At 43.5% G+C, this 57,671-nt stretch carries 54 protein-coding genes, 3 tRNA genes and 1 pseudogene; 32 read left to right on the top strand and 26 right to left on the bottom strand.

Going from position 1 to position 57,671, the window contains the following annotated elements; all coding sequences use genetic code 11:
* Positions 1-124: 124 nt before the first annotated feature.
* Positions 125-619, top strand: coding sequence for a BON domain-containing protein (locus Q0R52_RS00290; protein ID WP_295790701.1), 495 nt, complete (start codon positions 125-127; stop codon positions 617-619).
* Positions 620-645: 26 nt separating this feature from the next.
* Positions 646-1,473 carry a universal stress protein gene (locus Q0R52_RS00285; RefSeq protein ID WP_295790698.1) on the top strand — a complete coding sequence of 276 codons (828 nt, stop codon included), beginning with the start codon at positions 646-648 and terminating at the stop codon, positions 1,471-1,473.
* A 14-nt stretch (positions 1,474-1,487) separates the two neighbouring features.
* On the opposite strand, the gene Q0R52_RS00280 is transcribed toward Q0R52_RS00285, so the two are convergent.
* Complete coding sequence (locus tag Q0R52_RS00280) at positions 1,488-2,675, bottom strand: PAS domain-containing sensor histidine kinase (protein ID WP_295790694.1); 1,188 nt, start codon at positions 2,673-2,675, stop codon at positions 1,488-1,490.
* 256 nt (positions 2,676-2,931) lie between these two features.
* Between Q0R52_RS00280 and Q0R52_RS00275 the strand changes: the two genes are divergently transcribed.
* Positions 2,932-3,582, top strand: coding sequence for a BON domain-containing protein (locus tag Q0R52_RS00275; RefSeq protein WP_295790690.1), 651 nt, complete (start codon positions 2,932-2,934; stop codon positions 3,580-3,582).
* 79 nt (positions 3,583-3,661) lie between these two features.
* Positions 3,662-4,537, top strand: a complete 876-nt coding sequence (locus Q0R52_RS00270; protein WP_295790688.1) for a universal stress protein — start codon at positions 3,662-3,664, stop codon at positions 4,535-4,537.
* 108 nt (positions 4,538-4,645) lie between these two features.
* On the opposite strand, the gene Q0R52_RS00265 is transcribed toward Q0R52_RS00270, so the two are convergent.
* The 9 genes from Q0R52_RS00265 to Q0R52_RS00225 form a co-directional block, all read right to left on the bottom strand.
* The gene (locus Q0R52_RS00265; protein WP_295790685.1) at positions 4,646-5,824 is read right to left on the bottom strand and encodes a PAS domain-containing sensor histidine kinase; all 1,179 of its coding nucleotides are present in this window, start codon (positions 5,822-5,824) and stop codon (positions 4,646-4,648) included.
* A gap of 92 nt (positions 5,825-5,916) precedes the next feature.
* A complete protein-coding gene (locus Q0R52_RS00260; protein WP_295790682.1) occupies positions 5,917-6,381 on the bottom strand; it encodes a universal stress protein in 465 nt (154 codons plus the stop codon).
* Positions 6,382-6,429: 48 nt separating this feature from the next.
* Positions 6,430-6,795, bottom strand: coding sequence for a universal stress protein (locus tag Q0R52_RS00255; RefSeq protein ID WP_295790680.1), 366 nt, complete (start codon positions 6,793-6,795; stop codon positions 6,430-6,432).
* 22 nt (positions 6,796-6,817) lie between these two features.
* Positions 6,818-8,287, bottom strand: coding sequence for a L,D-transpeptidase family protein (locus Q0R52_RS00250; protein ID WP_295790678.1), 1,470 nt, complete (start codon positions 8,285-8,287; stop codon positions 6,818-6,820).
* A gap of 98 nt (positions 8,288-8,385) precedes the next feature.
* Positions 8,386-10,938 (bottom strand): magnesium-translocating P-type ATPase, encoded by a 2,553-nt coding sequence (mgtA, locus tag Q0R52_RS00245; RefSeq protein ID WP_295790676.1) that lies wholly within the window; start codon positions 10,936-10,938, stop codon positions 8,386-8,388.
* Between the two features lie 113 nt (positions 10,939-11,051).
* Positions 11,052-12,704 carry an alpha-glucan family phosphorylase gene (gene glgP, locus Q0R52_RS00240; RefSeq protein ID WP_295790675.1) on the bottom strand — a complete coding sequence of 551 codons (1,653 nt, stop codon included), beginning with the start codon at positions 12,702-12,704 and terminating at the stop codon, positions 11,052-11,054.
* Between the two features lie 96 nt (positions 12,705-12,800).
* A complete protein-coding gene (locus Q0R52_RS00235) occupies positions 12,801-13,973 on the bottom strand; it encodes a phosphoketolase family protein (protein WP_295790672.1) in 1,173 nt (390 codons plus the stop codon).
* Complete coding sequence (locus Q0R52_RS00230) at positions 13,961-15,178, bottom strand: phosphoketolase family protein (protein WP_295790670.1); 1,218 nt, start codon at positions 15,176-15,178, stop codon at positions 13,961-13,963. Before Q0R52_RS00230 ends, Q0R52_RS00235 begins: the two co-directional genes overlap by 13 nt.
* Before the next feature lie 12 nt (positions 15,179-15,190).
* A complete protein-coding gene (locus Q0R52_RS00225) occupies positions 15,191-16,372 on the bottom strand; it encodes an acetate/propionate family kinase (protein ID WP_295790667.1) in 1,182 nt (393 codons plus the stop codon).
* A gap of 251 nt (positions 16,373-16,623) precedes the next feature.
* Here Q0R52_RS00225 and Q0R52_RS00220 point away from each other — a divergent pair, with 251 nt between their 5' ends.
* Complete coding sequence (locus Q0R52_RS00220; protein ID WP_252789093.1) at positions 16,624-17,490, top strand: universal stress protein; 867 nt, start codon at positions 16,624-16,626, stop codon at positions 17,488-17,490.
* Positions 17,491-17,500: 10 nt separating this feature from the next.
* Positions 17,501-18,418: pseudogene (locus tag Q0R52_RS00215) on the top strand (cation-transporting P-type ATPase).
* Here the strand turns inward: Q0R52_RS00215 and Q0R52_RS00210 are convergent.
* Both Q0R52_RS00210 and Q0R52_RS00205 read right to left on the bottom strand, forming a co-directional pair.
* Positions 18,344-18,508 carry a hypothetical protein gene (locus Q0R52_RS00210; protein ID WP_295790906.1) on the bottom strand — a complete coding sequence of 55 codons (165 nt, stop codon included), beginning with the start codon at positions 18,506-18,508 and terminating at the stop codon, positions 18,344-18,346. The pseudogene Q0R52_RS00215 and the gene Q0R52_RS00210 overlap by 75 nt on opposite strands.
* A complete protein-coding gene (locus Q0R52_RS00205; protein ID WP_295790649.1) occupies positions 18,495-18,911 on the bottom strand; it encodes a hypothetical protein in 417 nt (138 codons plus the stop codon). Before Q0R52_RS00205 ends, Q0R52_RS00210 begins: the two co-directional genes overlap by 14 nt.
* Positions 18,912-19,065: 154 nt before the next feature.
* Here Q0R52_RS00205 and Q0R52_RS00200 point away from each other — a divergent pair, with 154 nt between their 5' ends.
* Entirely contained in the window at positions 19,066-19,296 is a 231-nt protein-coding gene (locus Q0R52_RS00200; RefSeq protein ID WP_295790647.1) for a DUF4287 domain-containing protein, read from the top strand.
* A 180-nt stretch (positions 19,297-19,476) separates the two neighbouring features.
* Here Q0R52_RS00200 and Q0R52_RS00195 read toward each other — a convergent pair whose 3' ends face one another.
* Entirely contained in the window at positions 19,477-20,565 is a 1,089-nt protein-coding gene (locus Q0R52_RS00195; RefSeq protein ID WP_295790644.1) for a WYL domain-containing protein, read from the bottom strand.
* Positions 20,566-21,270: 705 nt separating this feature from the next.
* On the opposite strand from Q0R52_RS00195, the gene Q0R52_RS00190 reads away from it, so the two are divergent.
* The 3 genes from Q0R52_RS00190 (at position 21,271) to Q0R52_RS00180 (ending at position 24,675) form a co-directional block, all read left to right on the top strand.
* The gene (locus Q0R52_RS00190) at positions 21,271-22,776 is read left to right on the top strand and encodes an RtcB family protein (protein WP_295790642.1); all 1,506 of its coding nucleotides are present in this window, start codon (positions 21,271-21,273) and stop codon (positions 22,774-22,776) included.
* 432 nt (positions 22,777-23,208) lie between these two features.
* Entirely contained in the window at positions 23,209-23,982 is a 774-nt protein-coding gene (locus Q0R52_RS00185; RefSeq protein WP_295790639.1) for a Cthe_2314 family HEPN domain-containing protein, read from the top strand.
* A gap of 51 nt (positions 23,983-24,033) precedes the next feature.
* Positions 24,034-24,675: an Abi-alpha family protein gene (locus Q0R52_RS00180; RefSeq protein WP_295790635.1), complete on the top strand. Its 642-nt coding sequence runs from the start codon at positions 24,034-24,036 to the stop codon at positions 24,673-24,675.
* 168 nt (positions 24,676-24,843) lie between these two features.
* Here Q0R52_RS00180 and Q0R52_RS00175 read toward each other — a convergent pair whose 3' ends face one another.
* Both Q0R52_RS00175 and Q0R52_RS00170 read right to left on the bottom strand, forming a co-directional pair.
* Positions 24,844-28,668, bottom strand: a complete 3,825-nt coding sequence (locus Q0R52_RS00175; protein ID WP_295790632.1) for an AAA family ATPase — start codon at positions 28,666-28,668, stop codon at positions 24,844-24,846.
* A 289-nt stretch (positions 28,669-28,957) separates the two neighbouring features.
* On the bottom strand, positions 28,958-29,689 hold the full coding sequence (locus Q0R52_RS00170; protein WP_295790630.1) for a hypothetical protein: 732 nt from the start codon (positions 29,687-29,689) through the stop codon (positions 28,958-28,960).
* A gap of 230 nt (positions 29,690-29,919) precedes the next feature.
* Between Q0R52_RS00170 and Q0R52_RS00165 the strand changes: the two genes are divergently transcribed.
* The 5 genes from Q0R52_RS00165 (at position 29,920) to Q0R52_RS00145 (ending at position 31,886) form a co-directional block, all read left to right on the top strand.
* Positions 29,920-30,753 carry an SDR family oxidoreductase gene (locus Q0R52_RS00165; RefSeq protein WP_295790627.1) on the top strand — a complete coding sequence of 278 codons (834 nt, stop codon included), beginning with the start codon at positions 29,920-29,922 and terminating at the stop codon, positions 30,751-30,753.
* A 198-nt stretch (positions 30,754-30,951) separates the two neighbouring features.
* Positions 30,952-31,026 (top strand) — tRNA-Pro (locus Q0R52_RS00160).
* A 5-nt stretch (positions 31,027-31,031) separates the two neighbouring features.
* Positions 31,032-31,105, top strand: a tRNA-Ile gene (locus Q0R52_RS00155).
* Between the two features lie 88 nt (positions 31,106-31,193).
* Positions 31,194-31,265, top strand: a tRNA-Cys gene (locus Q0R52_RS00150).
* 204 nt (positions 31,266-31,469) lie between these two features.
* Positions 31,470-31,886, top strand: a complete 417-nt coding sequence (locus tag Q0R52_RS00145) for a cupin domain-containing protein (RefSeq protein WP_295790624.1) — start codon at positions 31,470-31,472, stop codon at positions 31,884-31,886.
* A 107-nt stretch (positions 31,887-31,993) separates the two neighbouring features.
* Here Q0R52_RS00145 and Q0R52_RS00140 read toward each other — a convergent pair whose 3' ends face one another.
* From Q0R52_RS00140 to Q0R52_RS00125, 4 genes are all read right to left on the bottom strand, one after another.
* Positions 31,994-32,791 (bottom strand): NIPSNAP family protein, encoded by a 798-nt coding sequence (locus tag Q0R52_RS00140; protein WP_295790622.1) that lies wholly within the window; start codon positions 32,789-32,791, stop codon positions 31,994-31,996.
* A 205-nt stretch (positions 32,792-32,996) separates the two neighbouring features.
* Entirely contained in the window at positions 32,997-33,461 is a 465-nt protein-coding gene (locus tag Q0R52_RS00135) for a hypothetical protein (RefSeq protein ID WP_295790619.1), read from the bottom strand.
* Positions 33,462-33,513: 52 nt separating this feature from the next.
* Complete coding sequence (locus tag Q0R52_RS00130) at positions 33,514-33,981, bottom strand: GNAT family N-acetyltransferase (protein WP_295790616.1); 468 nt, start codon at positions 33,979-33,981, stop codon at positions 33,514-33,516.
* Between the two features lie 70 nt (positions 33,982-34,051).
* On the bottom strand, positions 34,052-35,158 hold the full coding sequence (locus Q0R52_RS00125; RefSeq protein ID WP_295790613.1) for an AI-2E family transporter: 1,107 nt from the start codon (positions 35,156-35,158) through the stop codon (positions 34,052-34,054).
* A 282-nt stretch (positions 35,159-35,440) separates the two neighbouring features.
* Between Q0R52_RS00125 and Q0R52_RS00120 the strand changes: the two genes are divergently transcribed.
* From Q0R52_RS00120 to Q0R52_RS00105, 4 genes are all read left to right on the top strand, one after another.
* Positions 35,441-36,043 (top strand): DUF1684 domain-containing protein, encoded by a 603-nt coding sequence (locus Q0R52_RS00120; RefSeq protein ID WP_295790610.1) that lies wholly within the window; start codon positions 35,441-35,443, stop codon positions 36,041-36,043.
* A gap of 105 nt (positions 36,044-36,148) precedes the next feature.
* Positions 36,149-36,457: a hypothetical protein gene (locus Q0R52_RS00115; RefSeq protein ID WP_295790608.1), complete on the top strand. Its 309-nt coding sequence runs from the start codon at positions 36,149-36,151 to the stop codon at positions 36,455-36,457.
* Between the two features lie 18 nt (positions 36,458-36,475).
* Positions 36,476-36,895, top strand: a complete 420-nt coding sequence (locus Q0R52_RS00110) for a hypothetical protein (RefSeq protein ID WP_295790606.1) — start codon at positions 36,476-36,478, stop codon at positions 36,893-36,895.
* An 89-nt stretch (positions 36,896-36,984) separates the two neighbouring features.
* A complete protein-coding gene (locus Q0R52_RS00105) occupies positions 36,985-38,427 on the top strand; it encodes a TlpA disulfide reductase family protein (protein ID WP_295790603.1) in 1,443 nt (480 codons plus the stop codon).
* A 151-nt stretch (positions 38,428-38,578) separates the two neighbouring features.
* Here the strand turns inward: Q0R52_RS00105 and Q0R52_RS00100 are convergent, their stop codons facing one another.
* Positions 38,579-39,292: a LytTR family DNA-binding domain-containing protein gene (locus Q0R52_RS00100; RefSeq protein WP_295790601.1), complete on the bottom strand. Its 714-nt coding sequence runs from the start codon at positions 39,290-39,292 to the stop codon at positions 38,579-38,581.
* Entirely contained in the window at positions 39,289-40,296 is a 1,008-nt protein-coding gene (locus tag Q0R52_RS00095) for a histidine kinase (RefSeq protein WP_295790597.1), read from the bottom strand. Before Q0R52_RS00095 ends, Q0R52_RS00100 begins: the two co-directional genes overlap by 4 nt.
* 425 nt (positions 40,297-40,721) lie before the next feature.
* Here Q0R52_RS00095 and Q0R52_RS00090 point away from each other — a divergent pair, with 425 nt between their 5' ends.
* Positions 40,722-41,384 carry a DUF4395 domain-containing protein gene (locus Q0R52_RS00090; RefSeq protein WP_295790595.1) on the top strand — a complete coding sequence of 221 codons (663 nt, stop codon included), beginning with the start codon at positions 40,722-40,724 and terminating at the stop codon, positions 41,382-41,384.
* Between the two features lie 18 nt (positions 41,385-41,402).
* Positions 41,403-42,974: an aminotransferase class V-fold PLP-dependent enzyme gene (locus Q0R52_RS00085; protein ID WP_295790592.1), complete on the top strand. Its 1,572-nt coding sequence runs from the start codon at positions 41,403-41,405 to the stop codon at positions 42,972-42,974.
* Here the strand turns inward: Q0R52_RS00085 and Q0R52_RS00080 are convergent.
* Entirely contained in the window at positions 42,971-43,339 is a 369-nt protein-coding gene (locus Q0R52_RS00080) for a hypothetical protein (protein WP_295790590.1), read from the bottom strand. The genes Q0R52_RS00085 and Q0R52_RS00080 overlap by 4 nt on opposite strands.
* A 242-nt stretch (positions 43,340-43,581) precedes the next feature.
* Here Q0R52_RS00080 and Q0R52_RS00075 point away from each other — a divergent pair, with 242 nt between their 5' ends.
* From Q0R52_RS00075 to Q0R52_RS00055, 5 genes are all read left to right on the top strand, one after another.
* The gene (locus Q0R52_RS00075) at positions 43,582-44,007 is read left to right on the top strand and encodes an SRPBCC domain-containing protein (protein WP_295790586.1); all 426 of its coding nucleotides are present in this window, start codon (positions 43,582-43,584) and stop codon (positions 44,005-44,007) included.
* An 84-nt stretch (positions 44,008-44,091) separates the two neighbouring features.
* Positions 44,092-44,829 (top strand): energy transducer TonB, encoded by a 738-nt coding sequence (locus tag Q0R52_RS00070; RefSeq protein WP_295790583.1) that lies wholly within the window; start codon positions 44,092-44,094, stop codon positions 44,827-44,829.
* Positions 44,830-44,938: 109 nt separating this feature from the next.
* Positions 44,939-45,754 (top strand): helix-turn-helix domain-containing protein, encoded by an 816-nt coding sequence (locus Q0R52_RS00065; protein WP_295790581.1) that lies wholly within the window; start codon positions 44,939-44,941, stop codon positions 45,752-45,754.
* A gap of 64 nt (positions 45,755-45,818) precedes the next feature.
* On the top strand, positions 45,819-46,121 hold the full coding sequence (locus Q0R52_RS00060; protein WP_295790579.1) for a cytochrome c: 303 nt from the start codon (positions 45,819-45,821) through the stop codon (positions 46,119-46,121).
* A gap of 2 nt (positions 46,122-46,123) precedes the next feature.
* Positions 46,124-46,633, top strand: a complete 510-nt coding sequence (locus Q0R52_RS00055) for an anthrone oxygenase family protein (protein WP_295790576.1) — start codon at positions 46,124-46,126, stop codon at positions 46,631-46,633.
* Positions 46,634-46,676: 43 nt separating this feature from the next.
* Here the strand turns inward: Q0R52_RS00055 and Q0R52_RS00050 are convergent, their stop codons facing one another.
* Together Q0R52_RS00050 and Q0R52_RS00045 are read right to left on the bottom strand one after the other, a co-directional pair.
* On the bottom strand, positions 46,677-47,249 hold the full coding sequence (locus tag Q0R52_RS00050; RefSeq protein WP_295790573.1) for a cupin domain-containing protein: 573 nt from the start codon (positions 47,247-47,249) through the stop codon (positions 46,677-46,679).
* 116 nt (positions 47,250-47,365) lie between these two features.
* Positions 47,366-47,806, bottom strand: coding sequence for a hypothetical protein (locus tag Q0R52_RS00045; protein WP_295790570.1), 441 nt, complete (start codon positions 47,804-47,806; stop codon positions 47,366-47,368).
* 720 nt (positions 47,807-48,526) lie between these two features.
* Here Q0R52_RS00045 and Q0R52_RS00040 point away from each other — a divergent pair.
* From Q0R52_RS00040 to Q0R52_RS00030, 3 genes are all read left to right on the top strand, one after another.
* Positions 48,527-48,853 (top strand): metalloregulator ArsR/SmtB family transcription factor, encoded by a 327-nt coding sequence (locus tag Q0R52_RS00040; RefSeq protein WP_295790568.1) that lies wholly within the window; start codon positions 48,527-48,529, stop codon positions 48,851-48,853.
* The gene (locus Q0R52_RS00035; RefSeq protein ID WP_295790566.1) at positions 48,843-49,340 is read left to right on the top strand and encodes an SRPBCC domain-containing protein; all 498 of its coding nucleotides are present in this window, start codon (positions 48,843-48,845) and stop codon (positions 49,338-49,340) included. The genes Q0R52_RS00040 and Q0R52_RS00035 overlap by 11 nt, the downstream gene beginning before the upstream one ends.
* Before the next feature lie 88 nt (positions 49,341-49,428).
* Positions 49,429-49,863 carry a VOC family protein gene (locus tag Q0R52_RS00030; RefSeq protein WP_295790563.1) on the top strand — a complete coding sequence of 145 codons (435 nt, stop codon included), beginning with the start codon at positions 49,429-49,431 and terminating at the stop codon, positions 49,861-49,863.
* 204 nt (positions 49,864-50,067) lie between these two features.
* Here Q0R52_RS00030 and yiaA read toward each other — a convergent pair whose 3' ends face one another.
* Positions 50,068-50,535: an inner membrane protein YiaA gene (gene yiaA / locus Q0R52_RS00025; protein ID WP_295790559.1), complete on the bottom strand. Its 468-nt coding sequence runs from the start codon at positions 50,533-50,535 to the stop codon at positions 50,068-50,070.
* A gap of 131 nt (positions 50,536-50,666) precedes the next feature.
* On the opposite strand from yiaA, the gene Q0R52_RS00020 reads away from it, so the two are divergent.
* The 3 genes from Q0R52_RS00020 (at position 50,667) to Q0R52_RS00010 (ending at position 55,351) form a co-directional block, all read left to right on the top strand.
* Positions 50,667-52,157 (top strand): hypothetical protein, encoded by a 1,491-nt coding sequence (locus Q0R52_RS00020; protein ID WP_295790556.1) that lies wholly within the window; start codon positions 50,667-50,669, stop codon positions 52,155-52,157.
* Positions 52,158-52,289: 132 nt separating this feature from the next.
* Positions 52,290-53,222, top strand: a complete 933-nt coding sequence (locus tag Q0R52_RS00015) for a YwqG family protein (RefSeq protein ID WP_295790553.1) — start codon at positions 52,290-52,292, stop codon at positions 53,220-53,222.
* 548 nt (positions 53,223-53,770) lie between these two features.
* The gene (locus Q0R52_RS00010) at positions 53,771-55,351 is read left to right on the top strand and encodes a TROVE domain-containing protein (RefSeq protein ID WP_295790550.1); all 1,581 of its coding nucleotides are present in this window, start codon (positions 53,771-53,773) and stop codon (positions 55,349-55,351) included.
* A gap of 1,432 nt (positions 55,352-56,783) precedes the next feature.
* Here the strand turns inward: Q0R52_RS00010 and Q0R52_RS00005 are convergent.
* A partial coding sequence (locus tag Q0R52_RS00005; RefSeq protein WP_295790545.1) for a DUF1259 domain-containing protein occupies positions 56,784-57,671 on the bottom strand: 888 nt, incomplete at its 5' end.

The following is a 57,671-nucleotide window of genomic DNA, read 5'->3' as shown; positions in this document are numbered from 1 at the left end:
ATTAATACAAATTTAACCTTCGCAGTACCGGACTAAAATGATGCCCCTCATCCGCCGGGGTGATGACTGTCATTTTAAAGGCGCCGGGATTTCTCCAAATTCACATTTAAATAAAGAGGTAGTTATGAGAGCTGATGATGAAATCCTGAAAGACGCAAAGGAGGAGTTAAAATGGGAGCCGTTGCTGCACGATGTCTGTGTCACTGCAGCCGTCAAAAACGGCGTTGTGACACTATCGGGCAAAACCAGCAATTACCGGGCGAGACGGGCAGCTGCACAGGCCGCCGGGCGGGTAAAAGGCGTAAAAATCATCCTTGATAAAATAGAAGTCTGCCTGCCAGTTTATGATTGCCTCGACGACAGAATAATAAACATAGAAATAACTAATGCATTACACTGGCATGGAGTAGTGCCTTCAGATAAAATAACAGCTACCGTGAAACATGGCATTGTTACATTGACAGGTGAAGCGGATGAGCCATACCAACTGGAAACGGCGATCAACGCCATTAGCCACCTGCGGGGGATAAAAGATATAATTAATCATATTAAAATACCGCGGCATCTTGATGCCACACACAGGCATGGTGAACAGGCACCGGGTGAATACCATAATTGACAAAATAGCAATTTACGCTTATTGACATGGAAAACATTTTAGTATTGACCGATTTTTCGCACAGTGCAGCTATGGCCGCAAATGCGGCGGTGGGCCTTGCCATAAAACTGGAGGCAAACATCATTTTACTGAATACCTATTTAACTACTCCGGAACCCGGCGACGTTTTAAAGTCTGCAGTAAACAGGTCTGATGCGTTGCATAACGAAGCTGGGAGGTTAACGCACCTTATTAACCGGCATGGCGCCGGCAGTTTTAAGCCCGGTTTAAAAATAATGCAGGAACCGGGAATGTTATCGGCAAATGTTGAAATGGTACTGCGCGGTAATGCAGTTTTAATGGTCATTATGGGAAGCCGCAGCAAAATTAACTGTAACTCGTTTTATGGCAGCGATATTTATGCAGTTATTAATAAAGCCACTTGTCCTGTGCTGGTGATACCGGATAGCCAGCACCAATTTACCATACACAACCTGGTGTTTTTAACCGATATGCCGACAACTGATATAAATGCTGCAGAATACCTGGCAAAGCTTGCAAAAATTTTAAAATTCGACATATTGATAAGCCCGGTAACAGACCAGGTAATGGTAATGGATTTACTGGAGGCTGATGAACCGGCCTGCTTTACCGGCAACGTATCAAAGTTGAACGGTGATGATGTATGTTTAGCAAATTTGCAGGGCGATAATTTCTCGCAGGAGCTGATAACTGTTAAACAACCGGTAAAAACCAGCGTAATTGCTATAGTCCATAAAAAACATTACCTGTACTGGCGCTTGTTTAACCAGGTTCAGTCGAAAGTTTTATCGCAGCATAACAAGGCATCTTTTCTTATTTTACCTGAGTCTTAGATGCCAGGCGATGATTACTCGTGTACAGGAAATTCGAGAATGAATGCAGTCCCCTTTTTTGGGATACTTTTAACGGTTACGGTTCCGTTCATCAGTTCTGTATAGCGTTTTACTATATTTAAGCCAAGCCCTGTGCCGGAAACATCGCTAACGTTGCTTGCGCGAAAAAACGGTTCGAATAAATGTTGTTGTTCATCAGCCGGGATTCCGATGCCATTATCAGTTACCCTAATGTTAAGTTTTTGAGCAGTTCTGACGGTCGTCAATGTAATTAAAGCCTCTTCACCAGAATATTTTACGGCATTCGACAATAAATTGATTATACAATGCTGTAGCATGGCATTGTCTGATATAACTTTTACGCTGCCCTTGTGTATGTATTTTATCCGCTGATTGGGTTTTGCCTGCAATTTTATTCCTTCAATAATATCATCGCAAAGCGCCTTTATATCGAACTCGCCGGCCGAAGGGACAACTTTGCCGGATTCAATCCGCTCGACGGATAGAAAATCGTTCAGGATATCAGTGAGGCTGCCCACTGCCGATTTTATCTTGGCCAGGTGCCCAAATATCTTTAATTTATCAATCTTGTCGTAATAATGTTCGATAAGCGATGCAGAAAGCTGAATACTGCTGAGCGGGGTACGAAACTCATGGGATGCCATGGAGACAAAGCGGGTTTTCATTTGGTTTATTTCCTGCTCCTTTAAAAGCGATTGGCTGACCTCGTCTTTTGCCTGTTCAAGTTCCTGTACAATATTTTCCAGCGATTCGGTTCTTTCGGCTACTTCTTTTTCAAGTTTGATGTTATGATCTTTCAGCTGCTCTACAGCCAGTTTCTCGGCAGTCAGATCATGAATAATACCAACATAAATACGTTTGCCACCGTCCGGCACTTCGCTAACCGCCAGCCCTGCGGGAAACGTTTTGCCGTTTTTTTTTAGTGCGGTTACCTCGCGGCCAATCCCTATAATATTGCTCTCACCGGTTATTTCGTACCTGTTAATATAATTATTATGATTCGCGCGATCAGATGATGGAATGATCATGTTAACATTCTGACCACACATTTCATCTGCACTGTATCCAAACAAGGCGCAGCAGGAAGGGTTTGCAGACAATATTACACCTTTGCCATCTATTACTATTATACCATCAATGGCATTTTCAATAATGGCTTTCAATAGTGCTTCGTCGTACATAACAGAGCTGTTAAGGTGGAGGAGATTTTTATCCTCGAAAATTCCCAAAGACTGCCCTTTTGCCGACATCATAAAGGCTATTTAATTAGGTGTATGATAATCAACAAATATTACGCTTAATACCCGGTCAATAAATGACCAACCTCATTTTTTAAGCCTGTTAAAATCATTTTTTAATATTTTTTTAAGTGACAGCTGTCATTTTTTACCTGTTAAACAATTCGAAAATTTGTATATCCAAATTAATAGTGTCCATATGAAAACAGATGGTAAAATTCAAAAAGACGTGATGGATGAGCTCAAGTGGGAGCCTATACTTAACGCAACCGAAATTGGCGTCGCAGTTAGCAACGGCGTAGTTACCCTAAGCGGCTATGTAGATACTTTTCATAAAAAATCGGCTGCCGAAAACGCTGCATGGCGCGTAAAGGGAGTAACAGCCGTAGCAGAAGAACTGGAAGTGAGGCTGCCATTCGACGCCCGCCTTACTGATGTGGAGGTGGCAGAAAAAGTTGTGCACACTATTAAATGGCACACTGCCATACCCGATGAAAATATAAAAATAAAAGTTACCGACGGATGGGTAACGCTGGAAGGTGAAGTACACTGGAACTTTCAAAAAGAGTCGGTGTTTAACGCAATCCGCACGCTTAGCGGCGTAAAGGGTGTAAGCAACTACATTGTTGTAAAACCAATGGTTGACACAACTTTAGTTAAAGATAATATACGCAAAGCGCTTGAACGCAACGCCGACCTGGAGGCGGCCAATATTACGGTTGAAACCATGGGAAATAAGGTTATTTTAAAAGGAACCGCCCACTCGTGGAAAGAAAGACGCGCGGTTGAAACTGCGGTTTGGTCGGCCCCGGGCGTGGTTGCCATTGATGACCAATTAGTTATTGCCTGATAAATAAAAACAATCACGCAGTTGGCCGGCGGGGGATGGTGATCCTGCCGGTTTTTAACAATGCTTAAAAATTTGGATTATGAAAACAATACTGGTTTTAACCGATTTAAGCGCCAATGCCTTACCTGCGGCAAAAGCAGCCTGCATGCTTAGCGGAGTGATGAACACAAACCTGGTGTTACTTAATACTTGTGCCGATGTACCGTTACAGGCCGGCTATTCTGACATGCCTGGTGGCCCATGGCTGGTTGATGATTTTATGGAATGGGAGAAAGAACGAAAGGCTGACCTTCAGAAATATGCATCGTCGCTAGAGCCTTACATTGCAAAGTTAGATCCGTCTAAAAGAAAGCCTTCTGTACACTGCGAATACGCAGATGGAACATTGGCCGACAATGCGGTTACACTTATTGAAACTAAAAACGTTGAGCTGATAGCTATGGGCGCCCCACATAGCAGCAGATTTGATCATTTTTTAACTGGAAGTGATACCGCATCTGTTATTAATAATGTTAACTTGCCGGTGCTGGTTGTGCCCGCAGGCTATGAGTTTAAGCACATTAAACGCGTTGTGTTTGCGACCGACTATAACGATGCCGACATAAAGGCGCTGCATTACCTGGTAAAACTGGGGAGGTTATTTAATTTTCATTTGGAAGTTGTACATGTTTCGTTAACCGGAGAAGATAAAACACCCGCTGCTTATAAAGAGAAAGTATTTTTGAGCCTGCAGCAAATAAAATACGACAGGATTAGCTACAAAGAAATTGGCGGAAAGGATGCAGTTACGAGGCTAAATGCCTACTGCAAGGAAACAGGCGCCGACTTACTTGCAATGGTACATTATCACGATTCATTTTTTGCCCGCATATTTAAACATAGCAACAGTAAGCAGGCGTTAGCGCATAATGAGTTGCCTTTACTGATTTTCCCGGCGAAGATGGCAAAAGAGTAGCAAAAGTTTATTGTTATGAAATCACTAAAATTCAATTTCAGCCACCCGGTTAACGGCTCTTCTGGGTTTTATTGATGCCGCCATTCCCCAACAGAAACAGGCCGGCCGCTATTGATTGCCGCTGGTGCGCTCATCAACCCCATGAGTTGTTGTTTCCGGTTGAACGTCGTCAGGAGCCGGAAGGATGATTGTAAAGGTGGTTCCGACACCGGGCTGACTTTCCACATCAATTTTGCCGCCTAACGACTCCACCTGAGTTTTTGTCATATGCAGGCCAAGTCCTCTCCCTTCCTTATCAAAGTTAAATTTTTTATAGAGCCCGAATAACTGCGGCCTTAACTTATTTAGGTCCATACCGATGCCGTTATCGGTAATTTTTAAATTTATGTTATTATCTTCTTTTGTAATGGTGATAGCGATGAATGGATAAACATCATCTTTTCGATATTTTATTGCATTACTGATAATATTATACAGCATACTCTGAACATAACTTCTTATTGAGTTAAAGTTCATGGCATCAGCCGCTATATCGATTTTAAACCGCGTATTTGATTCGTCAATTTGTTTTTCGAGGTTATCTTCCACTGATTTGATAACCTCCCTGATATTTATTTTTTCTATTATTTCGTGTATTGGAGTTCGCGCAGACAGCACTTGTGTAAGATCTTTGATCACCCCATCAATTGACAATACTGATTTTGACACATAACCTACTATGGTTTTTAGAGTTTCGGCGCAGGTTTCCGCTTCTTCGGTTAATAAACTAGTTAACCCTAATAAATTAGCAATCGGCGCTCTTAAATTGTGCGAAACAATGTAGTTAAACTGCATCAGTTCGTTATTTTTATGCATTAAATCGCTTATCAGTTTTTCCCGTTCTGTTTCAAGTTTTTTCCGTTCGGTAATCAGGCTCCTGATAGAAAGGTAGCGGATAACATTTCCATCATTATCAAATATTGGAGTAATGGTTGTATCAACCCAATAATAGGAACCATCTTTTGCCTTGTTTTTTATTTCTGCGTGCCATGTTTTGCCTGAGGCTATGGTGTGCCAAAGTTTCCTGAAAAATTCAGCCGGATGGAACCCGCTGTTTACAATGCGGTGGTTCTGCCCTATTAATTCGGCCCTGCTAAATTTGGAAATGTCGCAAAACAGGTCATTGGCATAAATGATACGCCCTTTATTGTCTGTTATAGAAACAATTGCAGCAGCGTTAACTGCTTTTTGGTAAGCAGATAACGAATTAAGCGTTAGATTTTCAAACATGCTGAGGTTCACTTCCATCAATTATTTTAACTTCAGAACATTACAGAGTTACCCCGGCAACCATCGTGCAAATAACAAAATTGCCGGCTTTTTACTTGTCAAGCATTGATTTAAATAAGCGCTTTGTACCCTTCAGGAAACACCAACAATGGCACTTCAACCTGTCTTGCTATCTGGTGTGTATGGCTGCCTATAAAAATCTTCTGTAAAAAGCTGTGGGGCCTGTGCACCATGGCCAGAATGTCAATCTGCCCGTGTTCGGCAAGCCATTCCAGGCCATTGTTTACGTTACGGCTTTGTATATGACGGAAATAAACCTTTGGATAATCAGCCTTACTGGTAATCTCGTTTAAAAAAGCATCAACTTTTTGCTGATGTTGCGGGTCGTCGTATTTCTCATCGGTAACGTGTGCTATCAAAATTTCGGCGTTAAACGGGTGAGCAAGAATGCCCAGCGAATGGATTATTTCCACATCAGATTTTGAAAGATCGGTGGCAAAAGCAATTTTCTTCACCCCATTGTAGGTGGCATCAGTCGGCACCAGCAAAACGGGGAATCCTGCCTTGTCAATCATCGCATTGCTGTTACTGCCCAAAAAAGCCCGGCTTAGTTCGCCGTTCCCCTAGGTCCCCATCACCAGCAACCCCGATTTTTCTCCGGCAATAAAATTGCGTGCAACATCGGTAACGGCGCCAACTTCGCTGCCATAGGTAATTTCAGGATGAAACGAAGATGGCTCCGATACTGCTTTTTCCTCGTTTGCCAGTTTGTCGGCCAGCGAGCGCAAATCTGCGGCTACGTCTTCTTTTACCGTTTCATAGTCTTCCAGGGGCCAGGCCACCTGGGCTGCCATTGGCGCTTCGGCCGGCACTTTAAAAGCATGGCATAGCTTTATACCGGCTTTTATATTTTTTGCAAAGTGTAAAGCATACCGGGCCGCATTTTCGGCTGCCGGCGAGAAATCTGTTGCTACAACTATCGTTTTCATGATATGAAGTTTTTTTTAAGTTTTATTGCATTGTAAGGGGCTGCTCAACATTGTAAAGCGCCATTTCCAAACGTTTGTCAAGGTTATAGATATCGTTATACATCACTACGTAGCCATCAACAACTTCGCTGGTTAAATAAATCACTTTTATTGGCACCGTCTTTTTAAGTGTAAATGTTTTGGTTTGATAGTTCTTCATCGCACGATATACCTCCGGCGCCTTATTGCCGCTGCCATCTTCCTGTAAAATAAGGCCTGCCAGCTTTCCGGCATTTTCAACCCTTATGCAGCCGTGGCTAAATGCGCGGTCCGTTTTGGCAAACAGCTTTTGCTCGGGTGTGTCGTGCAGGTAAACGTCATAAACATTCGGGAACCTGAAGACTATAGCACCCAGGCTATTATCACAGCCGGATGACTGCCTGGCGTAATAGCCCGACGGGTTACGCAACGCCGCTAAAATATTGCCCCGTGTTGGTTCAATATACTTTCCGCTGTTGCTGTAAATAGCATAATGACTATTTTCGAGATAATCGATATTCTTAAGCGCCTTTGGCAATGTTTCCTTAGCAAATATTTTTTGCGGCACCTTCCATTCGGGGGCTGTAGTAAAATGGCTAATTGCGCTCTCCAATGTAGGGGTCGGGGCCTCGGGCTTTCCTACTATCACCTTAAAGCGGTAAGTAGTATCCGGCTTGTGCACAGTTAGTGTGTATGACGGTATATTAATGGTGATATTATAAGGCTCATCGTTATTTATCCAGCGCAGGCGTTCCATATTAACTGCCATTTTCCTGAGATCACCTTCCGATGTTTCATAACAGTCGCCGGTGTATAAACCTGTGAGCAAGTGCATATGATATTGAAGGCTTACGTAAGCGGCAGATTGGGGTTGTACGTTAATGGCCGCGCTCATAAAGTCTTTATCAACAAGGGCTGCGGCCAGTGCACTATCAGCACGCATATTACCTTTAACCCCCTCATCAACCTTACCGGCAACGTAGTTTGGATTCAGCTTTCCGTAATGCAGGTTGTTCATAAAGGCCAGCATGGCATCGGTTAGCATAATATCATATGCTGCCTTTTCAAGATTGGTAGCCTTATCAAAATGTTCGGTTAAAAAATGTAGTCTGTCATATTGTAATTCCTGCGGATGATAGTCAGCATGGTTTAGACCAAACTGTATCACGCAATCAAGCAGCAGCATGGCTTCCCATGAGTGCGCCTTTACTGTTTCGGGTTTTACCCAAGCAAGGCTGTAGCCATTTTGCATGTAGAAACGTTGGAGTGAAGCCGGGTAATAATACGCTGCCCCATTTGCCAATAATGCTTTTACTGAGGATGAAACGGAAGTATCCTGAACGGCCGGTAATATTACGGGGGCTTTATAACTCACCGCTTTCACACTGGTAAAAAAAAGGACAACCAGCAATGCTGTTGCCACCCCGGCGAAGTGCCTTTTTACCTTAAAAAATGAGACAGACAATGCTTTCATAACCACTTTAATTAACAGTTTAAAGTTGGCTATAAACCCTTTCCTAAATAATGACGATGGTCATATTTAGCATTGATTTGCCGCACTATTATACCGGCTTAATTGCCTTGTTTTAACAATTTTGCGTTCATTTTTTTGTAGAAAATCCGCTTTAACAGTTCGGCGGAGGCTAAATAAAACAACACGATTACCAGCATCCATACATACAAAACAGCCGGCAGCCTGCCAAAACCGAACCACGCAGCCAATGGGGTAAAAGGGATGGCCAGGGTAAATATTAAAATGGCTACTGTGGCTATTGAAAGCAACTTGCCGGGCAGGCTTTTAAAAAACGGCAGCCGGGTACGTACAACAAGCACAATCAGCGTAGCTGAAATAACCGACTCGGTAAACCACCCGGTTTGAAACGTTTTTTCGTCAACGTGGAATACCAGGATTAAAACGCCAAAGGTGAGGTAATCAAATACCGAACTCAGTAAGCCAAAGGTTATCATAAAGCGTTTGATAAACCCAAGGTCCCATCGTTGCGGCGACTGGATATTGATGTCATCCACCCTATCGGCAGCAATGGTCATTTCCGGGAAATCGGTGAGCAAATTGGTTAATAATATTTGCTTGGGCAGCAGTGGCAAAAACGGCAGGAAAAGCGAAGCGCCAGCCATGCTGAACATATTGCCAAAATTGGCGCTGGTAGCCATAAAAACATATTTCATGGTATTGGTGAAGGTTTTCCGGCCTTCAATAATGCCATTTATTAACACGTCAAGATTGCGGCTTAAAAGCACAATATCGGCAGCTTCCCTTGCCACATCAACCGCGGTGTTTACTGATATACCCACATCGGCAGTATGCAGCGCGGGCGCATCATTAATGCCATCGCCCATAAAGCCAACTACATTGCCTGCTTTTTTAAGTATGGTTATGATCCGCTCCTTTTGATTTGGCTCTACTTCGGCAAAAATATGTGTAAGGGGCGCCTGGTGAACCAGGGCGGCGTTGCTCATCTTCATCAATTCGGCGCCGGTAAGAATTTTAGGGTCGCTGAAACCAATTTGCAGCGCGAGACTACGGGCGACAAGCGCATTATCGCCTGTAATTATTTTTAGCTGAACGCCCAGTTGGTTAAGGCTATTTATCGTTTTAATTACATCGGCCTTCGGCGGATCGAACAAGGTGACGAAACCTAAAAATATCATTTCCTTTTCATCATCCTTTGTAAAATCGTGGCCGGCATCCGTGGGTTTATAGGCCACCCCCAATGTGCGATAGCCAGCGTTACTAAATTGCACATATTGCTCATCAATCTTTTTATGGCAATCAGCAATAACTATCAACTTTCCGTCGGCATCTTCAGCCCTGGTGCATATTGATAAAATAGCATTTAGTGCACCTTTGGTAATGGCAATGTTTTGCGTTTTATTTTTTACCTGTACAGTGAGCCTCTTCCTTATAAAATCATAAGGCACCTCGGCTTGCACTTTAAAATCACCGGCGGCGCCTTTATATCCCAGGCAAATGGCCTCATCAATAGGGTTATGAAAGCCCTGCTGCATCGAAGCATTGAGCCATGCGTACTGCAGCACTTTTTCGCTGTGTGTGCCGTCAATATCAAGGGTGTCTTTTAAATTAACTTTGCCATCGGTAATGGTGCCGGTTTTGTCGGAACAAAGAATGTTCATGCTGCCAAAGTTTTCTATCGACGACAGCTTTTTAACAATTACCTGCTGCTTAGCCATGCGCCGCGCACCGGTTGAGAGATTTACACTGATGATGGCCGGCAACAACTGCGGCGTTAACCCAACCGCCAGCGCCAGCGAAAACAAAAATGAATCCAACACCGGCTTATGCAGGTAAACGTTTGCCGCAAAAATTATGATCACCAGCAAAAGCGTTATTTCCATCAACAGGTAACCAAACTTGCGTATACCCTTTTCAAAATCTGTTTCGGGTGTTTTTTGCTGCAGTTGTGCCGATATTTTACCAAACTCAGTATCTATTCCTGTTTTAATAACAAGTGCTGTTGCTTTGCCGCTGATAACGTGCGACCCCATAAACAAGGTATTCTTGCGTTTTGCCAGCGACGTATTTTCGGGCAACACGCAAACGCTTTTTTCAACCGGGTAGGTTTCGCCGGTAAAAGCGGCTTCGTCAATAAACAAGGCCTGCGCCTCAAGTATCAGCGCATCGGCAGGGATAATATCTCCGGCAGTTAAACTTATAATATCGCCGGGTACAACAACTTCAAGCGGAACCTCCGTTTTTTTGCCCGCCCGCAAAACTGTGCAGTGCAGCTGCACCATTTTTAAAAGTTCGCTAACAGCACGTGCGGCACCTTTCTCCTGCCAAAAACCCAATACGCTGCTTATTAAAACAATAACCAATATAATTACGGTATCGGCAACATCGCCCAAACCGGCTGATAACAGTGCAGCAACTATAAGCAGTAAGGTAACCGGGCTTTTAAACTGGGCCAAAAGCAGCATTAAACCCGAAGTATTGGTTTTGGCTTTTATTGAGTTGGGGCCATATTGGTTTAGCCTTGCGGCCGCTTCATTTGGTGTCAGGCCGCTTTCTGCGGCAGATAATTGTTTAAGAGCATCGGTAGTTGTTAGCTGCCAAAAGGATTGTGAGGTGCCAGGTTGATTTTTCAATTTGTATTTATTTAGGGGTATTTTAGACTGGCCGGAGTGCGCCTACCCAAATCTACCAAATACCGGCCAACAAAAAAACTATAAATCAACCCTGTAGCCGCAAGTGTACTTCCTTAATCGTTGTACATTTTTTCATAGTACTCGTTAGCCAAACGCCCGGCCTCAAATTGCGGAACTACATCAGTCGCGGCTTTTTTTAGTATTGACAGCCATTTTTGGGGATCACTATAGTACGTCGGCAAAACAATATTTTCGAGGGTTTCTAACAGGTTTACCGCTTCCTGCCTATCCCTATCTTCCTGCGATAATTCATCGGGGGCCGGCTTTATAATAAAGCTGTTCTTTTGATCGTCAGCAAATTCAGGAACCCAGCCGTCGGGTAACGAAAGATTAATTGAGCCGTTCATTGCCGCCGCCATACCGCTGGTGCCTGATGCTTCGCGGTACATCCGAGGATTGTTTAGCCAAACATCCGACCCTTTCTTCAGCAGGGCAGACAGATCCAGTTCGTAGCCGGTAAGCACGGCACAATTGGCAAAAGGCCGGGCACGGGTAATAATTGAATTAAAGAGATCAATTGAAGGCTGGTCGCCGGGATAAGGTTTGCCGGCCCAAATAATTTGCACCGGGTAGTTTGTATTTTCCAACAGTTTTAAAAACCTGTCCCAATCATACATCAGCATATCGGCCCGTTTATAACCGGCGAAGCGCCTTGCCCAAACAATAGTTAAAACATCATCCTTAAATAATTTACCACACTGGTTGGCAACTGTTTTGAATAACAATTGCTTGAGCTCCTTCTTCCTGCTGATAATGACCTCATCCTTGTTGGCTGTTATTGCTTCATCCAGTATTGCATCGGCCCAGTAGGTTTTATTCTGGGCATTGGTAATGGATATAATCTCGCAAATACCGGTATTATTGCCCCACATATGCCGCGCTACTTCGCCATGGATTTTTGATACACCATTTGCCTTGCGGGCAAATTTTAATGCGCCCAGGGTATAATTAAACCTGTCACCCTCCAGCCCGAGGATTGATTTCACCTCGTGTTCCTGCATGTGGTAAAACAGCGACATATCTTTTAACATACCGAAGCTGTGTTCTTCGTTACCGGCCATCTCGGGTGTATGGGTTGTAAATACCACCCGTTTTTTCACCTCGTCCAGGTTATTGAATTTGGCATACAGGTAAAATGCGAGTGGTATGGAGTGGCCCTCGTTCATGTGGTAAACTTCGGGCTCCAATTTCAATATATCCAACAGCATAGCGCCGCCTATACCCAAAACTATGCTTTGGGCTATACGGGTAGCTTCATTGGCATCGTATAAGTAGCGTGTTATCGACCGCGACTCCTCGTCGTTTTCAGGGATATCTGTGCTCAGTAAAAACAACGGTGCCGAGCCAAACGTTTCTGGTTTTAAAAGCCAGGCCTTAACATGCACAGGAGCATCGTGTACCTGGACAGTAAAAACTATCCCTGTATCCTGCAAAAAAGAATATTGCTTTTCAATAAATTCGGGCTTCATCAGCGCTTCCCTATCCCTGCCCTGGTCATAGTATCCATATTTCCAAAGCATGCCGATACCCAGCAAGTTTTGCTTTAACTGATAAGCGCTACGCAGGTGTGAACCCGCAAGGAAACCCAGGCCACCGCTGTATATTTTCAGCGCCTGGTCAATGGCAAACTCCATCGAAAAATAGGCTACTGCCTTGCTATATTTTTTATCGGGCTCGTAGCCGAATATTTCATTTTTGTCGATCATCGAATAGTTAACCCGATTTGCACCTTAAGGTTTCCCTTTTAAAAACAAGCTATTTATTTTGACACGAATATGAGTTACCAGCTTCCAAAGATGTTGTTATTGCACAGCAAGCTCATGTGCCGCCGTCCATTTCCAGTTTTTTATTTCGGGCATATCGTCAAGGTTAGCACAAATGTAATCGTGGTGCTCCTGTAATTTTCCTTCACAAAAAGCTATAAAAGCATCAGCTTGCTCGCGCAATCGCGGAACCCTTCTTACTGCTTCCATCGCCAGGTGGTACCTGCTCATTTTGTTGAGCACTACCATATCAAAAGGTGTGGTAGTGGTGCCTTCTTCCATATATCCCCTCACGTGGAAACGTGCAGGGTCGGGGCGGCCGTGTACCAGGTCGTGTACAATGCGCACATAACCGTGAAAAGCAAAAATCACATCGGTACGGTCGGTAAACAAAGTCCTGAACAGATCATCGCTCATTCCATGCGGATGGTATGCTTTTGGCGACAGCGACATCAGGTCGACCACATTAACCACGCGGACTTTTAATCCCAGAAAGTGTTGCTGCAGCAACTCTGCGGCGGCGACGGTTTCCAGTGTAGGTACATCGCCGGCACATGCCATAATAATTTCCGGCTCAAAATCTTTACTATTACCAGCCCATTCCCAAACTGATGCCCCGGCTGCGCAGTGGGCAACGGCGTCGTCCATATTAAGCCATTGCAGCTCGGGCTGTTTTCCGGCAACAATTACGTTTACGTAATCTTTGCTAAGCAGGCAATGATGCATCACTGATGTTAGTGTATTTGCATCGGGCGGTAAATAAATACGCACTACCGAACTTTTTTTATTTACAACAGTATCAATAAAACCCGGGCCCTGGTGGCTGTAGCCATTATTATCCTGACGCCACACGTGCGATGTCAGCAAATAATTAAGCGAAGCAATGGGCTTGCGCCACGGCAATTCATTCGCAGTTTTTACCCACTTGGCGTATTGGCTAAACATCGAATCGATAATGGTGATAAACGCCTCGTAGCACGGAAAAACGCCATGCCTGCCGGTTAGTAAATAACCTTCGAGCCAGCCCTCGCAAAGATGCTCGCTTAAAACCTCCATTACGCGCCCGTCTTTTGCAAGTTTATCGTCGTTTGGAAATGTTCTTTCCATAAAACAACGGTTTGTTACTTCAAAAACCGCCTCCAGCCTGTTCGACGTAGTTTCGTCAGGACAAAACAGCCTGAAGTTTTTATTTTGCTTGTTTAACGAGAACACGTCACGCAGATATTTACCCAGGTTGCGCGTGCTTTCGGCCTCAATAACTCCCGGCTCGGGTACATCCAGCTCATACTTTTTAAAACGGGCAATTGCAGCTCTTTCAACAAAAGCCCGCCGTTGCCATAGGGCAGTGCGCTCATCCTTTTATCCTTTTTCGGCGCCAGTGCAGCAAGTTCAGGAACAAGTTTGCCGTTGTCATCAAACAGTAGTTCGGGACGATAGCTCCGCATCCATTTTTCGACGTATTTGAGCTTATCTAAATTTTCCCTTACCCCGGTTAACGGAACCTGGTGCGAGCGGAAAGTGCCTTCAATTGGCACACCGCCCCATTCTTTAGGGCCGGTCCATCCTTTTGGCGTCCGCATGATAATTACCGGCCATTGAGCAGGGCTAACGGCACTACCGTGCCTGGCGTTATTTTGAATGTTTTTTATCCGGCGGTAAGCCTCGGCCATAACTCCTGCCATTTGGCAATGCACCGATCTTGGGTTATCACCCTCAACAAAAAACACATCGTAGCCATAACCTGTAAACAACTGCCGCAAGGCTTCATCGCTCATGCGGGCAAGCACAGTGGGGCCCGATATTTTATAACCATTAAGATGTAATATCGGCAATACCGCGCCATCTCTTGCCGGGTTCAAAAATTCAATCGACTTCCAGCTGCCTTCGAGCGGGCAAGTTTCAGCCTCGCCATCGCCTACCACGCATGCCACCAACAAATCCGGGTTATCAAACGCGGCCCCAAACGCGTGCGAAAGGGCATAGCCCAGCTCTCCGCCTTCGTGTATTGAACCGGGCGTGTGCGCACTAACATGGCTTGGTATGCCGCCCGGTGTTGAAAACTGCCTAAAGAGCTGCCTCATACCCTCCTCATTTTCGGGCACAGCCGGGTAAATTTCTGAATATGTACCCTCCAGGTAGGTATGGGCTATAATAGCCGGTGCGCCATGCCCAGGCCCGCAAATGTACAATACATCGGCATCGGTGTCGTTAATCAGCTTATTGAGGTGTACATAAACAAGGTTTAGCCCTGGCGATGTCCCCCAGTGGCCCAGCAACCTTGGCTTAATATGTTCAGGCTTTAAAGGCTCTTTCAGCAATGCATTTTCCTGCAGATAAATCTGACCGGCTGCCAGGTAGTTCGCAGCATTCCAGTAATCATTTATTTTTACTAATTCAGCTTCTGTTAGCGTACTCATAACCTTAATATTTTAATTGTTTATCAAATTTTTTGTGTGCGATGCTATCATCCATTCCTCATCTGTTTGCATCACCTTAACTTCTACCCGGCTATCTGCCGATGATATAAATTCCAGCCCGTTGCTATTTGATTTTGGATTTATTTCGATGCCCATAAAATTCATATCCTTGCAAATTCGCTCGCGGATAACAGCAGCATTAGCGCCAATGCCCCCGGTAAAAACTAATATGTCGATCCCGCCGATAGCAGCAGCAAGCGATCCAATCATTTTTTTTGCCTGGTAGCAAAACATTTCAACAGCGGCCTGGGCATCCGGATTATGCAGTTCAATATTCAATAGTTTGCGTACATCACTAAACCCGCCAATGGCTTTTAATCCCGATTCCTTACTAAATAAGGTATCTAACTCGTCGGCAGTTAAATGTTCGTGTTTTAGGAGGAATAATGAGACGCCGGGGTCAAGGTCGCCGGGCCGGGTGCCCATTACCAATCCGCCCATAGGACTCATCCCCATGGAGGTATCAACACCAACCCTATTTTTTACGCCAACCATGCTGGCTCCATTACCCAGGTGCGCTATGATAATGCGCTTACGCCCAAGTGCAGCTGTTTTGCCGGCAAGCTTTTCCATTATATACTCGTACGACAGGCCGTGAAAGCCATATCGCTGCAGCCCCATGTTTTTATATTTTTCCGGCAGCGCATAATACTTGGCACAATCAGGCATATGCTGGTGAAAGGAATTGTCAAAACAGGCTATTTGTTGAATCGCCGGAAATGTATTTCCGAAAATATTTATTACTTCAAGTTCGGCAGGCAGGTGATTAGGGGCCAGGTAAACCAGTTTGCCAAGGTTGTGCAACATGTAGTCTGTCAGCAGCGCCGGATGTTTACCCTCAGGGCCACCCTGCACTACCCGGTGCCCCGCAGCCACAATAAATTCTACAAGGTTATTTTTTTCCAGCCATTGTAATAATTCATCAAAAGCAACGACGGTATTATTATACAGGCCTCTTTTTTGAAAAACGACAGCGCCTGCAGCATTTTTTACGGTGAAGGCATCGTTGCCGGTGCCGCCAATTTCAACGGTACCAATATATCGTGCTTCGAGCGTTTCATAATTATACAGGCCAAACTTCAGGCTCGATGAGCCTACATTTATCGTCAAAATCAACTTCTGTTGCTTATCCATCCTTCCTGGTAAAATGATACTATTATGTTCTGATGCTAAGGTCGGCAGTATTGATTGCCCCAAAAATGACGGGGTAGCATATGGTTAGTGATGCAGGTCACTTTTCATGATACAAAGGGCGTTTATAAGAAAAGCACGCATAATTTCAAGCTATGGCCGGCTAAATGACACTATTTAAGTCATATATCAAGGTGACGGCTGTCATTCTTTACAAAGAAAATAAACCCAAGATTTGTTTTAAATAACTGGACATGAAAACAATATTAGTTTTAACAGACCTTTCGGAGAACGCCGCCAATGCTACCCGTACCGGCGCTTTGCTGGCAGCGCAGCTTCAAGCCGACCTGCTGTTATTTAATGCTTACGTAACAGCACCTATAATACCCCAGTATGCGGGCGGCCCATGGATTATGGACGAAATAGCAGAACGGGAGCACATGTGTATTGAAAAACTTGAGAAACAACGTAATTTACTTGAGGGTTATTTATCGGTAAAAGGTACCGAGCCGGCGCAGCCGATAATTCATATAAGGGCAGGTGCAGGCAGTTTAACCGGTAATGTTGACGAAATTACGCATCAGAGAAAAATAGAAATGATTATAACAGGCTCGCGTAACGGCAGCACTATTGACCACTTAGTTGGCGGGAGCGATACGTATGCTATTATTGACAAATCAACGCGCCCTGTACTAATTGTACCGCCGGGCAACGAGCCTAAGCGGTTTAAAAAGATGGTTTTTGCTACAGATTTTGAAGATGACGATATTACCGCCCTGCCATATCTTATTAAGCTGGCAAAACAACTGAATTGTAAGATGGAAGTTGTTCACGTGCAAACCGCCGGCGATGGGGACATTGCTTCAAATAACCAGTTAAAAACTTTTTTAACCGAAATACACAAGCAAAAATACCCGGGTATAAGTTATAGCGAAATAAGGGGAAAGGATGTGGTAAACAGGCTTAATACCTATTGCAATGAAACTAAAGCCGATGTGCTTGCACTTACGCATCACCAGGATTCGTTTTTAATGCGTCTCATTCGGAACAGCACATCGAAAAAAATCCTTACTAATCAACATGTGCCATTGCTGGTAATTCCATCAAACATCAAAAACTAAAAAGCTGGTAATGGCAGATGAAACATTCGGTATAAAAGGTTTAACGGCAGCGGAAGTTGCCGAATCGAGAATAAAATTTGGTGCTAATATAGTTATCAATAAAACCCAAAATGCGGTTGTAGCAGCAATTATAAGCCTGGCAAAGGAGCCGATGGTGGTATTGCTTTTGGTGGCATCTGTTATTTATTACATAAGCGGGAACACACCTGACGCCGTTTTCCTGTCGGTAGCCATTGTGCTGGTTGCCGGAATTTCACTTTACCAGGATGCCAGGAGCAATTCGGCGCTTGAAAAATTAAAGGTATTGACCAGCCCGCTATGCAAAGTAATTCGCGATGGCCGGTACCAGGAAATTAATTCGGCTGATTTGGTTATTGGCGATGTTTTGATTGCAGAAGAAGGGCATTCAATAGCGGCCGACGGATTGGTATTAAGAGCGAACGACTTTACTGTAAATGAGTCGGTTTTAACCGGGGAATCGCTACCGGTAGGCAAAAATACGAAGGAAAGATAACCAGGTTTACCAGGGGTGTACAGTAGCAACAGGGTTAGTGGTTGCCAAGTAACTGCTATTGGCAGCCAAACCAGGCTTGGCCATATAGGTGCCGCCCTCGAAAACATAGCCGAAGAAAAAACACCGCTTGAAAAACAGAAAAACAATTTTGTTAAAAAAATGGTGGTGCTGGGTGCAGCAGTTTTTTTGACAGTTTGGGCTATCAACTTTTTTCACACATTAAACTTATTGGATAGTTTACTTATGGTGGTAAGTAAAACCACCTCGTTGCTGTTGCCAATTGACCGGAGATCGCCGCCGGATAATAAGTCTTTATTTAATTCAATTTTTAATTCCGGGTTAACTTTTAGTGGCGGATCTTTTTATAATCTCCTTCTCCAGGCTTTTGGGTACCGGCCTGCAACCGCAATTTAACTGGTGTGCTTTGTGCCACGTTAGGCGCTGCTCAAGCGTCGGGTTTTTAGGCATAGGGGTTGCCAGGTGCCAGGCTTTATTTATTTTCATATGCAGTATTGTGGTTTTGATGTATTGCGGTTAATTGCGAAATACTTTCGTGGCCACGATGGATACTTTTATTGAAAAACCAAACACTGAACCCGGCCACGGTTGCTGCAAGAATTATTACGTTAGCTATAGTACCAAATTTAGCATCGCGCCAAAATTTAAAAACGAGGGATTGCGATATACAAATGGCTGCGGCGGAAGGTATCCACCACCACTCATTTTGTGACAAAAACATAAAGGCCGCGGCAATAAACAATATTGCCCCAATTAGCCACGCCCAACCATACAATTTATTTATAGGCTGACTTAGCGCTTTTACCGGCGCGAGGTTGTATGCTTTGGCTATACCCATAAGGTGGATGGCGCCGTGAGCAAACATAATTACCAACAATAGCGTTTTCATGCTTCATGCTTTTTAATAACCAAAGCACGTGTTTTTGCCGTTAATGAATAATGACGGCTGACAGGTTAAAATTTAATGTTTGTCACATTTTCATCGTTTATATCGACCTAAAAAAACGAATTGTCTATTTTAGCATAATAAACCTCAAATCAATATGTCGTTCCAGGGATATTTAAATACCATAAAAGCAAAAACCGGCAAAGGCCCTGATGATTTCAGGCAGTTGGCAGCCGAAAAAGGCATCACCCAAAATGGCGAAATTGCTCCCGGTGTAAAGGCCGGCGATATTGTAAAATGGCTGAAAGACGACTTCGATTTGGGTCACGGCCACGCCATGGCTATTTATGCGCTGTTGAAGGGTATGAAAAACGAGGATAGTAAATAACAAAGATATGCGCTAAAACTGTTCCTGTTCACAGTGGAACATAAGGAACAGGGTGGAACAGGAACAGGCTCGCCCAAAGCACCAAAAACCTCATTTCTGAATCATAAATGCACTTTTTACCCTATTTAACGCCCAAAAAAACGCAAAAAGTACTGACAAATTAGTGTCAGTAAAATCCTGCTATTTTTCTTCTTTATTCTTGACTCCCGGTTCCTGACTCCTGGTTCTTGACTCTTGGTTCTTGATTCTTGGTTCTTGACTCTCATACCTCCCCAGCGTCTTTTGTAGTTGCTCCCGTATCTGCTTCACCAAAAGCCGCGGACCCAGCACCCGTATCTTCGGGCCGAAGCCGAGCAGTTCGCGTTCCAACTCAAAGTTCATGATCACGCGGATGCTGAAGATCTTGCCATCGGCATCTTCGCTCAGTAGCTTTTGCGTGTGGTGGATGGGTTTGGTAATAATGTATGGCGCATTGGCATCATCTATCCAAAACACCACCTCCACATCGCGCTGGTTTGGGCTTTTGGTAACACCCAGCACATCGTCATAATAAGTGGCCAGGTTAATGGTTTTGTTTTCGCGGTATTCCTCGTCGTGCTCCTCAATCGTCTTGATCCTGTCGAGCGCCAGGGTAAGCAGTGGTGCATTCTTTGCGTGCGATTGCCCCAGCACGAACCACCGGTTGCGGTACTCCTTCAGCAAATAACCGCTGAAGCAAAAGGTATTGGGTACCCTGGCCTTAAAGCTCTGGTAAGTAACGCACATGGTTTTTTTGGCCACGATAGCCCGGCGGATAACCTCTATCCACTCCAATCCCTTCAAATTATCGTTCTTCTCAAAATCAATAACCGGGGCGCTATGCGTTTTTTGGGTGTATATCTTATCTTCCAGTTTACTCACCATCTCGTTTACATCAGCAAAATGGCTGAAGCCCTTAAACTGCTGCAGCAGGCCCGCCACCTCGCCCAGCACCTGCATATCGTGGTTGTTGAGCGGTATATTGGTAATACTGTAATTTTTATCCGAATAGGTATAATACTTCCTGTCCACCACCACAATCGGCGCTTCGTAGCCCAGCTTGTTGCTGCGCATCATCTCCATATCCGCCTGTATGGTGCGGCGGCTAACGCCGGTGTCAATACCCTGGTATTCGTACAAAGCATCAGAACAGGCATCAATCAAATCCTCCAAAGTCCACTTTTTATAGCGGTTTTGCAGGCAATGGTCGATGGTGCGGTAGCGGATGAGGGCGTTGCGGTTTACAGGCATGGTTTGATTTCGGATTTCGGATGTTCGATTTCGGATTTATTTAATTGCGGAATGCGGAAGTTCGATTGCGGAATTGGTTTAACAAATCTCCCCGGTCGAAGCTTAAGTCCTCTCCTTTGGAGAGGATTTAGGTGAGGCGAAGACGGGACTTGTGTTTAACCCTTCTACAGTTGACTAAAATAATTTTTGAAATTTATTGATTTATTTTTTACTGCGCAAATAGATTGCGCAGTAACACTAGTTCTTTGTGGTGTTGAAAATGGAAAGGGTGGCGTGAATATCGCTCGCAGAGTCGACTCCCCCCCCAACCCCCTCTCTTTTTCAAAGAGAGGGGGAGGCATTGGCGGGCGGAAAACAAAAGATAAAAGGAATAATTGCAGCTCACCCTCTTTGCGCGCAGCGAAGAGAGGGTCGCCCAGCGAAGCGTCGGCGGGGTGAGTCGACCCGCCAGTGCATTTGCGATAAACGCCGGGGTGAGTAAAAAGCGTGAATATCGCTCGCAGAGTTTTACTCCCCCCCACCCCCCTCTCTCTTTCAGAAAGAGGGGGAGGCATTGGCGGGCGGAAAACAAAAGATAAAAGGAATAATTGCAGCTCACCCTCTTTCCGCGCAGCGAAGAGAGGGTCGCCCAGCGAAGCGTCGGCGGGGTGAGTCAACCCGCCAGACATTTGCGAAATATATTAAGAGCACAAAAAGCAAAACAAAATGGAAAAAGAAAATACAACCGCACCCGAAAACAACTCCCCCTTCAGGGGGCCGGGGGGCCTTAAAGTGTCGAACAACGAACTCAAAGCCCTCGGCATTAACGACGTTAAAATACTCGAAAACTTTAGCCGTGTGGCCAACGGACTGCTAAAACATGCCGTAATGGACAAGCCCGAAATACTCGCCAATCTGGAAGCCCTGATTGACGACCCTATGCCCTACGCCCTTAAAAAAGGCGGCAAGTTTAAAAACCTGGCCGAAAGCGTTATTAACCTGCGTAAAGAAGGCAAGTTTGTAAAGCAGCAGCGCAGCACATTTGCCCTTAAAGAAGAAATTGCCGACTTCCCCGTTTGGGGTCTGGAACACATTGAGGTAGGCGCGCTGGCACAGATGAAAACAGCTGTGAAATTGCCCATTGCTGTCGCCGGCGCGCTGATGCCCGATGCGCACCAGGGTTACGGCCTGCCCATTGGCGGCGTGCTGGCCACCACGGCAAACACCATTATCCCCTTTGCCGTTGGGGTTGATATTGCCTGCCGCATGTGCCTCAGCATTTTCGATCTGCCAGCCGCCACGGTAGATACTGAAGCTGATATGCTAAAAGGCATGCTGATGGACCATACCTATTTTGGTATTGGCTGCACCACCAAATCGTACCACGACAGCTCGCTGTTCGATAGCAAGACCTGGGGCGAAACCAAGGTGATCCGCAACCTGAAAGACAAGGCCTACGCACAGCTCGGAACCAGCGGCACCGGCAACCACTTTGTGGAGTGGGGCGAGCTTACCCTCGCCGAAGGGGCGCTGGATGGTATCCCCGCGGGCAATTATTTGGCTTTGCTTTCGCACTCCGGCTCGCGCGGGTTTGGCGGTAGCGTGGCCGACCATTACTCAAAAATTGCTATGAGCAAAACCAAATTGCCGCCCGAAGCAAAGCACCTGGCCTGGCTGAATTTGGATAACGACGAAGGGCAGGAATACTGGATTGCCATGAACCTGGCCGGCGAATACGCCAGCGCCAACCACCACGAGATACACAACAAAATTGCCCGTGCGCTAAACCTTAACCCGCTGATGCGGATTGAGAACCACCACAATTTTGCCTGGCAGGAGCAGCTGGCCGATGGTACCCCCGTAATGGTGCACCGCAAAGGCGCAACCCCGGCCGGTCCCGGTGTGCTGGGTATTATCCCCGGCAGCATGAGCACCCCCGGTTTCGTGGTGCGTGGTAAGGGCGACGCGGCCAGCATCAACTCCGCCAGTCACGGTGCGGGCCGTTTGATGAGCCGCAGCGCAGCCTTCAAAACGCTCGACAAAGCCGCCATCGCCGCCAACCTCGCCGACAAACGCATCACCCTCATGGGCAGCGACGTTGACGAAGCCCCCATGGCCTACAAAGACATCCACGCCGTAATGGCCGCCCAAAGTGACCTGGTAGAAGTACTGGCGAAGTTTGAGCCGAGGATAGTGAAGATGGCGGATCCGAAGGAGAAGCCGGAGGATTGATTGGAGAGTGGTGAACTGTGAGTGGAGAGTGGTTTAAAAAAGTGACAGTAGCAGTGGGGAGTGGCAGTTATTATTGTTCCCTCCCACCCCATTTGTCATCCCGAGCGACAGCGAGGGATCTTATACAAGCGAAAGGTATTGCGAGAGTTAGGTATACGCTCAATAAGATAATCAAGTTGGAACCGTAATAAAACCTGCCAACTGCCTACTCCAAACTGCCAACTGATTAAATGGGCGTTCCCGCTGATAGAAGCGGGCTGCGCTGTACGCTAATACGGCGCAAGGCATTAGGCGCGAAGGCCGGTATCAGCTGCCATCGCTAACGCGGGACGATGGTATGGGAAATTAAGTAAAACAAACAGCTATCCACACGTAATTATATATGAATATCGATAACAATTGGCAATTTATTCACTTTGATAAATCAGAAATATGACAACATCATTTCTTCAAAAATTGACAAACTTAGCGGCTGAATTGATTAAGCTGGACACCATCAAAAAACCAAGTTTAGGGTTCCACCCGTCAAGACCTCTTCACAGACATGAAAGATATCTTAATGATTGTTTTCTTGCTTTGGGCGAAATAGATAGCGTTGTTAAACAATTAAACTATTCCGCGATATTTTTGGCGAATTTTCGAAATACTCCAACCTTGAAAAAAAACAAAATTTCGCGATATGAATATATGGTTTATCATATCGAAGGATATTTATTTCGAGTTACAGGTGTAATGGATCGTTTGTTATTATTGGTAAACATAATACTCGAATTGGGATTGGAACAAAAAGAGTGTAAAGCATCGGAAATCTTAATCAACAAAAAGGGCAAAAGAGGAAAGTTTTCAAATGATATTGAAAATGCTATTCCGGATTTATTAGAAGCTTTGATTAAGATTCTGACTTATATAAATAATTTCCGAGATGATAGGAATACGATCGCACATAGCCAAAAGATCAACTATAAGGATCTTCGACAAATAGAAGGGTTTCATTTAGCATTGCAAAATGATATAACAGGCGAGTTAGAAAAACATAAACATCTTATAAAACTAAAAACAGATAGGAAAGTATTAGAATACAAAAAAGACTTCATTGATTGTACTGATAAAATCGTGCAATTACTTATACCCGTCTACGAACTTTTGAGTATATGCTTCGAGAATCGGTATGAATTGATGAAATCCAATTTGCACACTAAAATATAAAGTTGTTCTTATAAAGCTTAAGTGATAATAGAGTAATTTAGCTATTAAATTATGAGTCCAATTGATATTAAATCATCTACAATTGATAAATCATTAGATTTAATCAAATCATTCGTTCAAAAACTTATCGGTCCTGCTGTTGACGAGATCGGGGAAATGTTTGCGGACCACGTTAAAATATGGCGGTTAAAAAATCAAATCCGAAATCTAGAAAAGGTAAAAAAGATTATAGATGCAAATCACATCCCAATTCAAAATATTCCCATAAAAGTCTTACTACCATATCTTGAAGGCGTGAGCCTTGAAGAAGACAATCTACTACAAGATATTTGGGCAAATTTATTGATAAATTATATTGACGCACGAAAAAATCTAACTCAAACCATTTATCCGCAAATCCTTAAGCAACTTTCGAGTGATGATGTCCGCTACCTTCAAATATTGAAGAAAGAGGGTTATATTTATGTGGGCCGTAGTCAAGCATCCGAAAATAAAGTCACAGCAGAGGATTTGTCAAATTTGGAACGAATGCATTTGGTAACCGAAACCATAGGAATTAATAAAACAGACTATCAATATGGAGAATACGAACCTATCGGCATTGAAGAATATACACCGACACTTTTCGCTTTGGGTTTTATGCGCGCTTGCGGCATAACGGGTAATGAAGCAGAGCCGTCTACTACCAATTAATGATTTTCCCCGCTACTGCAAGCGCCCTCACTTCGTTGGTCGGGATTTGCCATCCCCAGTAATGCAGTCCAGGATTATAAATCCTGACTGACAAAGAAGCCATTGCGCTATTAGTCTTTGCCCGTCAGACTCGACGCCAGACGGAGGGGTTTGTGTGTGTGGTATATTCTATCGACCGAATATATCGCTGATAATTTTATCAATTTCTAAAATGGATATTGCCCCTCTTGTAGAACCGTCTTCAATTGTTTTTGGCTTGTCCTTAGTTACAATCAGAGTTCCATTATCTCCACCACCTTGTTCAAAAGGCAAAATGTCGTTTTCTATGTACCATTTGTATTTTGAATCCCAACGCTCATCGTAACCCTTGTCATTTATTACACCACAATGTTCCCAATAATAGTTTATGCCCGTATCATCGTTTTCTAATGTAAAATCGGGCAATTTTTCGACATCTTTAATAATTAAAGGTTTTTCATAAATTGGGGTAAGTCCTTTATCTAATAGGCGCTGATAAATGTGTAGTTCGCTTTTTGACCGTAACATCCGGCCATCACTTGCCTGATGGATCAAATTACGCTCTAAGTATATACCATCTACTTCAACCATATCTGGTTTTTCAAATAGATTAGTGATACGACTTAAAGTATCAGAATATATTGGATTCGATAAAGCCTTAACATCAAATAAATTCCCCTGATAAAGCACAATTACTTTACCTGTTTGACGCGTCAATGCTGTATAAAGCATTTCTCTTTTTAATAAGAAACATGGATTGGGTAATACAAAAAATACTTTTTCAAATTCGCTTCCTTGAGCCTTGTGCACGGTTAAAGCATAAGCTAACTCTAATGGGGATTGACCTTCTTCTGTAAACTCAAAGGCTTTAAAAGTATATTCATATCCTTTTTGACTTGAAAATTCAATCTTAACATATTGGGGCTGTCCGCTATATTTTTTGTAGTCCGTTTTACTTTTATATTGTCCTACAACTATCCCAATCTCTCCATTAGCTAAGTATCCCATACCATCATCAGGATAAACATCATTCCTGCTATGATTACCCACGTTTATAACTTTATCGCCATAAACAATTTGTTCTAGGCCCAAGGGCTTTGGAATATTTTTAATTGCAATTTCTTCGCCATTGTATTTTTTCACTTTCTTGCCGAAAACAGCCGTATGGATATTTTCAGCTCTGTATTTTTGATGTAGCTTTCTATTAATAGTCTGAACGCCAAATACTCGATCTTTTATTGGTGACAATATTTGCCATTTTTCAATAAAATCTACAGAAGGATTAACTTCAAACGCTTTTGCCCTGCTTGTGCTATTAAAGAAAGTACCGTCAGATGAACCCAAGTTTAAATTAAAACTTGATGTGTCGAATATGTTTAATTCCTCTGCTAAAACTTTATTGAAAACTTGCTCGAAATCACCCTCATTTTCCCACTTTTCTAATCGTAAAAAATCTGAATTTTCGTTATATTGTATTTTTTGAAAAATGTCATCGGCAGCAGGGTCTGGTACATTTCCACTAAACCATTCGGCTAATTGAAGATCGTCTCTATTAGTTCCGCCCTGCCTTCGTCTTATAGTTAATTCAGCATATCCCGGTGAAACTTTGGGAAACAGTTCGTCTTCATTTTCGGGCCTCAAGAAATTTATTATGTCGTAGAATGGCCTACCGGGGCCAATAGGTGGTAATTGTCGATGATCGCCAACCAAGATAAATCTTTTAACGCCTCTAAAACAATCTAAAGTAGTAGCAAGCATTTCTTCTGTTAGCATACTACATTCATCAATAATCACTGTTTCATAACCAGATTCGCTGTATTTATTTGATAAAACATATTGCTGTCGATCACCAATATATCGACCAAAGCCACGTAAAAAACGAGCAAGGGTAGCGGTTGTAATGTTAGTACCCTTTATTACTTCTTCCATTCTTACTCGTGCTTTTCCAGTAGGGGCAAGTAATAAAACCCCATTAGCTTCGATTAAAGGATGTTGCGCAAGTACAGATAATAAGGTTGTTTTCCCTGTTCCGGCAGGCCCTATCAAAACTGAAAATCGAGCATTGGCTAGTTCAAGTAAACAAGAGGCTTTTTCAAATCTTGCTCTTTCCTCGTCTTCGTCTGGTTCTAAAACCTTGCCGAATCGTTTAATCTGATCCGCTTTTATTTTTTCATCTAATCTAAATTTCCAATTTTCGGATAACTCTAATCGCTTGCCTCTTAATCGATCTTTTACTTTAGAACGAATAATTTCGGAACTTTTCTGCAACCTGGACAATTGATAGGCAGTTTCACCTTTTTTGGTAACATCTATACCAACCTCATTAGTAAAGATTTTTTCAGCGCTTTCGTAATAATCACTGTTCACTTCACATTTAGGTTGAAGTGACATATCCCGAATATTTTTAATTATAAATTTTCTCGGAAGAAGCGTGTGTCCTTGTAAGGTTGCATTTTCCAATTGATATATTGTCAATGCCCGGATACGTTTATTATCTAAAGGATCATTAAACTCAATTGATGTTGGCAATAATTTCTTCTTTTGTGAACCGCTAAATAATCCAATATCTACTGTTAATAGCGAAATAGGAAAACTTGTACGTCTTGTTATTTCATAAAGCAAATAAGGGTTGGTTAATATATCCTTATCAGTTACGTCGGAATCGAATTCAGTTCTTTCCTCATGAACATATAATATTTTAGCCTGTTCTATACTTATATCGAAACGACTAAGTAAATGTAGCAGATCAATTCGGGCGCTATCTGCTTTTCCTTTTAGGTTTAAATAGTTTTCACGGATGCTTGGAGTTATTAGCCCTGTTGTTTCTTTTGAAATATTCTTTTCACCAGAAATAACGCGTTCAAATAAATCCCAAGCACATTGACCATCTTGCAAAACAGATGATATTTCGGCAGCTACAAAATGTCCTTTTTCAATTCCAAAGCCACAAAGTGCAGCTCCCATTCCGGGGTAATCCCCTCTTAATTTTTCAAGGCGAGCAACTTCATCATGTATCCATACAAGCACTCTATCGTGATGCAAGCCAATATTTAAAATTTTGGCTTGTTCTATTGATTTTACACATTGATATAGAACTCTGATCGCGGTATCCGTTGCAACATGTTCAGAAGCATATGAAAACTCTAAAGCTTTATCCTCTGGGGTCTTTACTGCAAGGATTGAAGGATCAAAGTCAGGATGTTCCTTTTGATATTCAATTGCATCGTGATAAGGAAGTAAAAAGCCGTCAGAGCAATCAGGTCGAATAGAATGCAATATCATATGCTCCCAATAAGATGCGGAGAACCTTTTATTAGAACCCCTGTAGGGTTCAGATTCAATTATTCGATTAATGCGACCTACGCCTACTAAAACTTTCCCAGAATCTTCTACGAACGGCATTTGTTTAGCATAGAAAAAAACAAGGGAAATATCTGCTTCCAAATGTTCATAGAATCCGTTTAGCAATGCTTTCTGATTATTGCTTTCCTGAACCCATTTACTATTTTCTTTATTTCCGTTGTATTTGTTAATTAAGTCTGGCTCCCTTGCCTCATCATAATCAAGCTCAAATCTTTCGATGAATGTCTCGTTGCTTTTTTTGGACATCCATCTATAAGGAACGCTATTTGCCGAAAAAGCTGGGAATAATAAAGGGGTTGATTCTAAATGCCCATGACTTTTGGGATATACCTCCACATAAGGATGATCTAATTTTTTAGTGAATGAGAAAGGGGCCATAAATGTTGCGCGTTCTCCAACACAGGGTGGGAAATCAGCTTGAATCAAATTTTCGATTGATTTGGTAGCGTTAACATCCTCTCTTTCATCGTCTCTATTTAAAGCACAATTTTTAAGTGCCAAACAGGCATTGTTAGCTGAAGGGCATTTACAAATAGTTCCGTTCCATTTATTATCATGCCATGGAACACGAATACTTAAATGTTTAAGTTGGTATTTGGAGCTTTTTTTCATTGATAAATTGTGGGTAAGGAATAGTATAAGGATTGTCTGCTATTATATGGATTTTTTTTCAATATTAATAGTTGGCAGTAACAATTTTTCGATATAGACTTTTCCCGCTGTTCGCTGCGTCTACGAATTACCCGCTGTAGATTTCGTCTACGGTTTAGCTATGTTAGTAGTTTATAACTACCGTCCTTGAACAATAATAGCAGGGCGGTAGCGCAAGCTTTGCACATATAAAAAAAGCCGCCTTACATACGTAAAGCGGCCTTTTGACACACTTGCGGATCATTAATGCTTATATACCATTAGCAGCATACATCGGGTCGATATGGAGGCGTATGTAACCGTTTTCCAGTTTCTTTTGTTCGCCGTTGCGGTTAAATAATAGCACGGTAAACTTTGCTTCCAGGTTGTAGCCGCCAAAGCCGTCTGTTGCATGAACAAAGCTGGTGATCTCGAAGCTCGAATTCTTTTGAAATCCCGGCGGAATCACCACCGTGGCGGGGCCATCATACGAATTGTACGATGAATAGCCTTTGTTATCACTAACCACTGCATCTATAGCAATGCCATTTTGCGAATTTTGCCATTCAAAATCCTCAGCAAGCGGATGTTTGCCAACAGTAAACAGGGTAAGCACGCTTTTGAGGCCGGGAAAGTTAAGCGGCGTTTGCTGCCTGAAAAATTTCTTCACGAAGAAGATGTTGATGTTCGCACTTTTAGAAAAAATGGTATGTTTCTCAAAAAATAGTACAGAGTCGGGCTTGCCGACAAGCGCATAGGCATATTTGTTAGTGCTGTCCGGGTAAACCAGTTTTCGGTTCGCATCTTCGGTGCCCGAGGATAAGTTACCTGAGAACATACCACCGGCTGTATAGGTTACGCCATCTATAGTGTAAGACACCGAATCGCTCACGGCAGCTATTACAGGCTTGGTTGGTGTTACCGGTTTTACCGGGCTATCTTTTTTACAGGATGTAAATGCAAGCAAAGGCAAAAGGACATAGATAAGTTTAAGTTTTTTCATATAATAGCTCAGACACCAACCACGTGCACAGGTTTAATGCAGCCGCCAAATATCGGGGAAATAATGTACAGGTTAAAAAATTTAATGGGAAGGGATTAAGGATACGGAATAAGCCTACGTAATATTTTTTTGAGATATTTTTTAAACGAGGACGGCTCGTTATAATATTCGCTTAATTTTATCGCAACAAAACCAAACGAAATCACTGTTTATCAACCTGGCAACCAACTATGTACAATAACTACTACCTCAACAAAACGACCTTAGTAACCGGCGGTGGCTCGGGCATGGGCCGCGGCCTGTGCCAAAAGCTTGCCGAATGCGGCGCCATTGTTTTTTGTACCGATGTAAATGTTGCAAACGCCGAAGAAACCATTGAGCTAATTGGCGATAGTACCGCCGTTGCCCGCAAGCTGGACGTTACCCAAATACAAGATTTTGAAGCGGTGATAGGCGAAATGGTGGCTGCGCATGGCCGGATAGACTTGATTTTTAATAACGCGGGTATGGGCATAAGCGGTGAGTTGCGTGATATATCCATTAACCAATGGAAAAAAGTGATGGATGTAAATTTCTATGGGGTGCTGCATGGCTCGCATACGGCCTATCAGCAAATGCTGAAACAAGGTTCGGGGCAAATTGTGAATACCTCATCGCTGGCCGGGTTACTTGCCATGATTCCGCTGATTGGGCCATATAGCGCATCCAAACATGCGGTTTTAAATTACACCAGGGTGTTGCGAAACGAGGCGCGGGCTTTTAATATAAAAGCAAATACGGTGTGCCCGGGTTATATTGATACGCCAATTATTGATGCCCTGCCGGCCGTTAATTCAAAGCCCGGCTGGAACCGCGAGGCCATTAAAAAATTTGAGCCGGGATTGCCGGTAGCTAAGGCGGTAGATTATATTTTAAAAGGCGTGGCCGCTAATAAGGAAGTGATTTTATTCCCGCGCATTGCCCGGTTGATTTTGCAGTTTTCGCGATTATTTACAGGTTTGTACGTAAAGGCGAGCAACAAATCAATGACGGAATTCAGGCAAAAATTCAGGCTAAATGAATAGTGTAACTGCTAAATAAAAAAATATTATTTGGAAATTAAAAATTCTCCGTATCATTGCGCCATGAATACAACATCAATACAATGCTTTATACCGCAGCCGATTTATCGGAGGGGATAGCTATGTATTGACTTAAAATATTATAAATACGCGAATCCTCTTAGATAAATCTAAGGGGATTTTTTGTTTTAGGCACATTTCAGGGTAGTATATCAATTGGCTTAGATTACTCCGTTTGGAACGGAGAGGTTCCCGGTTCGAGCCCGGGTTACCCTACTGAAGGAAATATAGCTCAATTGGTTAGAGCAGCACCCTTATACGGTGTCGGTTAAAGGTTCAAGTCCTTTTATTTCCACTAATGGAGAATTAGCAAACATGGTGTATGCGCCGGACCGAAAATCCGGACATCCGGGATCGTTACCCGGGTTCTCCACGTTAAAAAAGGCCGGTTGCCCGAATGGTAAGGGGTTCCTCTGCAAAAGGAAATTGTACAAGTTCGAACCTTGTACCGGCCTCAAAAATTTCCCGTGGTGCAACGGTAGCACGCCCGGCTTTGATCCGGGAAATTGTGGTAGCTAATTTGCCTGTTGCCGTATTAAACTCCCGCGCTATACATTTCAATTTGTTTGAGTTGCATAACCTTTTGTTTGATAATTGCAACCGGGGGGATATTTGTGGAGCTATCTTTGTAATGCTTAGAAAAACAAAAACATTTAGTTATGGAAAACACAGAAAATCAAGCCCCTATATTCCCCAAGGGCGACGCGGCCCCCGCTGATTATTTTACCGGTACAACATGGGTAAACACATTGGTGCCTAAAGATACTACGCTTAACACCGTAGTGGCCAGTGTTATATTTGAACGAGGCTCAAGAAATAACTGGCATACCCACCCGGGCGGGCAAATACTGCTTGTGACCGACGGTACAGGTTATTACCAGGAAAAAGGAAAGCCCATACAAGTGATTCGTAAAGGAGATGTGATTACGATAGCACCCGACTTATTGCATTGGCACGGTGCATCGGCTAATAGTGAAATGACTCACATCGCTGTTAATCCAAACACGCAAACCGGAATGGTTAATTGGCTGGAAAGAGTAACAGACGAGGAATATAACGGGTTAAACAATATTTAAAAACATTAGGCAAAAGCGGCTTAAGTTTCGCCAAAATAAAGGTAGACGAAGACGTGTTATTCAGCGCATTTGCAGAAAATGGTGGAGAAGCAGGTATCTGCGGGATATTATATCTGCGAAAATTCCGTCGGCACCAATAATGTCGAAGTTATTTTACTAACCAGCAGCGCATCGGCATATTCTGGTACAGCGCTTATTTCGTGCCATTGGGTATCATCTACAAAGTCTTTCCAATGGGATTCTTTGTCGGCAAGGTCGTCAAACGTAACCATGTAGGTTAGGTTTGGACGCAACGGACCGATGATGGTTTCGCCCCAGAAAACGGGGTTAAAGCCGAGGCGTTTAAAAATATCAATCTCACCCTTGTCGTTAAACATTTCTATCTTCTTTTTGCCTGCGGCATCGCTTGCGCTCTGGTATTGGCGCAGCTCAAATATCCTTGATTTTTTCGGCGGGGCCGTAAGCGTTGGGAAATGCTTAAACGCTTTTAACAGCGAGCTTTCAATGCGCTCATACGCCGGTGCTGTAGCCGGGGCGTTTAAGTAGGCCGCCCCTTTGCGTTTAAGGTCCTCATCTTTCCCCAGGCTATCTGTAACACTTGCATAATGGTCGAGCCCATGGTATGGCGCAATGGCGTATAATTTTGTCTGACCGGTTGGTTTCAGTTCGGTAAATACGCCAATGTGTTTTACACCCAGTCGGTTTAAGGCGGGTATAGCGGCATTCTTTAAATAGTCTTCAACCAGCTTTTGCTGGGTTACATCTTTTAAAGTATAAACCCGCAGTTCGTAATACTCCTGTGTGGTGGGTGGATTGCTTTTTGTCATAGCGCTGCTTATGGCTGGTGCAATGGTGGCAGCAGCGCCGCCTATAATGGATGATTTTACAAATGAACGTCGTTGCATTGAGGTGGGGATTGTGGATAGCTAAGATAGGGATAATTAAGAACAATATACCTCTTGTCATTGTGAGGAACGACAAACTTTTATCTTAACTGTATTAATAATTTTTAACTATATTTTTTTATAAAACTATAGCTTATACCTATTTCACCAGTCAATTAATTCCAAGCCCATTCCAGGTGCCATATAATAAACATCGCAGCAATATTTAAAACCATCTCCATAACGGCCGGCTTATCAGCGGCGAAAACGACCAAGGGATCGACGTGAAAATTAACAGCAGGCTTATGGTAAACCAAATTGCCATGGTTTTAAATTTTTCTTTGTCGGTAGTTTTGCGTTTTGCCTTTGCCGAGCCTATGGTGATAAAAACAATGGCAATAACCATCATGGTGACGTGCTCCATACCGAAAAAACGTATTTGCCTCTCGTGTACAGCTTCTTTAAAATTATGCAGAAAGTAGCTTACTATCGGGCTTATAAAATAAAGCCAAAGGCCTATTACCAGCTGTATATGGGCAATATTTACGGCGAATAATCTCGCGCCGTTATCAACGATGGTATAGGGCTTCTTGCCCAGCCAACCCCGGTAGCCACGATAAATAGCAAAAAGCAACGATAATAAGACCAGCCAGCGGGTTACAGAATGCAGCGGAAGGAGTATTTGGTACATGAGATAAGCCTATGCCATTTAAGACGATTGCCGGATAAAAACATTTTAATTTTTATACCACTTTTTCCAGCTCTTTGCTGAAACAAAAGCTGTCTTCCATTTTCTGGTATGGCGGATAGTTGGCAATGCGCGCATAGCCCGCCCGCTGGTAAAGCCCCAGCGCTTCTACCTGCCTGCCACCGGTTTCCAAAATAACAAACCCGAAGCCCAAAGTATGCGCCCAGGTTTCCAGCTCAGCCAAAATTTTACGACTGATACCTTTGCCGCGGGCCTGCGGTGCAACAAACATCCGTTTAATCTCTACCGTAGTTTCATTGTATTTTTTAAAGCAGCCGCATGCAGCGGGCTCGTTATCCAGGTACGCAATTACAACGGTATCAATAGGCGCAATAATGTTATGCTGGTCGTATTCGTCCATTTCATCGCCATTGCGCAGCCGCAGGTCGGCGTCTAATTGTTTTATCAACGATTGGAAGTGAGGGTCGGCGCTGTTGGTGCGTTTTAATACAATTTGCTCCATTGATGCAAATATATTTAATGGCGCTATTTTATGGTAAAATAAATAGCAGGATCAGCTGTCTTTTGCCAGCTTAGCTGGGTAAAATGGCCTTTTTGCGCGCCCTGCTTTTCCATCGCTCACCGATATTTTTGGTTGGGATGTTGTCGCCGAGTAATTTTCCCCATGGTTTAAGCTCGTCAATACGGTCGAAGATGATTTTCAAAACCGCCACAAAAGGGATGGATAAAAACATCCCCGACAGTCCCCACAACTGGTTGCCCAGCAATACCACGATAATTGACATTAATGCGTTGATCTGAACTTTTGAGGATACAATACGCGGCACCAGTATATTATTGTCAATAAACTGTATAACAATATAGGCTATAATAACACCAAGCTGGGTTGAATAACCATCTTTGGTAACAGTGGCCATTAATACCGGCAGCGCAATTGCCACTATGCCACCCAGGTATGGTATGAGGTTAAGTATTGCGCCAATGCAGCCGATAAGGATACCGTATTTTACACCCAGCAAAAGCAAGGCTGCCGAATTTAAAATGGCAACAATAGTTGTTTCAATAAGCAGGCCTATAATATAGCTTTGAATTGCACCTTTGGTTTCGCTCAAAATTTCGCCCACTTTTTTTGAGTTTTCTTCGGAGAAAACCTCGTAAAGGAAATTAAGAATTAGTGTTTTGTACAGCAACATAAAAAATATGTATACCGGCAACAGCACGATGACACCCAATGTTCCTATAAGCCCATTTAGTGTTTTGCCAACCATGGTCCTGCTGTTGTTTAAAGTTTCTTTTACCAATTCGTCCTGTTTAGCTACGGGAACATTGAAATTTTGCGATATCCATTCTTTTAGGTGGAGGGTAATAGCCGAAAACTTTTTTTCGAGCGTGGGCAGGGCATCACCAAATTGCATTATCTGGGTGGAAAGAAAATAAAATATACCGGTAATAACGATAAGCGCAATCAGCATAGCAGTTACTATTGAAAGGCCCCTGCCAAATTTATGCTGCTGCAGCCAGTTGCAAAGCGGGTTGAGCAATATGGCTAAAAACGCGGCAAAAGCCAGTGGCACCAATATATCGGCCAGTTGCGACATTACATAAACCAATAATATGATGCCAAACAACACGGCAGTACTTTGTATATAAAATGGCTGATCCTTAATTTTTATCGACATATGATTGAGATTTACATGCATGAAAGAATTTAGCGGCTGATTTGTTTGAAAGATACTGTTTGAAATTGGTGTATATTTAATTATAAATATAGTAGTTTAAGAACGAAGCAATAGGATCCCGATTCACATCGCCCCGAAAAGGTGACATGCAATTGGAGGCGCTATCCCATGGCGCATTTATTGGTCTCTGCAATGTTACATTAGTTTTCGGGAGGCAGGCGAACTTTGTAAAAAAGGGCAGGTGTTGTATATTGCATCGCCAACCAGGGCAATATTGAATATATGAAATACTTATTTTTTCTGCTTTTAATTACCGGCCTTTCCTGCTCAGCACAGGATTATAGCACCCAAATTGCCAAATTCCGCCAGCAATACAAGGATGACTTTTTAACTGATAATAACTCGCCCTTAAAAAAAGACGACCTGGCCTTGTTGCGTTTTTATGATGCCGATAGCACTTACCGCGTAACAGCAACAGTTGAGGTTTTGCTGAACCAACCGGGCTTTATAATGCCGGTTTTTAGCGGCACAGGTCGCGAATACGTAAAATATGCGGCACTGAAATTTACACTTAAGGGGAAGTCTATGCAATTGTCGTTATACAGAAGTGTGTCGCTGGCAAAATTGCCGCAGTATAAAGATTATTTGTTTTTGCCTTTTGCTGATGAAACCAACGGGACGACAACCTATGGCGGCGGCAGGTACATTGACATGCGCACCGGCGACATAAAGGGCAATACTGCAGTTGTTGATTTTAACAAAGCCTACAACCCCTATTGTGCCTTTGCTGCAGGTTATTCGTGCCCCAAGCCGCCTGATGAAAACCGGTTGGAAGCTGCTATTGAGGCCGGGGAAAAGAATTATGCCGGTGGAAAAGGGCATTAATCGTCTTAACAATGGCCTGATTGCCCCTCTTTAAAGGCACTAACACGTGCCCTGTTTTTAAAACCTTGTGCTCAAATTTGTATTGTATTATAAACCAATAACACCATGAGCATAACAGGAAAAAAATACCAGCTTGATTTTGGAATAGCAAAAGCCATACTCAATATTGAAAGTGATACTCGTTTGACCTTCACCATAACCGAAAAAGGTGGCGAAAAAGTAAATATAGTTGAGACAGTAGCTATACTGCTAACCGAACTGCGGCCGCAGTTGTATATGATTACCTGGCAAGAGCAGAGCGGTACCACCGTTAGCCAGGTGCATGATTATGAAAAGGGTATAATTTATTCCAACTGGACATCGTCGGGCGGAGAGTTTAGCCATGCAAAGGGAACGATTGCTGTTGCAGGATAAGTTTTTTAATGCGAACTTGTGGGTGCATACTTTACCATTATGACACCCGAAGCATACATTTCAAGCCAACCCGAAGAGCGACAAGCCATATTGGCAAGTATCCATGATATTATCATAAATACCGACGAATCAATTGTGGCTGAAGTTGGCACAATGATGAGTAAACAAATGATATTGTATAAAGACCGGAAGGTGTTTAAATACGGGTTGGCAAGCGTAAAGGATTATATGAGTTTACATTTAATGCCGATGTATGGTTCGCCGGTTATATATGGCAAGTACATCAAGTTGCTGGATAAGGCCAAATTTCAAAAAGGCTGCATCAATTTTAAAACTGCCGATGCGATGCCCTTATCGATTGTTAAAGAATTGATTGCCGATTGCGCCCCGGTTGATTTGATAGCGATGATCGAAAAGATGAGGGCCAGTCGCAAATGAAATATATTTATTTTCGCGGCAAAAATTAAACAGTAAGTTTCTCGTAACATTTACAGTATATTGCATTACTAAAACCTTAGTTTGAAATTATGCGGTATAAATTCACAGCAAATAAAGTCACCCACCTAAGGCTGGGCCTGCTTGCCGTTTCGATGTTTTTGTTTATCAACGTTTTTGGCAATGCAAAAATTACCGGCGATTTAACCGAGCGGACAACTGTAACCGAAATAGCCATTTTTTTGCCGGTTGATATTTACACAAACGACCAAATGGAAACCCGCTATCCTGTTGTAAACCACAAGTTCAGCATCGACCTCGATATTAAGCAACCACTTTTTGTTAAGATATTGATTGGTGCCCGTAAAATTTATTTCCTGGTTAAACCGGGCGATGACATACGGTTTAAGTACTTCGACAGCGGCAGTATAGATAACATCATAAAATTTAACGGAAGCAATGCCCCCGGCCAGCGTTGGTATAATGTTTACACCTACCAGCCACTTAACAACTTTATAGGCAATGGGCAGTTGCTGGATGCTATATCCGCAGGTAGTTTGAACCAATCATTGCACGCATTGGGCCTTTACGTTTACAAGGAAGGCCTGCCGCTCGATTCGCTATACAGGACGCGACAAGTTGACAAAGTTTTTTGGACGCTGGCTAAAACCGACCTCCGCTCGATGCATGTACTTAACATGATAAGGCGAATAACATACCTGGAAGATAGAATAAGCGACAAAAAACTGGTTACCAAATACAAAAACATTGTAAGGGTGCTAAACCGCCTGGCCGGCCCTGAAGATTTACTAAACACACGCAGTTATTTCGGAAAAATGTTTTTGGGAAATTACTATTCAGACTCGCTTTATACAGTATCTAACAGCAACAAAGAGGAAGTGTATCACATGGGGCCCTACACAGGTTACCAGTATGCCCCGAACACGCTGAGGCAATTTTTGATTGGCGATATCCTGCTGTTTCAACAGGTTACGGGTACTGAGGAATACGATTTTAAAAAAGCTTTTAATCAGTATAAAAAGGAATTTTCGAAAAGCGCTTATATCACATTGATTAACCAATTAAACAAGCCGGCAGGGACGGCCGGCATTAATATCTTGTTAGATACGGTTACCACCTACAATAGTATTGATGATATAAAAAAGCACTTTAAAGGTAAAGCTGTGTACATCGATCTTTGGGCAACCTGGTGCATACCCTGCCGCGCGGAGTTTGGGTATTATAAATCGTTAATGCCAATGATGAAGCAAAAAAATATACAACCGGTTTTTATTTCGATTGACGCCCCCGCAGCCAAAGCCAGCTGGAAAAAACTGGTGTTGATGAATAACCTGGAGGGGGCACATATTTTGGCCAACAGCAGGCTAAAAGCAGATATTGTAAAATTGGTTTATAAAAATGGGCAGATTTCAGTTCCGCGGTATTTATTGATAAATAATAAAGGTCAGGTTGTTGATTGGAACGCGCCACGGCCAAGTGATGAGCGACTTGTAAAAGTAATTAGCAAGTTATGAGTTTGATATCGCTGCCTGGCATGCAAAAGGCAAATATTATTATGAGAGGCGGCGCTGGTAGAACTTCAACCTCGTTTAAATTTACGCTGGAGAATATAGTTTATCCATAAGCGAACCGCTAACCTTATATCATAAAATTTATGCCCTGGTTTCATCTCTTTAACAGCCTCTGCCCTATTAACTTCATCACCACATCGCGGTAATTACGGCTTATTGGCAGCGACTTGTTTCCGATCCTGATATCATTACCTTCTATCGCGTCGATCTTTGAACAGTTTACAAGGTACGATTGATGTATTTTGATAAATCCATCTGAGGGCAATTGGGATTCCAGGCTTTTCATGGTGAGGTAGGCAATAATCTTTTTACTCTCAGTGTAAACACTCACATAGTTGCCGAGACTTTCCGCATAGAGCATATCGGTCAGCTCAATTTTTTCAATTCTTTTATCGCTTTTAATAAAGATATACGACGGTTGCGGGATGGCTGCCGCCATGTACTTCATTTGGTGGTAGTCCTTGGCCTTTTGCACAGCTTTAAGGAACCTGCTAAAAGCAACGGGTTTCAACAGGTAATCGATGATATCCAGCTCATACCCTTCCAGGGCATATTGAGGAAAGGCCGTGGTTAGTATCACAATAGATTCGATGTGCATTTTTTGCAAAAACTGCAGGCCCGACACCTTTGGCATTTCAATATCGAGGAAAACAATATCGATCTCATTATTCTTCAAAAATGCTTCCGCCTTCATTGCATTTTCAAATTTCCCGTGCAAGTCCATAAAGGGAACTTGCTCCACAAATTCATGGAGTATTTTACGGGCAACGGGCTCATCATCTACAATAATACAACTGAGTTTTTTCATGCCACAAGCGTTAAATGTACATGATAAATGTTCTGTTCTTTTTTTATATCGAGCTGGTAACGGTCTTTATATAATAGTTCCAGTCTTCTTTCTGCGTTATTAAGACCGATGCCCCCCGGGATAGCTTCCGATTCTTCATAAGAATTATCACAGGTAAAATCGATCTGGCCGTTCTTTTCATTTAATGTGATGATGATACTGTTAACGCTGTCGCCCCTGGATACATATTTGAATGCATTTTCCACGAAAGCCATGAAAATCAACGGGGCAATTTTAACGCCGCCGTCCTGGTAGTTTACATTCAAAGTTACCTCCAGATTTTCGTTACTTCGGGCCTTTTGCAGGGCTACGTAGTTTTTCATGTATTTTATTTCCTTCTCCAGTTCAATCATATCCACATCGGCTTCATACAAATTATATCGCAGCAAATCTGAAAATTGCACCATCATATCGCGCGCCTCAGTGTTGCTCATGCTGATAGAACCATAAATGGTATTGAGCCCATTAAACAGGAAGTGCGGGTTTATTTGCGAGCGCAGGTATTTCAATTCTGTTTGCAGCTGGTTGATCTGGATGTTTTTAACCTGCTCCTCCCGTTCCGACCATTTTTGGGTGATGTATAGCATTGCCGTGATAACGGTACAACAAAGCCCGTATACAAAATTGGCCCAGAAGCCGGAACTTGTGCCGATGGACTTATCGTGAAAAAGGACGCCATGTATAAACATATTATAATGGCCGGTGAGGAATGTATACAACAAAACTAAGCCAATCAGGCCGGCAATATACGCGCTGAACAATCTCTTTTCGAGCAAGTTGGGTATTAAAAACAAATTGTTTACCCTTATCAGCATCGTGAAAATAGAAAAATGAACGATGACGGTAAACATGTAGGAGAAACAGGCCTGCACAGTTTTTACCGAGTAAACCGGCTTTTCGATGACAAGGGCCCCGATATACGCAGCAAAAAAGAGCAAATAATAGGTGTATCGTTTTAAATACATGGCGCTGCTTTAGCCTTTTGAGAGAATAAATATATCTTATTGAACTGAGAACCCGAAATACCACTTTCGGCCGGCTGCCGGTTATCACGGAAAATTGTGCACTTATCACGTTAACTGTGCATACTGTCATAAAGATTTCTTTAGCGGTGAAGAAATGAGCTACAAAAACAGGTGATGCCTAACATGCCTTTTCGCCTTTGAACCGGTATCCGCGGTGAAAATGCAATATTTCCCGCTACAAAGTCCCTTCTGCCGATTTCACGCAAAAGCGCCCAATTACGTAGAATACCTGTATTGCTATCATATAAATTTCCTTGGGCCGAACGGCTCATGTAATTTTATGAAAAAGATACCTTCATCATAAACTACGTAACAAAAGCATCTGTAAATCATCAAATTATAACCAGTCAATAAAATCTAAAGCAATGAAAAAAACTATACAATTCGGGGAAACAGTAGAGGGATATAACATCCCGGTTTTAAACGAACGCGAGATACGAGCGGCGGCCGGCATATTGTTCCTGGTTATATTTTTTGCTTTAATACTCATCATGTTTAAAAATGATTTTTTACTTGCAAAATATTCCATCACCATATTCCTTACCGATTTTATTGTGCGGGTATTTGTTAGCCCCAGGTTTTCGCCCACTTTAATCATTGGTCGCCTCATAGTGAGGAACCAGGTGCCGGAATATGTTGGCGCAAAACAAAAAAAGTTTGCATGGATGGTTGGGGTGGGCTTGTCTGGCACGATGTTCATTTTTATGGTGCTGGTTAATTCGTACAGCCCGATAACGGGTATTATTTGCCTGCTGTGCCTTATTTTCCTGTTTTTTGAGTCGGCGTTTGGTATTTGTTTGGCCTGCAAGGTTTACAAAATAGTTTACCAGGAAAAAGCCCAGTACTGCCCCGGCGAAGTTTGCGACGTAAAGGCGAGGCAGGATATTCAAAAAACATCGCCGGCCCAGTTGCTTATTATACTTGGGTTTATAGCATACATTACACTTACGGCTGTTTTATTTAATGACCAGCTAAGTAAAAAACCATACGACCTGTTTGGGATTTTTGGCACTGAGAAATCAAAATAAAAGATATTTTAAACCAAGATGTACACTGCATACGACGACCGAACCATGCTTATGCCCCCAAAAAATGCACTGGAAAACTATTTCTCCAAATTCCGCGAGAATGTCGTCGGCAATGGGCAAACTTTTGAGTCGCCATTCGGAGAAAAAGAAATAATTTATGCCGACTGGACCGCCAGCGGCAGGGCCTATCGCCCCATTGAAGAATGCATTCAGCGACAGGTATTGCCCTTCGTTGGGAATACACATACGGCAACCACCATCACCGGGGGATTGATGTCGAAAGCGTACGAAAAGGCTAAGGATATTGTGAAGCGGCATGTTAACGCCAATGGTGACGACGCATTGATTTTTTGCGGCAGTGGAATGACGGGCGCCGTAAATAAACTGCAAAGGATTTTAGGGTTGAGGATGCCGGAGCGGGTTATGGATTACGCACAAAAAGGAAGCCTGCAATTGGATGAGGTTTTGAGGCCCATTGTTTTTGTGACCCACATGGAGCACCATAGTAACCAGGTTAGCTGGCTGGAAACCATAGCAGATGTTGAAATAATTAAGGCCGATGAAAGTGGAAATGTTTGCCTGGAACATTTCGTTAGCTTATTAGAACAATTTAAGCATCGAAAAAACAAGATAGCGGCCATTACCGCTTGCTCCAATGTGACTGGCATTGAGACCCCATGCCATGAAATTGCAAAAATAATTCATGAATATGGCGGGTTGTGCTTCGTTGACTTTGCCTGTTCGGCCCCTTATGTTGATATTGATATGCATCCGGGTAAAAAAGGCGCTCATTTGGATGCAATTTATTTTTCGCCCCATAAGTTTTTGAGCGGTGTGGGTACGTGTGGTGTTTTGATTTTTAACAAAAAAATTTACAAAAACGCCGTGCCTGATCAGCCTGGCGGCGGTACCATATTGTACAGCAACCCGTGGAAGGTTCATGAATACATCGCCAATATTGAACATCGCGAAGATGGCGGCACCCCTCCTTTTCTGCAAGGTATAAAAGTGGCGATGTGTATTAGATTGAAGGAGGAAATGGGTGTTGCAAATATACTAAAGCGGGAAGACGAGTTATTGCACATCATTTTTGAACGGCTCTCGAAAATAAAAAACGTCGGAATTCTTGAAGGGCAAATTAAAAAAAGATTGGGTGTGGTTTCGTTTATTGTAAATGGTGCCCATCATAATTTGATCGCCAAAATCCTGAACGACAGGTTTGGCATCCAGACCAGGGGCGGCTGCTCATGCGCCGGAACCTATGGACACCATCTGCTGGGTGTTGACAAGGCCTGGTCGTACCAAATACTGAATTCTCTACACTCAGGAGATATGTTATGCAAACCCGGCTGGGTCAGGTTGTCCGTCCATCCAACCATGACCAATGCAGAAATTGATTTTATTATGGACGCGATTGAGTTAACTGCAGTCCGGCTTCGGGAGTGGGAAAAAGATTACATCCATGATCCGGAATCGGGCGAATATACTTTTAAAGGGGATGATGCAAAAGAGGAATGTAGCGTTGAAGGTTGGTTTGATAGTTCCAATTGGCATAAAGCCGCTTCCAAACCTAGCTGCCGAGCTGATTAAAAATCCCCTTCTTTCCGGTTAGGATCGTGGCAAAAGCAGCGGTATTCGCGGGTGGTATCTTCCTGGTGGCCCGGCGTTGTTCTTTGCCACTTTGCCCCGGAGTTCTTAGGGCGGGAGTACAACATGCAGGTAGTAGTTTTGCAGATGCCCTCGCAGTCAACGGTATTGTACTCAACGCCGCTAACCGGGGTCATTTTAACATGGCAATGGTCGGCCGCAGTTAGGTCTACGGTTTCATTGGCTTTGTGGCTGTAATAAATTATTCCCACTATAATACCGCCAATAATAATAACGCCCACTACAATGCTTACCGGGCCTAAAACAGGAGGAAGTGTGAAGGCTGCTAATGTTTGAAAACAGATCATAATAATATAATTTAGGTTTATAAACTAATTTTAAGATCGTACGGAAGGCAGATGGTTGTTATGGCTGTATAAATTTATAAAAGTATTTTTTTATTATTTATAAGTAATTGAAAATAAATGGAGTAGGTAATTTTAGTAGCACTTACAATATCGCAATGGCACAAACCCCCCCTCACATTGTCACTACAGCACTTTACCATTGGTACCACCAAACCGTATGTTTGTGCTGTTAACAAATTATCATGAACAACATCGAAAAAACTACCCTGAGCGCCGAAATCGAAATAAACGCCCCAATTGAAAAGGTTTGGGCATTATGGAGCACCCCCGAAGATATTATGCAATGGAATACCCCCGACGCCAACTGGCACACGCCCCATGCCGAAAATGACCTGCGCCCCGGCGGGCAATTCCTGTTTGCTATGGCACTAAAGGACGGCAGCCTGAACTTTGATTTTACCGGCACCTATGACGAAGTAATAGCTAACCGGCTTATTGCCTACACACTTAACGATGGCCGCAAGAGCACTATCCATTTTACTGCGGGTAACCCGGTTAAGCTGGTTGAAATTTTTGAGGCGGATGATAACCAGCCCGCAGCCATGCAGCAACAGTTTTGCCAGGCGGTGCTTGATGGGTTTAAACGGTACGTGGCGGAAAAATCCTGAACGTTTTATAATAAATATAGCGGATAAATATTTACGTTTTTTCTGATAGTTTTAAACTCAACAGTAAAAAACTATATTTAAGCCATGAAGATAATTTTGCTCTGCATGGGCTTACTTTCTGGCCTCGGCGTTTCGGCACAAACCACCAGGAAAATAGTTGACAATGAGGATTTGAATATCAGGGAGAAATATTATGTTCTGAAAACCGATAAACAAACAAAACAGGGCAAATACCAGGCGTTCAGTCTTTTTGGCGACCGCCTGATTTGCGAGGGCTACTATAAAAACAACCTAAAAGATAGCTTATGGACTTTCTACTCCCTCAGGGAAAAGCCGATAGAAACCGGGCTTTATAAGGATGGTGAAAAAACCGGGATATGGAAAGGCCTTAATGCTGATGGAACAGTAAACGTTGAATACGATTTTACAAATAATAACTTAATGTATTTTCAACCAAACAAAGCCGACACCGGCAAATTTAAGGTGATAAGCGGCGCCGATACCACTAAAAGATATGTAGACAGGCCGCCAATTTATCTTGATGGAGTTGAGCGTTTTTGGGCGGTGATGATTACCGGCATGAGATATCCGGCAAGCGCCAGGACAAATGGAGTACAGGGCAAGGTAATTGTTGCATTTACGATAAACGAGCGGGGCGGGACCAGCGATTACTACATCAAACACTCCATTGGGGCCGACTGCGATCAGGAAGCCCTGAAAGCTGTTAAACGGGCCGGTGGTTATTGGCTTCCCGCCATTTTAAACGGTAAGCAAGTTGCCGTTGAGTACCAGGTGCCTATTAGTTTTACGATGGGGAATTAGGTTATTACAGACGGACAGGCCAGGTATTGGATTTGCGTTATCCAAGCAATTTCACCAAATTGCTTATAAAACAAGGAGTACGTATATTTACATCAGCTAGTTAAACATAATGGTATACAAAACAATTGTGCCCCAGCCAGCGCTGCAGCCTTATGTAAAGTACTTTTGGACGCTGGAGGATAAGACGGGTAAAGCCGATGTGAAAACCTTCCGCACCATGGCCGACGGTTGCCCGGGAGTTGTCTTTCAACAGCCCGATAGCGGCAACTTCTTCCAGGCGGGTAAACAATTGCCGGAAACCTTTTTATTTGGGCAAACAACCCGCTACGCCGAAATACACCTGACCGGAAGTTTTGATACTGTCGGCGTTTATTTTCAGCCGGATGCATTGCAAACTGTATTTGGCTACCAGGCAGAGGAGCTGACAGATTCGTGCCTTGACCTTAACTTGTTTGCCAAACCACGGGGTATTGATTTGTCGGACCGGCTGGCTAACACAGTTTCGCCCGGCGATAAGGTAGCTTTCCTGGAAGATTATCTGCTCGCAGAGATTAACCGGAACCACAGGTACACAGATAAGACTATGAGATATGCGCTTGAACAGATTATTTCGTCAAAAGGCACATTGTCGCTAAAAGCTTTGCAGCAAAACCTGAATACATCTCAGCGGAGTTTTCACCGAAAGTTTAAACAATATACCGGCATCCCGCCTAAACTTTTTTCGCGTATCTGCCGTTTCCAGGCGTCGTTAAAACAATTGCAGCAAACCGATTACGACAAACTTTCCGACATTGCCTTTGGTAATGATTATGCGGACCAATCGCATTTTATCCGCTCATTTAAAGAATTTTCAGGTTTATCTCCTGCTCAATATCAAAAAAACAGCACCGAGGTTGTAGAGAACCTTTCGGAAATATTCAGTTAATTTTTGGCCGATTTGTTCTATTTTCTATTGTGCGATCGTGGCAATTTTGCTAAAAGATCACAAAATGAAACTGAAAATTATTATTCCGTTATTATTCACTATCCATTCATTAACGGCAAAGGCGCAGGCACAGCAGGCGGCAGACGACGGCAAACTGATATTTGAAAAAAAATGCACCCGGTGCCATGGTTACGATGGCACTAAAGGCTACCTGGGTGCCAAAAACCTGCGCAAAAGCCGGCTGGACGACGACGGCTTATTTGCCACCATAACTAACGGGCGGTGGATAATGCCCAGCTGGAAACGAAAACTCACCCCACAGCAAATACATGCTGTAGTTGCCTACATCAAAACTTTAAGAAATTAATTATGACCGTTAAAAAAATGAACGATTTTATCCTGCTATGCACTGCAATAGCTACGGCATTAATAGCCGGCTTGTTTTACGCCTATACCTGTTCTGTTAACATCGGCCTGGGGCGTTTGCCCGACCGGGATTACCTGGCAGCTATGCAGGCCATCAATACCGCCATCCAGAACCCCTTGTTTTTTGCAAGCTTTATGGGGACATTGGTGTTGCTTCCTTTAAGCGCCTGGTTGAATTTTAACGATGAAATGCGTTTGCGTTTCACATTGTTATTCGCAGCCGCAATTGTATACCTGGTTGGCGTATTTGGTGTCACTGTTTTTGGGAACGTACCGCTAAATGATGCGTTGGCCCATATTGATTTGCCTTCACTTTCATCGGCACAGGCGGCTGAGCAACGGAATGCTTTTGAGAAACCCTGGTTGGTTTATCACAACATACGTACAGCTGCAAATGTTATATGTTTGGTGCTGGTTATACTGGGCTGTATGTATAAAAAAATGCCGGGATAACGGATGGTAATATGTTCGGGTAGCGGTCACAGGCGAGGTCATGCTATTCAATTTTTACGGGTGGGCCTACGACCTGCATTTCATGATCGGCAAAAATTTTGGCGACCTCGTCAGCGGTTGGTTCATGGTCCAGCGTTTGCATGGTAACAAAAAACTCTTCCAGTTTGCCTGCGGGTTGAAAAGTAACGGTCATTTTGCCTTTGTCGCTAACCTGCGTCCAGCCATGGGGAACATTCCGGGGCAGAAAAATGCTTTCGCCGGCCGTTAAATGAAATTTATCCTCACCAACCTTAAAAAAATACGCCCCTTCAAGGACATAAAAAATTTCATCCTGCAAAGGATGGATGTGCAAAGGCGTGCCCCGCCCCGGCGAAAGGCTGATTTGCTCGAAAATAGCCAGGTCGCCATCGGTATCTCTACCCGACACCTTTACATCCAGTATGTTTGAATTTACGCCTTTCAATTTGATGTGGCCGTGTATGCGGCCCTCGCCCGCCTGTATTTTAAAACCTTTTTTTGCACGGATGATGCCGCGCGTATTAATGCTTCCGGCAAAAGGCGACAAAGGGATAGCCGCCATGGTTAAAACAGCTGCGATAAACTTGTTTCTTTTCATAGATAAAAAATTATTTGTAAAAACAGCAGGGGCGATGTATAAGCTAATATAGTGAAAATGATTGGGGTATGGCAAAAATGGCGAATGGTCTTGTGGTAGCGGGGAGAGTAGGTGTTCTACCTTACAATCAATATTGTTTCCCCCGCGCTCACTGTATCGCCTTCCTTTAGTACCTCCTTTACAACCACTCCGTCGCGATCTGCCCTGAGATAATAGCATTGGTCGGTCGCTATGGCCTTTTCATAATTTAGCTCTGCACTGCCGGGATGTGAGTTCTGTTTATTATGGGTGTTGGGCGTTACCCAGGCCTCCCGGGCTTTATTCCTGTAAAACGCGGCGCTTATTGTAGGTGCATTAACATCTTCATATTTTAAACTCGCCAGCAGGGCGCCTTTTTTAAACCTGCTGCCTTTGTGTACATATATGCGAGCTAAAACACCATTGCAATTTAAATGTAGTTTGGTTATTTCAGGTGGCATAAACAATATTCCGGCAGGTTGATTCCCCGTTGAACTTGTCTGCAGGGCAAATAATAGGAGCAGTATGGTAATTCTCATATTCTTTAATAATCGAATCAAAAGTACCAGCTTGAGCAGTGCCATTGAACCCGATTCTTGCGCAGTTTTCTCTTCGCCTGTCCCGGATATCTAAAACGCAGGCACAAGTGATCGAACTCTTTAAGTCGACAAAATTGCTCAATATGATATATTTAGTCTATTTTATAATTAATGATTTAATATTTTAATTGCAATTAAATATTAATATAAGGATACATTTGCAACGACTTCCCGATCCGATACATTTAACCAAAGAATATGAAAAAAGCGTTTCACTCGTTCCAACCCCCTATCTCGCTTTGTCGCTGCGGTACACCGAGTTCTGACTTTCAACGGATACCGCGTAATTTTTTGATGAAGGCGTTTTTATTCTGGCTCCCGCTCAGGAGATACAAATGCTTTAAATGTCAACGCCACCATTGGGTTATCAGGTGATTGGTAGAGCTTTTTTTTGATGTCCCATCGCCTCGTACCGCAGGCGTTTCTCTTCGTCACCGGTATATGTTTAGCGTAGCGTAACTTATGCCAGAAGGGGAATCCATAGCCCACCAGGCTGCATAATCTTACTTAAAGACAACGCGAGAATTTTTTTTAAAAAAAAATTGCGCAACCGTTTGGTTTATTATATATTTGCAACCGTTTGGTGTATTGTTTGAAAAAACTTATCATTTATGATGATCAGCGAATAACCCAATTATTTAACAATCAAATTAACAGCCAGTGAGAAGAGATGTTTTCCAGGCCATAGCCGATCCGACCAGGCGGGCAATTATAGCTTTGATCGCGCTGCATGCGATGACCCCAAATGCAATAGCCGACCACTTTAACATGACCCGGCAGGCGATATCCAAACACATGAAGATTTTAACCGAGTGTGAATTGGTGAATCCGGATCATAAGGGCAGAGAGATATATTACCAGCTCGAAATAGACAAAATTAAGGAAGTAGACAAATGGGTTGAGCAGTACCGCAAAATTTGGGAAACCCGTCTCAGCCAGCTCGACGACTTATTAGCAACAATTAAGAAAACTGAAAATGAACAGTGACCTCGTATTTGATTTTTCGGTAAACAGGGAAGACAAAACCGTTCACATTTTACGTGAATTTAACGCCGGTATCGACCTGGTTTGGGACGCGTGGACAACACCCGAATTACTTGACCAATGGTGGGGGCCTAAACCAATGGTTGCAAAAACAAAAGTTATGAATTTTGAAGTTGGCGGAAGAAGGTTTTTTGCTATGATAAACCCCGACGGACAAGAACGCTGGTTTCTTCAGAAATTTACTTCCATTAGGCCCAAAACCAATTTTAAAACATACAACGCTTTTGCCGACAAAGATGAAAATCCTGAATTGCCGGGTTCTGATTGGGATTTGAGTTTCAGCGAGCAAAACGGAACCACTAAAGTTAATATTACTATTACAAATGAGTCGCGCGAGCGCTTTGAGGGGATAGCTGATGGCTTTAGGGAAGGATTTACTTTGGGCTTGCAACAGCTGGACGAACTGCTGTTAACATTATCGCAAAAATAGCAAACGAAAATTCACAATCACCTTCAAAATCTGGATTACTAAAAACAGAAAAGAGCAAATAAAAAATTAACAATTAAAAATAAAAATTATGAGAGCAATCAATCCCTGGATTAACTTCAATGGAAATGCCGAAGAAGCATTCACCTTTTACAAATCAGTTTTTGGCGGAGAATTCGCAAAGATCGTTCGTTTCAACGACCTGGCAAGCGATGATTTTCAGATACCGGAAAATGAAGCAGACAAAATAATGCACATTGCGCTTCCTATCGGCCAAAACAATGTGTTAATAGCCAATGACGTTCCTGAATTTATGGGACGGGTAAGCGAAAACGAAAACAGGTCTAAAATAGCAATCAGTGCAGAAAGTCGTGAAGAGGCTGAAAGGCTATTTAACGGACTATCAGCAGGCGGAGCTGTTGAAGGGCCTATTGGCGACAGTCCCTGGGGTACATATGCAGGCATGTTTAGAGACAAATATGGTATTGAATGGATTGTGGAATTTGACCCAAATTATAACGGATAAATTTAGCGGGGGCAACAAAGCGTTCCATTTTTCCACGCGGAACACGTGGAACGCTGTGAAATACGCTGATTATCAATATTATTCATTTTTTATAAATTGCAAATATTTGATAATCAGCGTGTTTAATTTTTTGCAGAATCCATTATAAACATAAAAACCCCGCAGGCTTGCCAGGCAAGGCGCTGCGGGGTGGCAACCGCTACGTTACAGTTCTTTATCGGCAAACATCTTTGCGTCGCGGGTATTTTTTTGTACGGCAATGGCCGAAAACATGCTCAGGCAGAAGGCCATAGCATAAAAGCCTTTTTCGCTCCGGGCCAGGTCGGCATTCCACAGGCCGATCGTCAACAGGATCATTGCCGCAATGGTGGCAAACCAGCTCAGGCCGTAGTAAAGATCGGTAACGGCAAGTCCTTCGGCCCTGTCCCTTACGCTTTTCTGTACGGAGATTACTGAGAATAAGCCAAACAATAAAATGGTGAAATAATAACCTTTTTCGTTCAATGCCATAGTTGCATTCGACAAGCCAATGCAATATCCTGCAAACCCGATCAATAAGGCAAACCACGACGCTCCTATAAAGGCGGCAGTTGGTTTAAACGGGTTTCTAACTTTCTCCCCAAATTTTGTTACAGGTGAAGTCACTTCTGTTGTGTGTTGTAGCGGTTCCATTTTATTTTGTTTTTGTGATTAATATGGAATCAAATGTCGGTTGTAAAACACACCTGCAAAAGGCAGAATACGAATAATACTGACGATATAAATTAATAATTTAGGTACCTTTATTGCGTTAATATAGCAATATGGACCCAATCCTGGAGTTGACTAACCTGCTCAGTAGTGCCAACAAAACACACTTTAAACAGTTTTTGCAGCGGAAGAACAAAAGGAGCGATGTGAAAAATTTGGCTTTGCTTGATTTGATAGAAACTGATGATATAAATGGTTTAAAAAAGCTGTACAATCCCAAAAAAAATAATGATGCATACCATGCGCTGCGTAAAAGACTGCAGGATAATTTGCTGCTATTTTTATCGCAGAAAACCTTTGAAAGCAGCCACTCCGACACCTATGATGCCCTGCGCCTGGTTGTGGTGGGGCGTTTTTTGTTAGAAAATGATGTGGTTAAGATAGCGTTCAAATGTTTGGACAAGGCAGAACGGCTGGCTGAAGAGTTAGAGCAGTTTAATTTGCTGAATGAGCTCTTGCTGTTGAAGCTTCAGTATGCCCACCTTCCGGGAGCTGAAGACCTCGAAGCTTTGACCTTGCGCTTCCTGCAGAACCAGTCGGATATGCAGCGCGAGGCTAAATTGAATATGGCCTATGCCTTTTTGAGGCACGAACTGCAGGAGATACACCTGGAAGGGAAGATCGTTAATTTGACGACCTTAATAATAACGACGATCCGGAAGTACAAAATTTCTGTACAGGACTTGATGACCTATAAGTCCGTTTACCAAATTCTTTTCATTGCGAATGAATACGCGGCGATCCAGCAGAATTATGGATTGATAGCGCGTTATATCAAGCTGACGAATCAGTTTATGCAGGGGCAGTCGCATAAAAAACAGTCGTATCTTTTTTACCATATATCCATCCTGTATTTTTTAGCGAATTTTCATTTGAGACGAAAGAATTTCGCGGGAAGTGCTTCCTGGCTTAAGGAAATGATGGATTTAATGTTAACGGATAGCCGCTATTACGCGGTATTTTATCTGCGTCACCAGTTACTGGCCGGGCTCAACCTGTTCTATACAGGCTTTGCTGACGATGCCATTGCGCTGTTACAGGAATCGCTCGCTAATACAAAGCAGAAGACTAAACCAGAAGACATTGAAGATCTGCGCATTTGCCTGGCCATGTTTTTAGCGCTGTGCGACGACCGGGGAAGTTTGAAACAGCTTACCTTACTAACGCGCACGGATGCCTGGTATGAAAAAAAAATGGGCATGTTATGGACTATCCGGAAAAACCTAATGGAAATTTTGGTTTATGCACAGTTCTCCAATATCGAACTTGCCATGTCGCGGCTAACCAGCTTCCGGCGCAGGTATAAAAAGTACCTGCTGAAAACGGCGGAAGAACGCGTGCTATTGTTTCTGAAATTGGTTGAAAAATACCTGGTAGACCCCGATGTGGCTTTTGAACCCGCGTACAGAAAGTCGGTTTGGAACCTGGCTGGCGGGGTAGAAAATAACGATATCTTCACTTTGAGCTTTATTGCCTGGCTGATAGCACGCTGGGAGAAAAAGACGGCGTATAAAGTGGTGTTGGCACTTATACAGGAGGATTAGGTTGTTGGAGTTAGCCAAATGGAGGAAGGACGGCTTTATAAACTACCGGCATAGGTAATCTGTGGTTTGGGAACTACCACTGCGGGGATAAATCGGGCGCAAAATAATTTAGGAAAAAACTATCTTTAAACCATGGGGATCTTACAAAAACTGTTCGCTTTTTTCAACTCCGACACCAAAGCAATAAATGAGCAAGGTATAAATCCTGCAACGCCCGACAGGATTGCAACTTTTGATGACGCAGAAAAGTATTTTAAAGCATTCGGATTATTCCAGTATTTTGAAAGCATCAAACCATCTGTCCGCCCAAAAATAGATATTGAATTAACCCCAATAGAAGAGAAAGACATTGCTATCGGCAGCAGCAAAGTTGGTGGCAGGCCTGATCTGTCGCCAGGCATAAACTGGCCAAAAACTAATGAGGAAATTCCTTTGTCATTTATTGCCCAACTGAATTGCGAAGAAATGTCAAAATTTGATGATTCAGGGTTGCTGCCAAAAAGCGGGCAATTATCTTTTTTCTACTCGGCAGACCAGGACGCCTGGGGTTTCGACCCTAAGGACCGCGATAAATTTTGCGTGCTGTATAACAACAGTGTCTCCGGCTTCCGCCGGGAAAATTTCCCTGCGGAACTTCCTGAAGAAGGCATATACATCGCTAATTCGGTAGCCTTTAGTAACGCGCTAAGTTTTCCTGATGGGGGAAATGAGGCAGTTGCGGAACTCCTTGCGGACAAAGACAGCGACAGCTACTATGACCTGGCCGCAGGCGGTGAGAACCAGGTTTTCGGTTACGCCGGGCAGATACAGGGTGAGATGGAACCGGAGTGTCAGTTGGTTACGAATGGTTTATACTGTGGCGATTCGACGGGTTACACAGACCCGAGGGCCGGTAAACTAAAAGAAGGGGCAAAAGATTGGCTACTGTTACTTCAAATTGGATCAGAAGACGAAAAAACGGCTATGATGTGGGGCGATTCCGGGCGCTTATATTTTTGGATAAGAAAACAAGATTTGGCGGCCGAAAGATTTGATAAATCGTGGTGCATATTACAATGCTGTTGATGGCTATTCCTATTTCAGGCTGCGCTACCGCAAGCGTCCTCGCTTGTGGTACGCTGACAGGTAACAAACTTTGTATTTGCGATTGAATTGCATAAATATACATCTGGATTTACCCTACATTATCCCGAATAGCTTACGTGCTACCTAAACGCGGGCCACAAGCGAGGACGCTTGCGGCAGCGGGGGGTAAGCAAATTTCGGTTTCGGGTGGCATGTATGGGTTTTAATTTTATGCCACCCACGCCCGTTTAAGCGGCCCGTGCATTAAGGAAATAAAATATTTCGATTTATTGATGAAGCGCCTCCCGGGATTTCCGGGAGGCGCTTTTATTTGCTATTGTTTTTCCGCCGGCTCAAGCGGGACACTCCGTCGGTCGGATAGAATAAGCTACAACATGCAATAATGTAATTTGCTTTCCTAAGGCTTTTTCGTCCGTTTTTATAATTATCTCAAAAAAAAATTAAATTATTTTTCACTGCGCAAATACACTGCGCAGTAGCCCCCAACCTTTGTATCAACAAACAAAATAAGAAGGGAGGTTCCCACAATGAAATTTAATTTACTAAGCAAGGCAAAAACACAGGTCACCAACTACGAAGGTGCGAAGGCATTTACCATGAGCGCCGAAATGGAACTCTACTCAACAGTGGTTACCTGGAGCCTGAACGATTCGTTTTACGAAAAAAACGAGGACCGCTTAAACCGCCTGCGTGGCTTAATTGCCAAATGCGATGCTGAATTTGTTGGTAAGCTGGCTGTGTATGCCCGTACCAAAATGTATATGCGTTCGGTGCCATTGGTTTTGGTTGCTGAATTGGCTAAGCTGCACTCGGGCGACAATTTGGTCGCCCGGGTTACAGCCGGGGTGGTAAACCGTGCCGACGAAATAACCGAGCTATTGGCCTGTTACGAGCTGATGAACAAGCGTACCGGCACTAAAACGCTGAACCGCTTATCGAAGCAATTGCAGAAAGGTTTAACCACCGCGTTTAACCGGTTTGATGAATACCAGTTTGCAAAGTACAACCGCGATGGCGCCATAAAACTGCGCGACGCCTTGTTCCTTGTGCACCCAAAGGCGAAGGACGAATTGCAGCAATTGCTGTTCAACAAAATTGTGAACGGCGACCTGCAAACGCCATACACTTGGGAAACGGAACTGTCGGCGCTGGGTCAACTAAACTTTGACAGTGCCGAAGCAAAGGCGGAAGCTTTCCGTGCAAAATGGGAAGAACTGGTTGACAGCGACAAGCTGGGTTATATGGCCCTGCTGCGTAACCTGCGCAATATACAGGATGCAGGCGTAAGCTACGCACACCTGCAAAAAGTTTGCGCAACGCTGGCCGACGCCGGTAAAGTTGCAAAGGCAAAGCAGTTTCCATTCCGCTACCTGGCCGCATACCGCGAGCTGATAAATATGGACGCAGGCGCTCACTTGAAGACGATGAGCAATAAGCTGAGCGATTTGCTGTTCGGCAACAAAGGCTACACCGGCGAATTGCTGGAAGCTTTGGAAAAATCGGTACAGGCAAGCGCCGCCAATATAAAGGGTTTTGATTACAACACCCGCGTATTGCTGGCCTGCGACGTATCGGGTTCCATGCAGACGCCAGTTTCGGCAAAGTCGAAAGTGTTGCTGTACGATGTTGGCTTGATGCTGGCCATGCTGCTGCAATCTCGTTGTAAAAACGTGGAGGTAGGCATGTTTGGCGATACCTGGAAAACCATAGCTGTGCCACGTAATAGCATACTGGGCAACGTGCAGGAGTTTTACAAACGCGAAGGCGAAGTTGGTTACAGCACCAATGGCTACCTGGTGATAAAGGATATACTGAACCGCCGTGTAAAAACGGATAAAGTAATGCTCTTCACCGACTGCCAGCTGTGGAACAGCGCCGCAACAACCGGCGACCATATACAGCCATTATGGGTCCGTTACAAGGCCGAAGTTGCGCCACGGGCAAAGCTTTACCTATTCGACCTGAAAGGCTATGGTAAAGCGCCATTGCAGTTATTGCAAAACGACGTGTACCTGGTATCCGGCTGGAGCGACAAAGTTTTCGATGTGTTAGCTGCATTAGAAAACGGTGAAACCGCTTTAAGCGAAATAAATAAAACAGAGCTATAAATCAAGTATGGGGAGGCTAACTTCCCATACTTTTAAAGAAATTTTAAACTTAAGGATGTCGTTAGAAATGGGTTACTTCGACCAAAATGAAATGCTGAGGTCAGTGCAGTTTAACTGTATGAGGTTCGAGTCCTCACAAATATCCCGTTTCGCCTGTAGCTCCTTAAAATAAAAAGGTGTCGTAAATAAGTGTTACTTCGATTCAAGTCTGGGTCGCTGGTTCGAGTCCGGCCTTCGGAGCAATCCGTTGTAGTTCAGTTGGTAAAACACAGAGTAAGTCACTTTTTGACTGTTACCCTTTTTTAAAGAAATTGATTAAGATATCCCAACCGCGTCGCCGTGAAAACGGAACGTGGGGACGGGTTAAGTTGAAGGTGTCGTAAACGAGTGTTACTTCGATTGATAACCCCCAGGTCGCCGGTTCGAGTCCGGCCTTTAGCAACAGCTAAAGTAGCTCAGTTTGGTTAGAGCAGGGGCACCGAAAGGTGCTGGTCACTTGTTGCTTGTTGCCCTTTAATTTACCCCCTAGCCCACTAAAGGGGGAATATAAAATTAAAAAAAGTTCTCCGCTCCCCTTTAGGGGGCTGGGGGGCCAGAGGTGTCGTAAATAAGTGTTACTTCGGGATCCTGGGGTTGCCGGTTCGATTCCGGCCTTGCCGACCAACGTCAGCTAGTAGCTCAACCAGGTAGAGCACAGGATTATAGTCACTTGTTGCTTTTTACCCTCTTTTTAAAAGAAATTAAAATATTAAGGTGCCGTAAATATGCGCTACTTCGTGTCGCCGGTTCGAACCCGGCCTTTGGAGCCATCCAAAGTAGCTCAGTTGGTAGAGCAGTAAATGCGCATATTGACCATCGCCCTTAAGAAATAAAGAAGATGCCGTAGGCTAGCGTTACTTCGCCTGTCACGCAAATAACGAACGCTGGTCGCTTTTGCTCTTCTTTTTATTTAAAAACATAAAGGTGCCGTAAATTGGTGATACTTCGGTTAGAACATCCGCCGGAAGGCGGAAGGGCGTTGGTTCAACTCCAACCGGCAATTTATTTTGCTTGTAGTTCAGGTTAAATAGTTATCAATTGCTTTTTGCCCTTTATTAATGAAAGATGCCGTAGGCAGGTGATACTTCGCTGGTTGAAAACATGCAGCAATGCATGAATACAGGTTCGAGTCCTGAAATGCACCCGCTGGTTGTTGCTCTTTTATTTTATTATCTCGGCTACATACTATCCGGCCTTACAAAAATCCCTTTACCGTTGGCGGCAAATCACCGTAATAAATTGTGTATTCCGGTTATCTGTTGTTTCTTTTTGTTTCATCGTTGTTGTTATTGAATGAAACAAAGGTAGGTTGATAAAAGCCGGGCGGTTTTGTTTTAAAGGCCATATTCTTTTGTTTTAAGGGCCAATTAATTACAACAAAGTTACTATTTGGCTACATCTTCATCCCGCCCATCGGCGCCTTTCCCAAAACATCTAATGCTGCCCTGAACCCTTTGGCAAGGTCCGTTGCTGGGCCCCTACCTAAATAGTGGAGGAATATGATATGCGGGTCATCGCTCAGCATATGGCTGTGAACAGCAACTACTTCAATATTATGCTGACGCAACGTTTTGATCACATTATTCACTTCACCCGGCAGCATGGCAATATCACCGGCTATCTGTGCATCATCCTGCTTTCCGGCGAAAGAGGCCCAGGTATTCAACCCGATATTCGTGGTCATTTCAACCCCCATCATCATTACTTTAAGATCGCTGCGCCCTATGGTATATTTATAGGTAGGGCCATTTACCGTCCCGGTGTATTTAACAATAGCATCAAGGGCCGGAATATCAAAATTTTCTTTGCCTGTCATTGTCGGTGGCGGACCGGCCGGCGGCTGATTTGCCGGGAAAATTTTGCTGCCGCGGATGGTGTCAGCGTATCTTTTAGCAAGATCGGCAACAGTACCCATGCCGTGGACATGAACATAAAAAATCCGCGGCTCTTCATAAAAAAAGTGATTATGGATAGCGCCGATCTCCAGCCCATTTGCTTGGGCCGCTGATATTAAGGGATTAACTTCTTCCTGTAGCAATACGGTATCTCCCATTACCATAGCTGATTTGCCGTCGACAGATTTTTTAAATGATACCCAACCGCCAAAACCGAAAGGGATGGGAACGGGGGCACCTTTAACTGTAACTTTCAAATCGTTTCGGGGCAATGGGGTTGTGTGAACTGATTCGGCTTCTTTATAACTACCTTTTTTACCAAGTGCTGTTTCTATGGCGGTAATCTCATCTGGCGTTAGTGCCGGCGTGCTTGCTATCGGTGAAGC

Origin of the sequence: Mucilaginibacter sp. (assembly GCF_025359345.1) — a bacterium.
In the GTDB taxonomy this organism is placed as follows: Bacteria; Bacteroidota; Bacteroidia; order Sphingobacteriales; family Sphingobacteriaceae; genus Mucilaginibacter.
The sequence above is the reverse complement of the archived record's forward strand: the minus strand, read 5'-3'. Positions and strand labels throughout refer to the sequence as shown.

What these genes read in the sequence shown, in the direction of transcription:
- Q0R52_RS00290 (WP_295790701.1), top strand. Translation starts at nt 125, where the DNA reads ATGAGAGCTGATGATGAAATCCTGAAAGACGCAAAGGAGGAGTTAAAA.
- Q0R52_RS00285 (WP_295790698.1), top strand. Translation starts at nt 646, where the DNA reads ATGGAAAACATTTTAGTATTGACCGATTTTTCGCACAGTGCAGCTATG.
- Q0R52_RS00280 (WP_295790694.1), bottom strand. Translation starts at nt 2,675, where the DNA reads ATGTACGACGAAGCACTATTGAAAGCCATTATTGAAAATGCCATTGAT.
- Q0R52_RS00275 (WP_295790690.1), top strand. Translation starts at nt 2,932, where the DNA reads ATGAAAACAGATGGTAAAATTCAAAAAGACGTGATGGATGAGCTCAAG.
- Q0R52_RS00270 (WP_295790688.1), top strand. Translation starts at nt 3,662, where the DNA reads ATGAAAACAATACTGGTTTTAACCGATTTAAGCGCCAATGCCTTACCT.
- Q0R52_RS00265 (WP_295790685.1), bottom strand. Translation starts at nt 5,824, where the DNA reads ATGGAAGTGAACCTCAGCATGTTTGAAAATCTAACGCTTAATTCGTTA.
- Q0R52_RS00260 (WP_295790682.1), bottom strand. Translation starts at nt 6,381, where the DNA reads ATGATTGACAAGGCAGGATTCCCCGTTTTGCTGGTGCCGACTGATGCC.
- Q0R52_RS00255 (WP_295790680.1), bottom strand. Translation starts at nt 6,795, where the DNA reads ATGAAAACGATAGTTGTAGCAACAGATTTCTCGCCGGCAGCCGAAAAT.
- Q0R52_RS00250 (WP_295790678.1), bottom strand. Translation starts at nt 8,287, where the DNA reads ATGAAAGCATTGTCTGTCTCATTTTTTAAGGTAAAAAGGCACTTCGCC.
- glgP (WP_295790675.1), bottom strand. Translation starts at nt 12,704, where the DNA reads ATGATCGACAAAAATGAAATATTCGGCTACGAGCCCGATAAAAAATAT.
- Q0R52_RS00230 (WP_295790670.1), bottom strand. Translation starts at nt 15,178, where the DNA reads ATGAGTACGCTAACAGAAGCTGAATTAGTAAAAATAAATGATTACTGG.
- Q0R52_RS00225 (WP_295790667.1), bottom strand. Translation starts at nt 16,372, where the DNA reads ATGGATAAGCAACAGAAGTTGATTTTGACGATAAATGTAGGCTCATCG.
- Q0R52_RS00220 (WP_252789093.1), top strand. Translation starts at nt 16,624, where the DNA reads ATGAAAACAATATTAGTTTTAACAGACCTTTCGGAGAACGCCGCCAAT.
- Q0R52_RS00210 (WP_295790906.1), bottom strand. Translation starts at nt 18,508, where the DNA reads ATGAAAATAAATAAAGCCTGGCACCTGGCAACCCCTATGCCTAAAAAC.
- Q0R52_RS00205 (WP_295790649.1), bottom strand. Translation starts at nt 18,911, where the DNA reads ATGAAAACGCTATTGTTGGTAATTATGTTTGCTCACGGCGCCATCCAC.
- Q0R52_RS00200 (WP_295790647.1), top strand. Translation starts at nt 19,066, where the DNA reads ATGTCGTTCCAGGGATATTTAAATACCATAAAAGCAAAAACCGGCAAA.
- Q0R52_RS00195 (WP_295790644.1), bottom strand. Translation starts at nt 20,565, where the DNA reads ATGCCTGTAAACCGCAACGCCCTCATCCGCTACCGCACCATCGACCAT.
- Q0R52_RS00190 (WP_295790642.1), top strand. Translation starts at nt 21,271, where the DNA reads ATGGAAAAAGAAAATACAACCGCACCCGAAAACAACTCCCCCTTCAGG.
- Q0R52_RS00185 (WP_295790639.1), top strand. Translation starts at nt 23,209, where the DNA reads ATGACAACATCATTTCTTCAAAAATTGACAAACTTAGCGGCTGAATTG.
- Q0R52_RS00180 (WP_295790635.1), top strand. Translation starts at nt 24,034, where the DNA reads ATGAGTCCAATTGATATTAAATCATCTACAATTGATAAATCATTAGAT.
- Q0R52_RS00175 (WP_295790632.1), bottom strand. Translation starts at nt 28,668, where the DNA reads ATGAAAAAAAGCTCCAAATACCAACTTAAACATTTAAGTATTCGTGTT.
- Q0R52_RS00170 (WP_295790630.1), bottom strand. Translation starts at nt 29,689, where the DNA reads ATGAAAAAACTTAAACTTATCTATGTCCTTTTGCCTTTGCTTGCATTT.
- Q0R52_RS00165 (WP_295790627.1), top strand. Translation starts at nt 29,920, where the DNA reads ATGTACAATAACTACTACCTCAACAAAACGACCTTAGTAACCGGCGGT.
- Q0R52_RS00145 (WP_295790624.1), top strand. Translation starts at nt 31,470, where the DNA reads ATGGAAAACACAGAAAATCAAGCCCCTATATTCCCCAAGGGCGACGCG.
- Q0R52_RS00140 (WP_295790622.1), bottom strand. Translation starts at nt 32,791, where the DNA reads ATGCAACGACGTTCATTTGTAAAATCATCCATTATAGGCGGCGCTGCT.
- Q0R52_RS00135 (WP_295790619.1), bottom strand. Translation starts at nt 33,461, where the DNA reads ATGTACCAAATACTCCTTCCGCTGCATTCTGTAACCCGCTGGCTGGTC.
- Q0R52_RS00130 (WP_295790616.1), bottom strand. Translation starts at nt 33,981, where the DNA reads ATGGAGCAAATTGTATTAAAACGCACCAACAGCGCCGACCCTCACTTC.
- Q0R52_RS00125 (WP_295790613.1), bottom strand. Translation starts at nt 35,158, where the DNA reads ATGTCGATAAAAATTAAGGATCAGCCATTTTATATACAAAGTACTGCC.
- Q0R52_RS00120 (WP_295790610.1), top strand. Translation starts at nt 35,441, where the DNA reads ATGAAATACTTATTTTTTCTGCTTTTAATTACCGGCCTTTCCTGCTCA.
- Q0R52_RS00115 (WP_295790608.1), top strand. Translation starts at nt 36,149, where the DNA reads ATGAGCATAACAGGAAAAAAATACCAGCTTGATTTTGGAATAGCAAAA.
- Q0R52_RS00105 (WP_295790603.1), top strand. Translation starts at nt 36,985, where the DNA reads ATGCGGTATAAATTCACAGCAAATAAAGTCACCCACCTAAGGCTGGGC.
- Q0R52_RS00100 (WP_295790601.1), bottom strand. Translation starts at nt 39,292, where the DNA reads ATGAAAAAACTCAGTTGTATTATTGTAGATGATGAGCCCGTTGCCCGT.
- Q0R52_RS00095 (WP_295790597.1), bottom strand. Translation starts at nt 40,296, where the DNA reads ATGTATTTAAAACGATACACCTATTATTTGCTCTTTTTTGCTGCGTAT.
- Q0R52_RS00090 (WP_295790595.1), top strand. Translation starts at nt 40,722, where the DNA reads ATGAAAAAAACTATACAATTCGGGGAAACAGTAGAGGGATATAACATC.
- Q0R52_RS00085 (WP_295790592.1), top strand. Translation starts at nt 41,403, where the DNA reads ATGTACACTGCATACGACGACCGAACCATGCTTATGCCCCCAAAAAAT.
- Q0R52_RS00080 (WP_295790590.1), bottom strand. Translation starts at nt 43,339, where the DNA reads ATGATCTGTTTTCAAACATTAGCAGCCTTCACACTTCCTCCTGTTTTA.
- Q0R52_RS00075 (WP_295790586.1), top strand. Translation starts at nt 43,582, where the DNA reads ATGAACAACATCGAAAAAACTACCCTGAGCGCCGAAATCGAAATAAAC.
- Q0R52_RS00070 (WP_295790583.1), top strand. Translation starts at nt 44,092, where the DNA reads ATGAAGATAATTTTGCTCTGCATGGGCTTACTTTCTGGCCTCGGCGTT.
- Q0R52_RS00065 (WP_295790581.1), top strand. Translation starts at nt 44,939, where the DNA reads ATGGTATACAAAACAATTGTGCCCCAGCCAGCGCTGCAGCCTTATGTA.
- Q0R52_RS00060 (WP_295790579.1), top strand. Translation starts at nt 45,819, where the DNA reads ATGAAACTGAAAATTATTATTCCGTTATTATTCACTATCCATTCATTA.
- Q0R52_RS00055 (WP_295790576.1), top strand. Translation starts at nt 46,124, where the DNA reads ATGACCGTTAAAAAAATGAACGATTTTATCCTGCTATGCACTGCAATA.
- Q0R52_RS00050 (WP_295790573.1), bottom strand. Translation starts at nt 47,249, where the DNA reads ATGAAAAGAAACAAGTTTATCGCAGCTGTTTTAACCATGGCGGCTATC.
- Q0R52_RS00045 (WP_295790570.1), bottom strand. Translation starts at nt 47,806, where the DNA reads ATGAGAATTACCATACTGCTCCTATTATTTGCCCTGCAGACAAGTTCA.
- Q0R52_RS00035 (WP_295790566.1), top strand. Translation starts at nt 48,843, where the DNA reads ATGAACAGTGACCTCGTATTTGATTTTTCGGTAAACAGGGAAGACAAA.
- Q0R52_RS00030 (WP_295790563.1), top strand. Translation starts at nt 49,429, where the DNA reads ATGAGAGCAATCAATCCCTGGATTAACTTCAATGGAAATGCCGAAGAA.
- yiaA (WP_295790559.1), bottom strand. Translation starts at nt 50,535, where the DNA reads ATGGAACCGCTACAACACACAACAGAAGTGACTTCACCTGTAACAAAA.
- Q0R52_RS00020 (WP_295790556.1), top strand. Translation starts at nt 50,667, where the DNA reads ATGGACCCAATCCTGGAGTTGACTAACCTGCTCAGTAGTGCCAACAAA.
- Q0R52_RS00015 (WP_295790553.1), top strand. Translation starts at nt 52,290, where the DNA reads ATGGGGATCTTACAAAAACTGTTCGCTTTTTTCAACTCCGACACCAAA.
- Q0R52_RS00010 (WP_295790550.1), top strand. Translation starts at nt 53,771, where the DNA reads ATGAAATTTAATTTACTAAGCAAGGCAAAAACACAGGTCACCAACTAC.